The 56,569-nt window shown below is 72.4% G+C and carries 50 protein-coding genes (2 of these 50 only partly in view); 15 read left to right on the top strand and 35 right to left on the bottom strand.

Features of this window, described 5'->3' with window-relative positions:
- The 3 genes from ACYVAQ_RS00455 to ACYVAQ_RS00445 all read right to left on the bottom strand — a co-directional run.
- Positions 1-1,441 carry the 5' portion of an aldehyde dehydrogenase gene (locus ACYVAQ_RS00455; protein ID WP_460786439.1) on the bottom strand. Its footprint begins 14 nt before the window's first position, so the window shows 1,441 of its 1,455 coding nt (coding positions 1-1,441); it begins with the start codon at positions 1,439-1,441; the stop codon falls past the left edge of the window.
- A gap of 137 nt (positions 1,442-1,578) precedes the next feature.
- On the bottom strand, positions 1,579-2,766 hold the full coding sequence (locus ACYVAQ_RS00450) for a hypothetical protein (protein ID WP_460786438.1): 1,188 nt from the start codon (positions 2,764-2,766) through the stop codon (positions 1,579-1,581).
- Entirely contained in the window at positions 2,763-3,881 is a 1,119-nt protein-coding gene (locus tag ACYVAQ_RS00445) for a phosphotransferase family protein (RefSeq protein WP_460786437.1), read from the bottom strand. Before ACYVAQ_RS00445 ends, ACYVAQ_RS00450 begins: the two co-directional genes overlap by 4 nt.
- Positions 3,882-3,964: 83 nt before the next feature.
- On the opposite strand from ACYVAQ_RS00445, the gene ACYVAQ_RS00440 reads away from it, so the two are divergent.
- A complete protein-coding gene (locus tag ACYVAQ_RS00440; RefSeq protein WP_460786436.1) occupies positions 3,965-4,552 on the top strand; it encodes a TetR/AcrR family transcriptional regulator in 588 nt (195 codons plus the stop codon).
- Here ACYVAQ_RS00440 and ACYVAQ_RS00435 read toward each other — a convergent pair.
- Together ACYVAQ_RS00435 and ACYVAQ_RS00430 are read right to left on the bottom strand one after the other, a co-directional pair.
- Entirely contained in the window at positions 4,518-5,852 is a 1,335-nt protein-coding gene (locus tag ACYVAQ_RS00435; RefSeq protein WP_460786435.1) for a cytochrome P450, read from the bottom strand. The two genes, ACYVAQ_RS00440 and ACYVAQ_RS00435, sit on opposite strands and share 35 nt — an antisense overlap.
- Positions 5,839-6,147, bottom strand: coding sequence for a hypothetical protein (locus tag ACYVAQ_RS00430; protein ID WP_460786434.1), 309 nt, complete (start codon positions 6,145-6,147; stop codon positions 5,839-5,841). The genes ACYVAQ_RS00435 and ACYVAQ_RS00430 overlap by 14 nt, the downstream gene beginning before the upstream one ends.
- Positions 6,148-6,327: 180 nt before the next feature.
- Between ACYVAQ_RS00430 and ACYVAQ_RS00425 the strand changes: the two genes are divergently transcribed.
- Entirely contained in the window at positions 6,328-7,587 is a 1,260-nt protein-coding gene (locus ACYVAQ_RS00425) for a sensor histidine kinase (RefSeq protein WP_460786706.1), read from the top strand.
- A 7-nt stretch (positions 7,588-7,594) separates the two neighbouring features.
- Positions 7,595-8,260: a response regulator gene (locus tag ACYVAQ_RS00420; RefSeq protein ID WP_460786433.1), complete on the top strand. Its 666-nt coding sequence runs from the start codon at positions 7,595-7,597 to the stop codon at positions 8,258-8,260.
- A gap of 225 nt (positions 8,261-8,485) precedes the next feature.
- On the opposite strand, the gene ACYVAQ_RS00415 is transcribed toward ACYVAQ_RS00420, so the two are convergent.
- Entirely contained in the window at positions 8,486-9,598 is a 1,113-nt protein-coding gene (locus tag ACYVAQ_RS00415) for a GuaB3 family IMP dehydrogenase-related protein (RefSeq protein WP_460786432.1), read from the bottom strand.
- Between the two features lie 60 nt (positions 9,599-9,658).
- On the opposite strand from ACYVAQ_RS00415, the gene ACYVAQ_RS00410 reads away from it, so the two are divergent.
- Complete coding sequence (locus tag ACYVAQ_RS00410) at positions 9,659-11,116, top strand: hypothetical protein (RefSeq protein WP_460786431.1); 1,458 nt, start codon at positions 9,659-9,661, stop codon at positions 11,114-11,116.
- Position 11,117: 1 nt separating this feature from the next.
- Here ACYVAQ_RS00410 and ACYVAQ_RS00405 read toward each other — a convergent pair whose 3' ends face one another.
- The 4 genes from ACYVAQ_RS00405 to ACYVAQ_RS00390 all read right to left on the bottom strand — a co-directional run bounded on the left by ACYVAQ_RS00405 (position 11,118) and on the right by ACYVAQ_RS00390 (position 14,511).
- Positions 11,118-11,477, bottom strand: a complete 360-nt coding sequence (locus tag ACYVAQ_RS00405; RefSeq protein ID WP_460786428.1) for an RNA-binding S4 domain-containing protein — start codon at positions 11,475-11,477, stop codon at positions 11,118-11,120.
- A 52-nt stretch (positions 11,478-11,529) separates the two neighbouring features.
- Positions 11,530-11,964: a hypothetical protein gene (locus tag ACYVAQ_RS00400; RefSeq protein ID WP_460786427.1), complete on the bottom strand. Its 435-nt coding sequence runs from the start codon at positions 11,962-11,964 to the stop codon at positions 11,530-11,532.
- Between the two features lie 64 nt (positions 11,965-12,028).
- On the bottom strand, positions 12,029-13,534 hold the full coding sequence (gene guaB, locus ACYVAQ_RS00395; RefSeq protein ID WP_460786426.1) for an IMP dehydrogenase: 1,506 nt from the start codon (positions 13,532-13,534) through the stop codon (positions 12,029-12,031).
- 107 nt (positions 13,535-13,641) lie between these two features.
- On the bottom strand, positions 13,642-14,511 hold the full coding sequence (locus ACYVAQ_RS00390) for a GNAT family N-acetyltransferase (RefSeq protein WP_460786425.1): 870 nt from the start codon (positions 14,509-14,511) through the stop codon (positions 13,642-13,644).
- 95 nt (positions 14,512-14,606) lie between these two features.
- Between ACYVAQ_RS00390 and zwf the strand changes: the two genes are divergently transcribed.
- Positions 14,607-16,040 carry a glucose-6-phosphate dehydrogenase gene (gene zwf / locus ACYVAQ_RS00385; protein WP_460786424.1) on the top strand — a complete coding sequence of 478 codons (1,434 nt, stop codon included), beginning with the start codon at positions 14,607-14,609 and terminating at the stop codon, positions 16,038-16,040.
- 78 nt (positions 16,041-16,118) lie between these two features.
- Here the strand turns inward: zwf and groL are convergent, their stop codons facing one another.
- Complete coding sequence (gene groL, locus ACYVAQ_RS00380) at positions 16,119-17,744, bottom strand: chaperonin GroEL (protein WP_460786423.1); 1,626 nt, start codon at positions 17,742-17,744, stop codon at positions 16,119-16,121.
- 136 nt (positions 17,745-17,880) lie between these two features.
- Positions 17,881-18,174 (bottom strand): co-chaperone GroES, encoded by a 294-nt coding sequence (groES, locus tag ACYVAQ_RS00375; protein ID WP_460786422.1) that lies wholly within the window; start codon positions 18,172-18,174, stop codon positions 17,881-17,883.
- Positions 18,175-18,360: 186 nt separating this feature from the next.
- Here groES and ACYVAQ_RS00370 point away from each other — a divergent pair, with 186 nt between their 5' ends.
- From ACYVAQ_RS00370 to ACYVAQ_RS00360, 3 genes are read left to right on the top strand one after another with little or no spacing between them, the layout of a single operon-like run.
- Positions 18,361-19,545 carry a class I SAM-dependent methyltransferase gene (locus tag ACYVAQ_RS00370; protein ID WP_460786421.1) on the top strand — a complete coding sequence of 395 codons (1,185 nt, stop codon included), beginning with the start codon at positions 18,361-18,363 and terminating at the stop codon, positions 19,543-19,545.
- Positions 19,546-19,552: 7 nt separating this feature from the next.
- The gene (locus ACYVAQ_RS00365; RefSeq protein ID WP_460786420.1) at positions 19,553-21,001 is read left to right on the top strand and encodes an MFS transporter; all 1,449 of its coding nucleotides are present in this window, start codon (positions 19,553-19,555) and stop codon (positions 20,999-21,001) included.
- Positions 21,002-21,047: 46 nt separating this feature from the next.
- Positions 21,048-23,186, top strand: a complete 2,139-nt coding sequence (locus ACYVAQ_RS00360) for an MMPL family transporter (RefSeq protein WP_460786419.1) — start codon at positions 21,048-21,050, stop codon at positions 23,184-23,186.
- A 63-nt stretch (positions 23,187-23,249) separates the two neighbouring features.
- Here the strand turns inward: ACYVAQ_RS00360 and ACYVAQ_RS00355 are convergent, their stop codons facing one another.
- Complete coding sequence (locus ACYVAQ_RS00355; protein WP_460786418.1) at positions 23,250-23,990, bottom strand: class I SAM-dependent methyltransferase; 741 nt, start codon at positions 23,988-23,990, stop codon at positions 23,250-23,252.
- 115 nt (positions 23,991-24,105) lie between these two features.
- On the opposite strand from ACYVAQ_RS00355, the gene ACYVAQ_RS00350 reads away from it, so the two are divergent.
- Entirely contained in the window at positions 24,106-24,273 is a 168-nt protein-coding gene (locus ACYVAQ_RS00350) for a hypothetical protein (RefSeq protein WP_460786417.1), read from the top strand.
- A gap of 97 nt (positions 24,274-24,370) precedes the next feature.
- Here the strand turns inward: ACYVAQ_RS00350 and tsaD are convergent, their stop codons facing one another.
- From tsaD to glmS, 9 genes are all read right to left on the bottom strand, one after another.
- Positions 24,371-25,435, bottom strand: coding sequence for a tRNA (adenosine(37)-N6)-threonylcarbamoyltransferase complex transferase subunit TsaD (gene tsaD, locus ACYVAQ_RS00345; RefSeq protein ID WP_460786416.1), 1,065 nt, complete (start codon positions 25,433-25,435; stop codon positions 24,371-24,373).
- Positions 25,432-25,881: a ribosomal protein S18-alanine N-acetyltransferase gene (rimI, locus tag ACYVAQ_RS00340; protein ID WP_460786415.1), complete on the bottom strand. Its 450-nt coding sequence runs from the start codon at positions 25,879-25,881 to the stop codon at positions 25,432-25,434. Before rimI ends, tsaD begins: the two co-directional genes overlap by 4 nt.
- A complete protein-coding gene (tsaB, locus tag ACYVAQ_RS00335) occupies positions 25,878-26,516 on the bottom strand; it encodes a tRNA (adenosine(37)-N6)-threonylcarbamoyltransferase complex dimerization subunit type 1 TsaB (RefSeq protein ID WP_460786414.1) in 639 nt (212 codons plus the stop codon). Before tsaB ends, rimI begins: the two co-directional genes overlap by 4 nt.
- 10 nt (positions 26,517-26,526) lie before the next feature.
- Positions 26,527-27,459, bottom strand: a complete 933-nt coding sequence (tsaE, locus tag ACYVAQ_RS00330) for a tRNA (adenosine(37)-N6)-threonylcarbamoyltransferase complex ATPase subunit type 1 TsaE (RefSeq protein ID WP_460786413.1) — start codon at positions 27,457-27,459, stop codon at positions 26,527-26,529.
- Positions 27,456-28,535, bottom strand: coding sequence for an alpha/beta fold hydrolase (locus tag ACYVAQ_RS00325; protein ID WP_460786412.1), 1,080 nt, complete (start codon positions 28,533-28,535; stop codon positions 27,456-27,458). The genes tsaE and ACYVAQ_RS00325 overlap by 4 nt, the downstream gene beginning before the upstream one ends.
- On the bottom strand, positions 28,532-29,722 hold the full coding sequence (gene alr / locus ACYVAQ_RS00320) for an alanine racemase (RefSeq protein WP_460786411.1): 1,191 nt from the start codon (positions 29,720-29,722) through the stop codon (positions 28,532-28,534). Before alr ends, ACYVAQ_RS00325 begins: the two co-directional genes overlap by 4 nt.
- The gene (locus ACYVAQ_RS00315; RefSeq protein ID WP_460786410.1) at positions 29,719-31,146 is read right to left on the bottom strand and encodes an NAD(P)H-hydrate dehydratase; all 1,428 of its coding nucleotides are present in this window, start codon (positions 31,144-31,146) and stop codon (positions 29,719-29,721) included. The genes alr and ACYVAQ_RS00315 overlap by 4 nt, the downstream gene beginning before the upstream one ends.
- Positions 31,147-31,265: 119 nt before the next feature.
- Entirely contained in the window at positions 31,266-31,619 is a 354-nt protein-coding gene (locus ACYVAQ_RS00310) for a holo-ACP synthase (RefSeq protein ID WP_460786408.1), read from the bottom strand.
- Between the two features lie 41 nt (positions 31,620-31,660).
- The gene (gene glmS, locus ACYVAQ_RS00305; RefSeq protein ID WP_460786407.1) at positions 31,661-33,505 is read right to left on the bottom strand and encodes a glutamine--fructose-6-phosphate transaminase (isomerizing); all 1,845 of its coding nucleotides are present in this window, start codon (positions 33,503-33,505) and stop codon (positions 31,661-31,663) included.
- Positions 33,506-33,581: 76 nt separating this feature from the next.
- Here glmS and coaA point away from each other — a divergent pair, with 76 nt between their 5' ends.
- On the top strand, positions 33,582-34,553 hold the full coding sequence (gene coaA / locus ACYVAQ_RS00300; protein WP_460786406.1) for a type I pantothenate kinase: 972 nt from the start codon (positions 33,582-33,584) through the stop codon (positions 34,551-34,553).
- Positions 34,554-34,658: 105 nt separating this feature from the next.
- On the opposite strand, the gene glmM is transcribed toward coaA, so the two are convergent.
- The 3 genes from glmM to rplM form a co-directional block, all read right to left on the bottom strand.
- Complete coding sequence (gene glmM, locus ACYVAQ_RS00295) at positions 34,659-36,020, bottom strand: phosphoglucosamine mutase (protein ID WP_460786405.1); 1,362 nt, start codon at positions 36,018-36,020, stop codon at positions 34,659-34,661.
- Between the two features lie 96 nt (positions 36,021-36,116).
- Positions 36,117-36,617: a 30S ribosomal protein S9 gene (gene rpsI, locus ACYVAQ_RS00290; protein ID WP_460786404.1), complete on the bottom strand. Its 501-nt coding sequence runs from the start codon at positions 36,615-36,617 to the stop codon at positions 36,117-36,119.
- 21 nt (positions 36,618-36,638) lie between these two features.
- Positions 36,639-37,082: a 50S ribosomal protein L13 gene (gene rplM / locus ACYVAQ_RS00285; RefSeq protein WP_460786403.1), complete on the bottom strand. Its 444-nt coding sequence runs from the start codon at positions 37,080-37,082 to the stop codon at positions 36,639-36,641.
- Between the two features lie 244 nt (positions 37,083-37,326).
- Between rplM and ACYVAQ_RS00280 the strand changes: the two genes are divergently transcribed.
- Together ACYVAQ_RS00280 and ACYVAQ_RS00275 are read left to right on the top strand one after the other, a co-directional pair.
- A complete protein-coding gene (locus ACYVAQ_RS00280) occupies positions 37,327-38,616 on the top strand; it encodes a citrate synthase (RefSeq protein ID WP_460786401.1) in 1,290 nt (429 codons plus the stop codon).
- Complete coding sequence (locus ACYVAQ_RS00275; protein WP_460786400.1) at positions 38,607-39,251, top strand: HAD family hydrolase; 645 nt, start codon at positions 38,607-38,609, stop codon at positions 39,249-39,251. The genes ACYVAQ_RS00280 and ACYVAQ_RS00275 overlap by 10 nt, the downstream gene beginning before the upstream one ends.
- Here ACYVAQ_RS00275 and ACYVAQ_RS00270 read toward each other — a convergent pair whose 3' ends face one another.
- From ACYVAQ_RS00270 to ACYVAQ_RS00260, 3 genes are all read right to left on the bottom strand, one after another.
- Positions 39,252-40,043 (bottom strand): DUF2127 domain-containing protein, encoded by a 792-nt coding sequence (locus tag ACYVAQ_RS00270; protein ID WP_460786399.1) that lies wholly within the window; start codon positions 40,041-40,043, stop codon positions 39,252-39,254. It abuts the gene before it with no gap.
- Between the two features lie 132 nt (positions 40,044-40,175).
- Entirely contained in the window at positions 40,176-41,480 is a 1,305-nt protein-coding gene (locus ACYVAQ_RS00265; RefSeq protein ID WP_460786397.1) for a M1 family metallopeptidase, read from the bottom strand.
- On the bottom strand, positions 41,480-45,349 hold the full coding sequence (locus tag ACYVAQ_RS00260) for a Pls/PosA family non-ribosomal peptide synthetase (RefSeq protein ID WP_460786396.1): 3,870 nt from the start codon (positions 45,347-45,349) through the stop codon (positions 41,480-41,482). The genes ACYVAQ_RS00265 and ACYVAQ_RS00260 overlap by 1 nt, the downstream gene beginning before the upstream one ends.
- A 92-nt stretch (positions 45,350-45,441) precedes the next feature.
- Here ACYVAQ_RS00260 and ACYVAQ_RS00255 point away from each other — a divergent pair, with 92 nt between their 5' ends.
- Together ACYVAQ_RS00255 and ACYVAQ_RS00250 are read left to right on the top strand one after the other, a co-directional pair.
- Complete coding sequence (locus ACYVAQ_RS00255) at positions 45,442-47,058, top strand: long-chain-fatty-acid--CoA ligase (protein ID WP_460786395.1); 1,617 nt, start codon at positions 45,442-45,444, stop codon at positions 47,056-47,058.
- A 131-nt stretch (positions 47,059-47,189) separates the two neighbouring features.
- Complete coding sequence (locus tag ACYVAQ_RS00250; protein ID WP_460786393.1) at positions 47,190-48,404, top strand: S1C family serine protease; 1,215 nt, start codon at positions 47,190-47,192, stop codon at positions 48,402-48,404.
- A gap of 3 nt (positions 48,405-48,407) precedes the next feature.
- Here ACYVAQ_RS00250 and ACYVAQ_RS00245 read toward each other — a convergent pair whose 3' ends face one another.
- The 7 genes from ACYVAQ_RS00245 to ACYVAQ_RS00215 form a co-directional block, all read right to left on the bottom strand.
- Entirely contained in the window at positions 48,408-49,439 is a 1,032-nt protein-coding gene (locus ACYVAQ_RS00245; protein WP_460786392.1) for a GNAT family N-acetyltransferase, read from the bottom strand.
- A gap of 48 nt (positions 49,440-49,487) precedes the next feature.
- Positions 49,488-50,027 (bottom strand): hypothetical protein, encoded by a 540-nt coding sequence (locus ACYVAQ_RS00240; RefSeq protein ID WP_460786391.1) that lies wholly within the window; start codon positions 50,025-50,027, stop codon positions 49,488-49,490.
- Positions 50,024-51,946, bottom strand: coding sequence for an alpha/beta hydrolase (locus ACYVAQ_RS00235; protein ID WP_460786390.1), 1,923 nt, complete (start codon positions 51,944-51,946; stop codon positions 50,024-50,026). The genes ACYVAQ_RS00240 and ACYVAQ_RS00235 overlap by 4 nt, the downstream gene beginning before the upstream one ends.
- Positions 51,943-52,266 (bottom strand): hypothetical protein, encoded by a 324-nt coding sequence (locus tag ACYVAQ_RS00230; RefSeq protein WP_460786389.1) that lies wholly within the window; start codon positions 52,264-52,266, stop codon positions 51,943-51,945. The genes ACYVAQ_RS00235 and ACYVAQ_RS00230 overlap by 4 nt, the downstream gene beginning before the upstream one ends.
- On the bottom strand, positions 52,263-52,772 hold the full coding sequence (locus tag ACYVAQ_RS00225) for a hypothetical protein (RefSeq protein WP_460786388.1): 510 nt from the start codon (positions 52,770-52,772) through the stop codon (positions 52,263-52,265). The genes ACYVAQ_RS00230 and ACYVAQ_RS00225 overlap by 4 nt, the downstream gene beginning before the upstream one ends.
- A 144-nt stretch (positions 52,773-52,916) precedes the next feature.
- Positions 52,917-54,923, bottom strand: a complete 2,007-nt coding sequence (locus ACYVAQ_RS00220) for a vWA domain-containing protein (protein WP_460786387.1) — start codon at positions 54,921-54,923, stop codon at positions 52,917-52,919.
- Between the two features lie 147 nt (positions 54,924-55,070).
- Positions 55,071-56,492, bottom strand: a complete 1,422-nt coding sequence (locus tag ACYVAQ_RS00215) for a MoxR family ATPase (RefSeq protein ID WP_460786386.1) — start codon at positions 56,490-56,492, stop codon at positions 55,071-55,073.
- A 31-nt stretch (positions 56,493-56,523) separates the two neighbouring features.
- Between ACYVAQ_RS00215 and ACYVAQ_RS00210 the strand changes: the two genes are divergently transcribed.
- On the top strand, positions 56,524-56,569 hold the 5' end (the start) of the coding sequence (locus ACYVAQ_RS00210; RefSeq protein ID WP_460786385.1) for a YchJ family protein. Its footprint extends 314 nt past the window's final position; 46 of the gene's 360 nt are visible here — the first part of the coding sequence; its start codon is at positions 56,524-56,526; the stop codon falls past the right edge of the window.

The raw sequence follows: 56,569 nt of genomic DNA, 5'->3' as shown, positions 1-56,569 counted from the left end.
CCGTGAGGTAGACCGACTTGAGCTCGGTGTACTGCGCGAGGCCCTCCGGCCCGAACTCCCGGCCCAGCCCGGAGGCCTTGTAGCCGCCGAAGGGGGCCGCGAAGTCCATCGTGTAGGTGTTGACGCCGTAGGTGCCGGTGCGGACCTGGCGGGCGACGTCGACGCCGGCGTCCTGGTCGGCGGTCCAGACGGTGCCGGCCAGGCCGTAGTCGGAGTCGTTGGCGATGCGGACGGCGTCGGCGACGTCGACGTACGGGATGACCGAGAGGACGGGGCCGAAGATCTCCTCCTGGGCGATCCGCATCCGGTTGTCGACGTTGGCGAAGACGGTGGGACGGACGTACCAACCGGTGGAGAGACCCGCTGGCATGCCGGGGCCGCCGGCGAGCAGCTTGGCGCCCTCCTGCTCCCCGATCGCGATGTACGACGCAACCCGCTCCTGCTGCCGACGCGCGACCATCGGGCCGATCTCGGTCGCGGGGTCGAGCGGGTCGCCGACCACCATGTCGCCGATCGCCGAGGCCAGCGCGGCAGCCACCTCGTCGTGGCGCTCCCGGCTCACCAGCACCCGGGTCTGCGCCACGCAGGCCTGGCCGGAGTTCATGACGCCGAGGAACTTCATGCCCTCGACGACCGTGGCGAGGTCGGCGTCGTCGAGCACGATCGCCGCCGACTTGCCGCCGAGCTCGAGCGAGACGCGCTTGAGCTGCTCGCCGCAGATCGCGCCGATCTTCCGGCCGGCCGCGGTGGAGCCGGTGAACGCCACCTTGTCGACGCCGGGGTGGCGGACCAGGTGCTCGCCGACCTCGCGGCCCCCGGCCACGATCGACACGACGCCCTCGGGCACGCCCGCCTCGACCAGCAGCTCGGCGAGCAGGTAGCCGTCCAGCGGTGCCTCCGGCGCGGGCTTCACGACCACGGTGCAGCCGGCCAGGAGCGCCGGGATCAGCTTGGACAGCACCGTGAACTGCGGGACGTTCCACGGCGGGATCGCCGCGACCACACCCACCGGCTCGTGCCGGACGAGCACGTCACCACCGAGAGCCCCGGGCCGCGTCGCCTCCCACGGGAACTCCCGCGCGATGGTCAGGAACGCCTCGATCTGCATCCACGGAGCCGGCGCCTGGGCGAGGCTCGAGAAGGAGATCGGCGACCCCATCTCGGTCGAGATGACGCGAGCCATGTCGTCGAGGCGTCCGGCGTACAGCACCGACAGGCTCTCGATGACCGAGATCCGCTCCGCAGGGCTCATCCGCGGCCACGGCCCCTCGTCGTACGCCGTCCGCGCGGCCGCGACCGCGGCGTCGATGTCGGCGGCCGAGCCCTCGGGCACCCGCGCCACGACCTCCTCGGTGTGCGGGCTGACCACCTCCAGCAGGGTGTCGGTGGCGGGCTTGGCCCACGTCGTACCGATGAAGAGGGCGTCGCGATCGAATTCCATTTGCCGTTTCCTAGTTGGTCGAGATCGAGTGCCACTGGCCGGCAGCGTGGCGGGAGGCGGATCGGCCGCCTCCGGACCGCAGCCTGCGAGCGGTTCTGTGCTGTGAGGCCGAGGCCGTCGGAGCCACGCTCGGCCCATCAATCGGCGAGGGTGAACCAGTCGGAGAAGCCGGAGGCGTCGTGGCGGCCGAGGGCGCCGTGCTCGAAGAGCCCCCACCCCTGCGACCCGTCCGGTACGCCGGCGCCGGGGCCGTGCACCGTGGCGGACCCGACGTGGTCGATGACGCCGAACATGACCCGCCCGGCGACGGCCGGGTCGTTCATGTCGTAGGTGAGGCGCTCGGTGAAGCCTGCGCCCTTCCACACCCCGTGGGCCCAGTCGGAGTCGCCGCCGTACCCACCGCCGACGTGGATCGGGACGGGCAGGTGCGAGGCGACCTCGAAGCGGACCTCCTCGCCGCGCGGCGTGGTGCAGTGCAGGGTCGCGCCGGTGGGGACCCGGGTGCCCGAGGCGTAGCGCACCTCGACCCGCGGCCAGCCGAGCTGCTCGACCCGGCCGTCCTTCCACACCCGGGTGCAGTCGTTGACGGTGCGGTAGCCGTCCGGGGTCTCCTGGATGATCACGCACAGGCAGAACTCGTCGAACGCGATCGGCACGTAGAGCCACCACATGCCCTCGAAGGCCGGGTCCGCGGGCTTGCCGGCCGGAGCGGCCTCCCCTGACGGGCGGATCCCCCACGACCGGTCGCGCGACCCGATCCAGATGTCCGGCGAGACCGTGATGTCCTCGCCGTCGAGGTGGATCACGCCCTCCCACGAGCCGACCTGTGCGAAGCGCTGCGCGTCGAGGGTAGTCCCGGTCCCCTGCCGCATCACGTGCGGCAGCTCCTGGACCGGCGGGAACAGCCCGCGCCACGTCAGGTCGAGGCCGATCCCGTCGGTCTCCTCGAGCACCACGCGCAGCTGCTTGAGCGGCGCGGCCACCTCGATCCGGTAGCCGCCGACGGAGTGCGACATCCGGTCGGCGCCGCGCGGGTCGGCGGCGTCGGAGAGGTGCACCGCGGTCTGGGTGTCGCCGCGGCGGACCAGCACGAAGGCGTCCTTGGTGCCGAGGTTCGGGTAGAAGCCCATCCCCGAGATCAGGAAGATGTCGCCGGTCCGGTCGTGCGCGTTGAGGTAGGAGCGGTCGTAGAAGTTCCGGTCGCTGCTGCCCGACCAGGTGACCGGTCGCGGCAGCTGGTGGATGGGGTACTCGTCGAGGGGGCCGAGGCCGACGTACTCACCGTGCAGGCCAGCCTCGGTCCCCGCGGCACCGGTCCAGCTCATGCGCCCACCTCCGCCAGCAGCTGCTCGACGAGCGGCTTGCAGTGGAAGAGCGTCTCGACGTCGTCGGGCCGCTCGATCTCGCCGAAGTGGATCTGCCGTGTGCCGGTCCGCATGAAGACCACGCACCAGACGACGCCGTTGTAGAGGTGGTACCAGCCGAGGTCGCCGAGGGAGACCCCCGTGCGCCGCTCGTACGCCGCCCGCACGTCCTCCTCGCGCAGGAAGTCCGGCATGCCGGGTAGCTCGAAGACGGCCGCGATGGTCTGGAACACCCGGTGCGCGAACACCAGCCACGAGACGTCCATCTCGCGCGGGCCGAGGGTCGCCATCTCCCAGTCGAGGACGGCGGCGGGCGCGAAGTCGTCGTAGAGGACGTTGCCGATCCGGGCGTCGCCCCAGCAGAGCACGGCCTCGTCGGTGGCGGGCAGGTGCTCCTCCAGCCACGCCAGCGCGCGTTCCACCATCGGGGAGCGACCGATGTCGGCGGCGGCCCACGCGTACCACCCGCGCAGGTGCGCCAGGTTGCGCGCCAGCATCGTGCTGCCCGGCTCGGCCGGGGCGAGGAAGGCGTAGTCGTCGGCGGGCAGGGCGTGCAACCCGGCCAGCACCGCGACGGTGCTCTCCTGCAGCCTCCGCTGGTCGTCGGCCGAGGCGTCGTACAGCCAGTTGTCGCCGAACGGGTACGGCATCACGTCCGGCGGGACGACGCCGCCGACCCGGTCCATCAGGAAGAACGGTGAGCCGATGACCTCCCCGGTCGGCTCGAGCCAGCGCACACCCGGCACCGGCACGTCCGACTGCTCGCGGACCAGGCGGAGGACGTCGTACTGCGCACGGAGGTCGTACGCCGGGAACACCGGCACGTCCTCCGCCGCGGGCGCGACCCGGGCGACGTACTCCCCCACCCTCGGCGAGCCGTCCTCGACCCAGGCGACGTCCAGCACGACCGTCTCCGACGACATGCCGTTGGCATCGATGCCCGCGTGGATGGTGACCCGCGGCCCGGCACCGGCCGGCAGCTGGGTCGCGAGCCACTCCTCCAGGCGGCCGGTCAGGGCGTCGACGTCCCGGCTGGAGCGCTGCAGGTGGAAGTCGGGCGGCGTCTGCTGGGTCACTGCATCTCCTGACCAACGATCTAGAACAGGTTCTACCTCGGTTGGTTACGGTACTCTCGGTCTCGAAAGAAGGGAAGGGGTCCGTGCCAGCAACCTCCCGGGCGCGTACGACCGGCCGCCCGCGCGACCCGCGCATCGAGCAGGCGGCCCTGGCGGCGGTGCGCGAGCTGCTCACCGACGGCGGCTACGCGGCCGTCACCGGCGCAGCGGTCGCGCAGCGCGCGGGCACCACCAAGAGCGCCCTCTACCGGCGCTGGCCGGCGCTCCCCCACCTGATCCACGAAGCCGCCTTCCCCAGCGAGCTCGCGCTCGACATGAGCCTCGGCCAGGACCTCGAGGCCGACGTCGCCGGCATCGTGCGCGGCACCCGCGACGCGCTGTGCTCCCCGGTCGGCGCGGCCGCGCTCCCGGCCCTGCTCAGCGAGATCACGACGTGGCCCGACCTGCACGCGGCGATGCTGGAGCGGTTCGCCGGCGCGTTCCAGGCCATCGACGAGCGGCTCCAGCGGGCGATCGCCGACGGCGAGGCCCACCCCGACGCGCGCGCGACCGACCTCCTCCAGGTCGTGATCGGCACGATCATCGCCGGCGTGCTGCTGACGCCCGGGCAGCTCGACGACGCGTGGGCGGACCGGCTCACCGCGACGCTGGTGCGCGGGCTCCGTCCCTGACGGCGACCGGGATCCGCTCGTACCCCCGCAGCACCCGGGTCTCCCGCCGCTCGGGCGTGCCGGAGACGCGCAGGTCGGGGTGGCGCTCGTAGAGCAGGCGCAGGGCCGTGGCGGCCTCCAGCCGGGCGAGGCTGGAGCCGATACAGTAGTGCACACCCGCCGAGAAGGCGAGGTGCTCGGCAGCGTTGGGTCGGGTGACGTCGTACCGGTGCGGGTCGGCGAAGACGTCGGGGTCGCGGTTCGCGCCGCCGAGGATGACCAGGGTCGGCATTCCCGCCCGCAGGGGTACGCCGGCCACGACCGTGTCGCGCTGCGCGACCCGCATCGTCATCTGGACCGGCGGGTCGAACCGGAGCGTCTCGTCGACGGCGTTCGCCCAGCCGTCCGGGTCGGCCAGCAGACCCGCGAGCTGGTCCGGGTGGCGGTCCAGGTGCACCACGGCGTTGCCGATCAGGTTGACGGTGGTCTCGAAGCCGGCGCCGAGGACCAGCAGCCCGACCTGGTGCAGCTCGGTGTCGGACAGCGGGTCCGGGGCGTCGGAGGTGATGATCTGGCTGAGCAGGTCCTCGCCCGGGTCGCGCCGGAGCTCCTCGACGTGGGCGGCGAACATCGTGTGCAGCTCGCGCATCGCGGCCTCGGCCGCGCGGTACTGCCGGAAGGTCAGCGCCGGGTCGAGCGTGGTCGCGGCCAGGTTGCCCAGGGCGAGCACCCGCTCGCGGTGCTCCTCGGGCACCCCGAGCAGCTCGGAGATGACGACGACGGGCAGCAGGGCGGCGTACCGCTCGACGAGGTCGAAACCGGTCTCGCCCTCGAGCTCGTCGAGCAGCCGGACGGCGACCTCCTCGACCCGGTCGACCATCCGGCCGACCTTGCGGGCGGTGAACGCGCGGGCGACCTGCTGGCGGTAGCGGCTGTGCTCGGGCGGGTCCACCGCGAGCATCGAGGGCGGGTCGAGCGGACCCATCACGCCGGGATCGGAGATCCGGGCGAGCAGCCGGCGCAGCGGGACCGGCAGCTCGCCGTGCCCGCCGCCGACGCCGAAGTCCTCGCTGCGCAGGATCTCGTTGCAGGCGGCGTGCCCGACCGCCGCGGCCATCGGGCCGTTGACGACGAGCGGGCCCTGCCGGCGCAGCCCCTCGAAGCCGGGCACCGGGTCGCGGTGCAGCTCGGGGTCGATGGCGAGCCGGGCCGAGAGGGCGCCGCGCCGCGCCCCGAGCCGGATCATCGTCCGACCGAAGCCGAACCCCAAGGCCCAGCGGCCCCAGGTCCTCGCCTCCTCGCGCACCTCATGCGGCGACATGGTCGCTCCCGTCCTCGGTGAGGTGCGCGTGGCGCTCCAGGATCCGGCGTACGCCGGCGAAGCGCTCGTCGATCCGCCGGCGCTGCTCGTCGAGGACGGCCTCCGGCAGGCTGGGGTCGACCTGGGCGTCGCACGCCAGCTCCCAGCGGTAGCGCAGCATGGCCAGCATCGTGGCGCGGTCGCCGAACAGCTCGGCGTGCTCCTCGCTCCACGGCAGCGGCGCATCCGGACCGGCCAGCTCCGTCTCGAGCTGCCGCAGCACCTGCCACCGGCGGTGGGTCTCGCTCCATCCCATGACGTCCTCCTCGTCCGCGGCCGGCTCGGTGCCGGTTCGACGCCATCGACGCTAGGCGGCCGGGGACGTCTCCAGCATCGCCCCGTGGACCGCATCCCGCGTCCTACCGCGGGAGGAGATCGGGTGCCGCCCGCGGACGGATGCCGACCGCCCACGGGCGGATCTACGCTGGGCGGCGTGATGGCCCTGGGGACGCGGTGGAAGCGCCGCATCGAGGAGCACTGCCTGGCGCACGGCATCTCCTACCCCTGGTACGTCCCGGTGCTGACCTGCGCCGCGACCTTCGTGTGCGCCGTGGTGGCGCTGAGCCTGCGCGACGCGCTGTGGCCGATCGGCCCGCTGTGGGCCGTGCTGGTGCTCGTGCCGGCCGCCGGCGTCATCCAGCTGGTGGGCGGCGTGTGGCTTCCCTGGTACGTCGACATCCTCGGCGCGATGACCGGCGCAGCGCTGCTGCTGGCCACGCCGACCAGCCCGCACTTCGCCGGCCTCGACGCGGTGCCGGTGCTGCTGATGTGCGTGACCGGCGAGTCGACCGGCCGCGACGGTGTCCGCCCCGGAACGGCGGTCGCGCTGATCTCCGCCACGGTCCTCGGCGTGCACGCCGCCCTCACCGACCTGGCCGTGCTCCCCTTCCAGCTGCTCACGATCCTGCTGGGGTACGTCGTCGGCGCGATGATCCTCTGGCAGGGCCGCGCCCTCGCGGCCGAGCGGATCGCGCGCGAGCAGGCCTGGCAGCAGGCGACCATGGCCGAGCGGCAGCGGATCGCCCGCGAGATCCACGACCTCGTCGCGCACTCGCTGAGCGTGACGATGCTGCACCTGACCGGCGCCCGGCACGCGCTGCGCGACCTGGGCGCGCCCACCTCGCCGGACGAGGTCGCGGCCACCGTCACCGAGGTCGACGCCGCGCTGGCCGACGCGGAGGCGGTCGGGCGCCAGGCGATGACCGACATCCGGGCCACCGTCAGCACGTTGGCCACCGGCCCCAGCCCGCTGGCGCCGCTGCCGGGCGCGGCCGGGATCGCGGGCCTCGTCGAGCAGTTCGGTTCTGCCGGCCTCGAGGTGCGGTACGACGAGCGCGGTGACCTCTCCGGGCTGCCGGAGCCGACCGGGCTCGGGCTGTACCGGATCGCGCAGGAGTCGCTGAGCAACGCGGCCAAGCACGCGCCCGGCGTACCGGTCACGATGCGCCTGGTCGCCGCGGATGCCGAGGTCCGGCTGTCGGTGCGCAACGCCGTGCCGACCGGGCACCGGCTCGGCGCCGGCTCCGGGCTGGCCGGGATGCACGCCCGCGCCGAGCAGCTCGGGGCGACGCTGTCGGCGGGCGGTTCGGACGACGGCTGGGTGGTGGACCTCCGGCTGCCCGTGGGCCGGTCCGGGCCGCACTGCCCCGTGGGGCTGCTGCCCGCGGTGTCCGCCCGGACAGCGGAGGCGCGGTGATCCGGCGGTGATCCCGGCCCAGCCCGTCGGCCTGGTGCTCGTCGACGACCAGGAGCTCGTGCGCTCCGGCCTGCGCCGGATCCTGCGCCGTCGTGACGGATTCGAGATCCTGGCCGAGTGCGCGGACGGTGCCGAGCTGCCCGCGGCCGTCGACTCCCTCGGCGACACGATCGACGTGGTGCTCATCGACCTGCGGATGCGTCAGGTCGACGGCATCTCGGCGATCGAGGCGCTGCAGCAGCGCACCGACCCGCCGCCCGCGCTCGTCCTCACGACCTTCGACGACGACGAGCTGCTGTCCGGCGCGCTGCGGGCCGGCGCAGCCGGGTTCCTGCTCAAGGACTCCCCCGCGGACGACCTGATCCGCGCCGTGCGGACCGTCGCCCTGGGTGGCTCGTGGCTGGACCCGGCCGTGACCGGGCGGGTGCTGGCGGCGTACCGCTCGACGCCGGTGGCCCGCACCGGGCCGGCCGTCGACGCCCTCACCGACCGCGAGGTCGAGGTGCTGCGGGCCATCGCGGCCGGGCGCACCAACGGCGAGATCGCCGGCGAGCTGTTCATCTCCGAGCTCACCGTGAAGAGCCACGTGGGCCGGATCTTCAGCAAGCTGGGGCTGCGGGATCGGCCGGCCGCGATCGTGTTCGCCTACGACAACGGGCTGGTGGGCGGCTGACGCTGCTGTAACACGTGGTCCGGCGGGGTAACACGTCGTCCGGCGAGCTAGCGGCCCGCTGGAGGTGCTGGCAGCCTGTCCGGACGGGCTGCTAGCAGCCAGAACCGGCGACCAGCTCGCGCAACCACGTGTTACAGCGCCCGCGGAGAGCTCGCGCAACCACGTGTTACAGCCCCCGCAGAGAGCCGCACAACAGCGTGTTACAGCAGCCGAGCGGCCCGACACTCAGTGGGCTGACTCCACGACCTCGACCCGCTGGAACTCCTTGAGCTCGGTGTAGCCCGTGGTCGCCATGGACCGCTTGAGCGCTCCGACGAGGTTCATCGTGCCGTCGGCGACGCGGGAGGGACCGAACAGGATCTCCTCGATGGTGCCGACCTGCTCGAACTGGACCCGCTTGCCGCGCGGCAGGTCCGCGTGGTGGGCCTCGGTGCCCCAGTGGAAGCCGTGACCGGGCGCGTCGGTGGCACGGGCGAAGGGCGAGCCGACCATGACGGCGTCGGCGCCGCAGGCGATGGCCTTGGCGAGGTCGCCGGAGGTGCCGATCGAGCCGTCCGCGATGACGTGGACGTAGCGGCCGCCCGACTCGTCGAGGTAGTCGCGGCGCGCGGCGGCGACGTCGGCGACGGCCGAGGCCATCGGCACGGCGATGCCGAGCACGGTGCGGGTGGTGTGGGCCGCGCCCCCACCGAACCCGACGAGCACACCGGCGGCGCCGGTGCGCATCAGGTGCAGCGCCGCCTGGTGCGTGGCGCAGCCGCCGACGATCACGGGCACGTCGAGCTCGTAGATGAACTCCTTGAGGTTCAGCGGCTCGGCCTGCGACGACACGTGCTCGGCGGACACCGTCGTGCCGCGGATGACGAACATGTCGACACCCGCGTCGACCACGGTCTTCGCGAACTCCTTGGTGCGCTGCGGCGACAGCGACCCGGCGACGGTCACCCCGGCGTCGCGCACGAAGCGCAGCCGCTCGGTGATCAGCTCGGCCTTGATCGGCTCGGCGTAGATCTCCTGCAGGCGGCGGGTCGCCTCGACGCCCTCGAGCCCGGCGACCTCCGCGAGGAGGGGCTGCGGGTCGTCGTACCGCGTCCAGAGGCCCTCGAGGTTGAGCACACCCAGGCCGCCGTGCCGCCCGAAGGCGACGGCGGTCTCCGGCGACATCACCGAGTCCATCGGCGCGGCCAGGATCGGCAGCTCGAAGCGGTAGGCGTCGATCTGCCAGGCGGTCGAGACCTCCTCGGGGTCGCGCGTCCGCCGGGACGGGACGATCGCGATGTCGTCGAAGGAGTAGGCGCGGCGGGCCCGCTTGGCACGGCCGATCTCGATCTCGCTCACCGGAGGATCCTAGCGAGTGGAAACCTTGACCTCAGAACGAGAACAGGTTTCAGTTCTGGCGTGCGCAGAACCGCGATGCTCCTCGCCACCACGCTGCTGACCCTCGGCCTCGGTGCCACGACCGCGAACGCCCTCACCGGCGGCACCGGCACGCACGTCACGACCGTGACACCCGTGACGCCACAGCCGATCGTGGCCGACGTACCGCCGCAGAACCCGCACCTCGCGCCCGACGGCACCAACTCGATGCACAACGACGCCTACGGCACCAACGCCTACCAGGTCAGCGGCCCGCTCGGTCGCGACCTGCAGGTGAGCAGCCGGTCGTACGGCGTCTCCGAGTGCGCCACGATCGCGTTCGACTCGCGCGGCCGGATCGTCGGGCTGTGCGGCGGCCTGGAGGGCTTCGCGCTGCGCCTGATCGACCCGGTCACGCTGGAGCAGATCGCCACGCTCACCACCTCGACCCGGCCGCTCACCTCGCTGGTGGGCAACCCCTTCGCCGACATCTGCGGCGGCACCTACTTCTACCTCGACAACCACGACGTGGCCTACGTCGTCACGACCGACAAGACGATCATCCGGGTCAAGGTCGGCGCCACGTCGCTGCGGAAGATCGGGACCTACGACGTCTCCGCGCAGGTCCCCGGCAAGGACTGCCTGGTCGCGACGATGCCCGACTGGTCCGGCAACGTCTTCTTCGCGACGCAGCAGGGACGGGTCGGCGTCATCAAGCCGACGACAGGCGCGGTCCACACGATCCGGTTCGTGGGCGAGGGCATCTTCAACTCGATGTCGGGCGACGAGACCGGAGCCGTGTACGTCGTCACCGACCACAAGCTCTACGCGATCGCCGCCGGCGCGGCCGGTGTCCCGCACGTGCGGTGGGCGGCGGCGTACGAACGCGGCAGCGTGCAGAAGCCGGGCCAGCTCTCCCAGGGATCCGGTACGACGCCGACGCTGCTCGACAACGGGCTGATCGCGATCACCGACAACGCGGACCCGCGGATGCACGTGCAGTTCTACCGACGTACCGGGCCCGCCGCCGGCCGGCGGGTCTGCCAGGCGACGGTGTTCGCCGCCGGCGCGTCCGACACCGAGAACAGCCTGGCCAAGGCCGGGCCGGACTCGGTGATCGTGGAGAACAACTACGGCTACCGCGGCGTCCAGAGCACGATCCTGGGGCAGACCAGCTCCCCCGGCGCCGCGAAGGTGACGGCACGCGGCGGCACCTGCACCGTCGACTGGACCAACCCAATCGTCGCGCCGACCTCGGTGCCGAAGACCTCGCTGGCCAACGGGCTGGTCTACGTCTACGCGAAGCCACCGTCGAACCTGCTCGACGACAGCTGGTACCTCGCGGCCCTCGACATCCGCACCGGCCGGACCCGGTGGCAGCAGAAGACCGGCACCGGCATCACCTGGAACAACCACTACGCGTCGATCTACATCGGCCCCGACGGAGCGGCGTACATCGCGACCTTGGTGGGGCTGGTCCGCTTCAAGGACGGGAGCTGACTCACCGGTCGCGGAGCTGGTCGAGGAGCCGACGGTCGCGCTTGGTCGGGCGACCTGCTCCCCGCTCGCGCTGGAACACCGGCGCGGGCCGCTCCTCCTTCGGGGGAAGCGCCGGGGTGCGGTCCTCGTAGGCCAGCACGGCGACCGGCGCACCGACCCGCTTGACGAGCAGCTGCTTCACCACGACCACGTGCTCGCGGTCGGTGAACACCCGGACCTCGTCGCCGATCTTCACCGGCTGGGCGGGCTTGGCCCGCGCGCCGTTGATCCGGATGTGTCCGGCCTTCGCGCCGGCCGTGGCCTGGGACCGGCTCTTGTAGAGCCGGACCGCCCAGCACCAGGCATCCACCCGCACCGACATATCGCCCTCCTGCTGGAGGGACGATACGCCGGGCCCCCGAGGTCAGTCGCTGTCAGTGGCTGGCGTCGTGGCGCTCGCGGTCGGACGCGTCGGAGACATCGGTCCGGTCGGCGGTGTCGGCGCGGTGCGCTGCTCCGTCGGCGTCCGGATCGATCCGGTCCGCCTCGCGCATCCGGTCGACGTACTCCTTGCGCTCGCCCTCCAGCTTCTGCCGGTGCGAGCGCGCCATCGCCTCGCGACGGTCCGCCTCGGCGCGGGCCTCGCTGGACTCCGCCTCGAGACGGCGCGCCTCGGCCTCACGACGCGCGAGCCTAGGCTCGTCACGCCGGGCCTCGGCGCGGATCGACGCCGCGCGCTCCCGGTCGCGGTCACGCTTCTTGCGCCGGGCCAGCACCGCCAGGCCACCGAGGACCAGCAGGGCGACGACCACGTAGACCACGATCCAGCCGGGGTCGTTCCCGTCTCCGAACCAGTCGTTGAGATTCATCGTCGGCTCCTCTCGCCGACGACGCGGTACCCCGCCCTCCCGCAGCCATGCGGAAGGGACGTGGTCAGCGACCCGAGTAGTTCGGGGCCTCGACGGTCATCTCGACGCCGTGCGGGTGGCTCTCCTTGAGCGAGGCGGAGGTGATCCGGACGAACCGGCCCTTCTCCTTCAGCTCGGGGATGGTCCGCGCACCGATGTAGAACATCGACTGGTTCAGGCCGCCGAGGAGCTGGTGCGCGACCGAGGCCAGCGGGCCCTTGTAGGCCACCCGGCCCTCGATGCCCTCGGGCACGATCTTGTCGTCGCTGGTGACCTCGGCCTGGAAGTAGCGGTCCTTGGAGTAGGACTTCTTGCCGCGGCTGGACATCGCGCCGAGCGAGCCCATGCCCCGGTAGGCCTTGTACTGCTTGCCGTTGTGGAAGACGATCTCGCCCGGCGACTCCTCGGTGCCGGCGAGCATCGAGCCGACCATGACGGAGTCCGCGCCCGCGACGAGCGCCTTGGCGATCTCGCCGGAGTGCTTCATCCCACCGTCCGCGATGACGGGTACGCCGGCCGGGCCGGCCGCCAGGGACGCCTCGTAGACCGCGGTGATCTGCGGGACGCCGACGCCGGTGACGACGCGGGTGGTGCAGATCGAGCCCGGGCCGACGCCGACCTTGATCGCGTCCGAGCCCGCGTCGATGAAGGCCTGCGCGCCCTCACGGGTCGCGACGTTGCCGCCGATGACCTGGACGTGCTTGGTGGCCGGGTCGCTCTTCAGCTTCGCGACCATGTCCAGGAGCATCCGCACGTTGCCGTGGGCCGTGTCGGCGACGAGCACGTCGACACCGGCCTCGATGAGCATCGTGGCGCGCTCCCATGCGTCGCCGAAGTAGCCGATCGCGGCGCCGACCATGAGCCGGCCGTCGGCATCCTGGGAGGCGTTCGGGAACTGCTCGCCCTTGACGAAGTCCTTGACCGTGATGAGACCGGCGAGGCGACCCTCGTCGTCGACCAGCGGGAGGCGCTCGCGCTTGTGCTGGCGCAGCAGCAGCGTCGCGTCCTCGCGGGAGATGCCGGCCGGGCCGGTGATCAGGGGCATCGGCGTCATGACCTCGTCGACCTTGGTCGTGGCCCACTCCGCGACGGGGGTGAACCGCAGGTCGCGGTTGGTGATGATGCCGATCAGGTGGTTGTCGGTGTCGACGACCGGCAGGCCGGAGACCCGGTACTCACCACAGATGCGGTCGAGGTCCTCGAGCGTCGCGTCCGGGCCGATGGTGACCGGGTTCGAGATGATGCCGGTCTGCGTGCGCTTGACCAGGTCGACCTGGTAGGCCTGCTCCTCGGAGGACAGGTTGCGGTGCAGGATGCCGATGCCGCCCTGGCGCGCCATGGCGATCGCCATCCGCGACTCGGTGACGGTGTCCATCGCCGCGCTGACGAGCGGCGCCTTGAGCGAGATCTCGCGGGTCAGCCGCGCGGTGGTGTCGATCTCGTCCGGCGCGAAGTCGGAATGACCCGGCAGGAGCAGCACGTCGTCGTAGGTGAGACCGAGCGGGGCGAACTTCGCGGGAACCTCATCCATGGAGAGATCCTACGGCTCACCCGGGCGCCCGCACGAACCGCGGAGGGCCCTCGGACGCCTCGGGTCGGCCAGATCACACCGGTGCCGCGCGGACCGTGCCACGGCCGTCAGGACACCGGCGACGGGGCCCGCAGCTCGGCCAGCGAGATCCGCACCGTGAGGACGCCGTCGGCGACGCGGATCCGCCCACGCAGGCCGGCGGCGAGGACCATCGGGAGCACGGCCGCCGAGTCGCCGGGCGCCATCAGGACGATCTCGTCGCCGCCCCGGGCGCGCACCAGCCGGGCGATCTCGGAGAGCAGCCGAGTGCCGATGCCGCGCCGCTGCCAGGCCGGGTCGACCCACATGTCGACCGGCCACGGGCCGGCCTCCGGCACCGCGGCGGTCGCGCGCCCGGCGACGAGACCGCCGGCCAGCGCGGAGATGGTGGTGCCGTCGGCGACGTACTCCAGCTCGGAGCCGAAGGTGCGCGACGGGACCGGTACCCGTGCCTCGAGGGCACGGCCGACCAGGTCGGCGAGGGCGGCGGCCCGCTCCCGCTCCACCGAGGTGAAGGGGATCGAGCGGCGGATCTGCAGGGTCGCGCTGTCCCCCACGACCATCTCGAGCACGTCGGCCGCCGGGTCGTCGACGGCGACCTCGGCGTCGAAGAGCTCGGCCGCGATCTCCGGGAAGGCGGTGGGCCGGCTCAGGATCCGCTCGGCCGCGCGCACGTAACGGGTCGGCTGGTCCTCGGTCGCGGCGGCGGAGCACGGTGCGGCCGACACGAGCTCGCCGCCGGCCTCGGCGACCATGGCGGCGATCGCCGGCAGGCCGGCCTCGCCCCGGAGGTCGATCACCAGCTCGTCGGTCACCGAGCCCCGGTCACGGAACACGTGCAGCGCCACGATGTTGCCCTCGGCCCTCCCGCAGGCGGACGTGAGCAGGGCGAGGACTCCCGGGCGGTCCGGCAGCTTCGCGCGCACTCTCCACAGCATGTCCCGATCGTCGCTCGCGTAGATGACGCGGAGGTTGCCACGGCGTCGCGCCCGCGTTGCATCTGCAGGCTTGACGTCAGCGGCAAGGTGGAGTCATGGCGTCCGACCTCCCTCCCCACGTGCTCGTCCTCTTCGGCGCGACCGGCGACCTCGCCGCCCGCAAGCTGTTCCCCGGCCTCTACCGGCTGGCCCTGGCCAAGCGGCTGCCCGAGAACGTGGCCGTGATCGGCAGCGGCCGCCGGTCCCCCGGATCCGACGACGACTTCCGCCGCCGCGTCCGCGAGGAGCTCGAGGAGTTCGTCGGCGAGATCGACGCCGTCGTCGCCGACCGGCTGCTCGAGCGGGTCTCGTTCGTCGCGTCCAGCGACGACGACGGTTCCGCGCTCGCCGACGCCGTGCACCGGGCCGAGGACCGGCTCGCGCTGGATGCGGGGCTGACCCTGGGCGACGTACGACGCCTGCTGTACCTGTCGGTCCCACCGAACGCGGTCCCCGCGATGGTGGGCATGCTCGACCGGGAGGGCCTCGCCGAGCGGGCGCGGCTGGTGTGCGAGAAGCCGTTCGGCACCGACTTCGCGACCGCGCGGGACCTCGACGCCACCCTCGGCGCGGTGTTCGACGAGGAGCAGATCTTCCGGATCGACCACTTCATCGGCAAGGAGGCGGTGCAGAACCTGCTCGCGCTGCGCTTCGCCAACGGCCTGTTCGAGCCGGCGTGGAACCGGCACAGCATCGAGTCGGTGCAGATCGACGTACCGGAGAAGCTGACGATCGAGGGGCGCGGCGCGTTCTACGAGGGCACCGGCTGCCTGCGCGACATGGTCACCACCCACCTGTGCCAGCTGCTCGGCTTCGTCGCCATCGAGGACCCGCACGCGTTCCGCGAGGGCGCGATCCGCGCGGCGAAGGCGGCCGCGTTCGCCGCCGTGCGACCGCTCGATCCGCAGCGCGTCGTCTTCGGTCAGTACGACGGCTACCGCGAGGAGCCCGACGTCGCACCGGACTCCGACGTGGAGACCTTCGTCGCGATCGAGGCGTGGATCGACAACGACCGGTGGCGCGGCGTGCCGTTCTACCTGCGCACCGGCAAGGCGATGGCCGCCGGGCAGCGCACGATCACGCTGCGGTTCAGCGACCCGCGGCACCAGTGGCTCAAGCCGGCCGCGTCGACGCGACCCGAGCCGAACGAGCTCGTCATCGAGCTGAGCGACGAGCCGAAGATCGCCATCGACGTACGCGCCAAGCGGCCGGGGCCGGACATGGCGCTGGTCGAGGCGGTGTTCCACCTCGACCTCAAGTGCGACGCCCCGGACGCCAGCCCGTTGGAGGCCTACGAGCGCCTGCTGCTCGACGTGATGCGGGGCGACCGCACGCTCTTCATCGGGGCGCGCGAGGTCGAGCGGCTCTGGGAGATCTGCCAGCCGGTGCTGGACCACCGGCCGCGGGTGCAGCCGTACCCCAAGGGCTCGTGGGGCCCGGAGGAGGCGCTGGCGCTGCCGCCCGGCGGATGGCGGCTCGGGCGCGACTAGCCGGAACGAGCCGGACAGAGCCGGAGATGACAGGAGCCGCCGGGCGATGCCCGGCGGCTCCTGCTGTGTCGTGCTCGATCAGTGACCGTGGCCGTGGCCGTGGCCGTGACCGGCGGCCTCCTCGGTCTCCTCGACGGGCTTCTCCACGACCAGGGTCTCGGTCGTGAGCAGCATCGCCGCGATGGAGGTCGCGTTGACGAGGGCGGAGCGGGTGACCTTGACCGGGTCGAGGACGCCCTGGGCGACGAGGTCGCCGTACTCGCCGGTGGCGGCGTTGTAGCCGCTGCCGGGACCGGCCTCGCGCACCTTGGAGACGATGACGTAGCCGTTCTCGCCGCCGTTCTCGGCGATCCAGCGCAGCGGCTCGTCGGCGGCCTTGCGCACGATGCGTACGCCGGCGGCCTCGTCGCCCTCGAGCCCGAGGTCACCCTCGAGCACCGAGACGGCGTGGATCAGCGCGGAGCCACCGCCGGGGACGATGCCCTCCTCGATCGCGGCACGCGTCGCGGAGACGGCGTCCTCGATGCGGTGCTTCTTCTCCTTGAGTTCGACCTCGGTGGCAGCGCCGACCTTGATCACGCAAACGCCGCCGGCCAGCTTGGCCAGCCGCTCCTGCAGCTTCTCGGTGTCCCAGTCGGAGTCGGAGGCCTCGATCTCCTTCTTGATCTGGTTCACGCGGCCCTCGACCTGCGCGGGGTCACCGGCGCCGTCGACGATGGTCGTGTTGTCCTTGGTGACGACGACGCGGCGGGCGCGGCCCAGCTCGTCGAGGCCGACCTGGTCGAGCTTGAGGCCGACCTCCTCGCTGATGACCTGGCCACCGGTGAGGATCGCGATGTCCTGCAGGATCGCCTTGCGGCGGTCGCCGAACGCCGGCTGCTTGGCGGCGCAGGCGTTGAAGGTCCCGCGGATCTTGTTGACGACGAGGGTGGACAGGGCCTCGCCCTCGACGTCCTCGGCCAGGATGAACAGCGGCTTGCCGGTCTGCATGACCTTCTCCAGCACCGGCAGGAGCTCCTGGATCGAGGAGATCTTGCCCTGCTTGAGCAGGATGTAGGGGTCGTCGAGGACGGCCTCCATCCGCTCCGGATCGGTCACGAAGTACGCCGAGATGTAGCCCTTGTCGAACTGCATGCCCTCGGTGAACTCGAGCTCGGTGCCCATGGTGTTGGACTCCTCGACGGTGATGACACCGTCCTTGCCGACCTTGTCGAAGGCGTCGGCCAGCAGCTCGCCGATGTGGCTGTCGCGGCTCGAGATGGTGGCGACGTTCGCCATGTCGTCCTTGGAGTCGACCTCGCGGGCGGCCTTCAGCAGCGCGTCGGACACGGCCTGGGCGGCCTTGTCCATGCCGCGCTTGATGCCCATCGGGTTCGCGCCGGCAGCGACGGCGCGCAGGCCCTCGTGGACCATCGCCTGGGCGAGGACGGTCGCGGTCGTCGTGCCGTCACCGGCGACGTCGTTGGTCTTGGTCGCGACCTCCTTGGTGAGCTGGGCACCGAGGTTCTCGAACGGGTCGTCCAGCTCGATGTCGCGGGCGACGGTGACACCGTCGTTGGTGATCGTGGGGGCTCCCCACTTCTTGTCCAGGACGACGTAGCGGCCCTTCGGGCCGAGCGTCACCTTGACGGCGTTCGCGAGCGCGTCGACACCGCGCTCGAGCGAGCGACGAGCCTTCTCGTCGAACTCGAGGATCTTGGCCATGGGTTCTCCTTGAGGAGGTGGTTCTGGGGTGCAGGGATCCCCGGTCGACCGGGGATTCTGTTACCTGTCGGGCGTTGCAATGCCCGACAAGCGCAGGAATCCCCGGTCGACCGGGGATTCCTGCGCTTGATCGAGATCAGGAAACGACCGCGAGGATGTCGCGGGCCGAGAGGATGAGGAACTCCTCGCCGGCGTACTTGACCTCGGTGCCGCCGTACTTGCTGTAGATGACCTTGTCACCCACCGCGACGTCGAGCGGGACGCGGTTGCCGTTGTCGTCGACACGGCCGGGGCCGACGGCCAGGACCTCGCCCTCCTGGGGCTTCTCCTTGGCGGTGTCCGGAATGACGAGGCCCGACGCGGTGGTCTGCTCGGCCTCGACCTGCTTGACGACGATCCGGTCCTCGAGAGGCTTGATGTTGATCGACACGGTGTCGACCTCCCCTTCACATGGTTGATGTGGTGATTCACGTCTGCGCCTGCGCACGCAGAGGGCGTCGTCGCGGGTGCCGCACTCCGGCCGCAGGCATTGGCACACTCCGGTGGAGAGTGCCAGCCCTGACGTTAGCACTCTCCCAAAGTGAGTGCTAGAGCGGTTCGCTGCGAGGATGCAGGGGTGGATCTCGAGACCTTCGCCTGGCTGCTGACCGACGACGGTCAGGACGCGCTGGCGACGGCGACCTCCGCGATCGCGGACGGCGGGGCCGAGCTGCAGGTGCAGTCCCTGCTGCGGCGTACGACGACGGCGGCGCAGGCCGCGGCCGTGCTCACCCAGGTCGAGCTGCGCACCCACGCCCGGGCCAAGCTCGGCGACCTGGCCGCCCGGATGTACTTCACCCGCGACGCGCTCGAGCAGGCCACCCGGCTGCGGGTGTCACAGCACCGCGCCGGTCGGATGCGCGCGTTCGACGCCGAGACCCTGATCGACCTCGGTTGTGGGATCGGGGGCGACATGGTCGCGGCCGTACGCGCCGGCATCGTCTGTGCCGGCGTCGACCTCGACCCGCTCCGCGTCGCCATGGCCGAGGCCAACCTGGCCGCGCTCGGCCTGCCGGGCGCGGTGATGGTCGCCGATGCGACCACCGTCGACCACTCCCCCTTCGACCTCGCGTACGCCGACCCGGCCCGTCGTACCGGAGCGGGACGCAGCTTCCAGGTCGACGACTGGACGCCGCCATGGACCTGGGTCGAGGGCCTGCTGCGGCGCGACGCCTGCGTCAAGGTCGCCCCCGGCATCCCGCACGAGCTGGTCCCGGCCGGCGTCGAGGCGGAGTGGGTCAGCGACGGCGGCGAGGTCAAGGAGGCCGCACTCTGGTCGGGGCGTACGGCGACCACGGGTCGGCGCGCCACCGTCATCACCGACGGCGGGCTTGCCACCCTCGAGGACGACGACGACCCGGGCGCCGACGCCGTCGGGGTCCGCGCGATCGGCGACTTCCTCTACGAGCCGGACGGCGCCGTCATCCGGGCCGGGCTGGTCACCGCGGTGGCCGCCGGGGTGGGTGGCGGCCTGGTCGACCCGAGGATCGCCTACGTGACGTCGGACCAGCCGTTCGTGACGCCGTTCGCCCGCGGCTACCGGGTCGTCGCCGAGCTGCCCTACCGCGAGAAGCAGCTGAAGGCGGCCCTCCGCGAGCGGGGCATCGGCCGGATCACCATCAAGAAGCGCGGCGTCGACGTGTCCCCCGAGCAGCTGCGCAAGCGGCTCGCCCTGGCCGGTGACGACGAGGCGACGATCGTGCTGACCCGGGTGGCGGGCGAGGGGACCTGCCTGCTGGTCGAGCCGATCCGCCCCGCATGACCACGCCATGACCCCGGCGGCGTACGAGCCCTCGCCGCGGCGCTGGATCGCGCTCGTCGTCTGCTGCAGCGCCATGTTCATGACGCTGCTCGACGTCAGCGTCACGAACGTGGCGCTCCCCTCGATCGGTGCGGCCACCGGCGCCGGGCCGTCCGGGCTGCAGTGGGTGATCAGCGGCTACACGCTGGCCTTCGGGATGGTGCCGGTCCTGGCCGGCCGGCTGGGCGACGACCACGGGCGCCGGCTGATGTTCCAGGTCGGCGTGATCGGCTTCGTCGTCACCAGCACGCTCTCCGGGCTGGCGCCGTCGGTCGGCCTGCTCATCGCGGCCCGGGTCCTCCAGGGGCTGTTCGGCGGCCTGATCAACCCGCAGGTCTCCGGCCTGGTCCAGCAGCTGTTCCGCGGGGCCGAGCGCGGTCGCGCCTTCGGCGTCCTCGGGACGACGGTCGGGCTCGGCACCGCCCTCGGCCCGATCGTGGGCGGCACCCTCATCGCGCTGGGCGGCCCGGACCTCGGTTGGCGGCTCGTCTTCTTCGTCAACGTGCCGATCGGCGCGCTCGTGGTCGTGCTGGCCCGACGCCTGCTGCCCGAGGACGCGGCCGCCGGCCAGCACCACCTCGACGTTCTCGGCGCGCTGACCCTGGGCACCGCCACGTTCTGCATCCTCTTCGCCGCCGTCGAGTACGACGCCGCCCACGACCCTCGCCTCGCCTGGCTCGTCCTGCCCGCCGCCGTGCTGCTCGTGGTCTTCTGGCGGCGCGAGCGGCGGCTCACCCGCGAGCGGATGGACCCGCTGGTCGACCTGCGGCTCTTCCGGCAGCGGTCCTACACGCCGGGCATCCTGCTCGCGATCACCTTCTTCCCCGCACAGGCGGGACTGCCGCTGGTGATGGCGATCTACTACCAGGACGGGCTCGGCTACCCCGCGCTCGAGTCGGCCCTCGGCGTCACGGCGTTCGCGGTCGGCAGCGCGATCGCGGCACCCAACGCGGGTCGCTTCGTGACCCGGCTGGGGCGCCCGCTCGTCGTCGGCGCCGCGACCGCCTTCGCGCTGGGCGCCACCGCGCTGGCGGTCGTCGCGTGGCACGCGCCCGCGCACCACGCGGCGCTTGCGCTCGCCCTCCCCCTGTTCGTGATGGGCTGCGGCTCCGGCTGCCTGATCACCCCGAACCAGACGCTCACCCTGGCCGACGTCGACCCGGTCGTCGGGAGCACGGCGGGTGGGGTGCTGCAGACCGCGCAGCGGATCGGGCTGGCGATCGGCCAGGCGGTGATCGGGGCGGTGTTCTTCGCCGCCGTAGGCCACGGCAGCGGCCCGACGGCGTACGGACACGCGGTGACGGCCGCCGTCGTCGCCGCCCTCGGCTTCGTGACCCTCGCGATCGTGATCGGCGCGGCCGACCTGGTCCGCAACGGTGCCCGCACGCCCGTGGCGCGGGTCACTCCGGGGCCATGACAAAAGACATGTGCCGAGGCTGAGTCAACGCCGTAGATTCTGAGCCATGTTTGCCGCCCTCGGACGTTTCGTGTCCCAGAAGCCGTGGTGGGTCGTCGGCGCGTGGATCCTGATCGCCGGCCTGGTGATCGCCTTCGCGCCCGGCCTGAAGTCGACCACCGACCAGTCGTCGTTCCTCCCCTCGAAGTACGAGTCGATCAAGGCCGCGAACACGATGACGGCCGAGTTCCCCGAGTTCAGCACCCAGTCGGGTGCGACCCTCGCGTTCTCGCGCACCGACGGCGCCGCCCTCACCGCGCAGGACCTGACGAAGGCCAGCTCCGTCGTCAAGAGCCTGAACGCCGAGCTGCCCGGCACCTTCCAGAAGCTGGCGCCCGCTGCCGCCGTCGCACAACAGTCGCCCGACAAGCTCGCCGCCAAGGCCGCCTTCGGCATCACCAAGGACCGCACCGCCTTCGACAAGACCGCGATGGACGACGCGCAGACCCTGCGCGACGACGCAGCCAAGCTCACCCAGGGCACCGACCTCACGCTGTACGTCGGCGGCCCGGCCGCTCAGCAGCTCGACGCGCAGAACTCCAGCGCCAAGACGATGGCGATCGTGGGCGCCGCCACCATCGTGCTCATCGTGCTGCTGCTCGCGCTCATCTTCCGCAGCGTGATCATCTGCCTGCTGCCGATCCTCGTCGTGGGCCTGGTCTCCCAGGTGGCCACCGGCCTGATCGGCTGGGCCAACGAGGCGTTCAACCTCCAGGCAGACTCCTCGCTGGAGATCATCCTGATCGTCGTCCTTTACGGCATCGGGACCGACTACATCCTGTTCCTGCTGTTCCGGCACCGGGAGCGGCTCCGCCTCGGCGAGGACGTCAAGACCTCGATCGTGGCCGCCATGGAGCGCGCCGGCGAGGCGATCGCCTCGGCGGGTGGCGCGGTGATCGTCGCCTTCAGCGCGCTGATCCTCTCCTCGCTCGGCATCTTCAAGGCAATCGGTCCGGCTCTCGCGATCGCCGTCGCCGTCACCCTCGTCGCCGCGCTCACGCTGGTCCCCGCCGTCGTGACGCTGCTGGGCAAGGCGCTGTTCTGGCCGTCGAAGAAGTGGCGCGTCGAGTCCCAGGGAGCCCGCTTCGCCAAGATCGGCGACGGCCTGGGCAAGCGGCCGGCGCTGTTCGCGGCCGGCTCCGGCCTGATCCTCGTCGTGCTTGCGGTGTTCTCTCTCGGGTTCCACCCCTCCTTCGACTTCACCTCGAGCCAGCCCAAGGACCTCGAGTCATCCAAGGCCGACGCCACGATCCAGACGCACTTCTCCGCCGGGGCGACCGACCCGGCCCTGGTCGTGCTGAAGTCCGACGGCAAGCTGACCCCGGCCCAGGTCGGAGCGTTCGCCGGCGACCTCGGCCGGACCGAGGGCGTGAGCGCGGCCGCACCGATCGGACCGATCTCCTCCGACGGCACGACCGCGGTGATCGCCACGGTCCTCAAGGACGCTCCGGGATCGGACGCCGCCGCTGCCGCGGTCAAGGGACCGATCCGCAGCCAGGCGCACGCGGCCGCGCGGCAGATCGGCGCGACGGCGTACGTCGGCGGGACCACCTCGGTGTTCGTCGACATCGACGCGGCGATGGTGCGCGACTACAAGGTCGTGTTCCCGGTCGCGGCGGCGATCATCCTGCTGATCCTGGCACTGCTGCTGCGGTCGCTCGTCGCTCCCTGGTACCTCATGGTGTCGGTCGGCCTGGGCTTCCTCGCCTCTCTCGGAGCGACGGTGCTGGTCATCCAGCACCTCAAGGGCGACAACGGCCTGATCTTCATGCTGCCGATCTACATCTACCTGTTCGTGGTCGCCCTCGGCACCGACTACAACATCCTGATGATCGCCCGGCTGCGCGAGGAGGCGCAGGAGGGACGCGAGCCGCGTGCCGCGGCGGCCGAGGCCGTCAAGCACGCCGGTCCGACGATCGCCGCTGCGGGCGTGATCCTGGCCGGCACGTTCGCCTCGCTGATGCTGGGCGGCAACGCGCTGATCGTGTCGATGGGCTTCGCGCTCTCGTTCGGCATCTTCACGGCCGCGTTCATCATGGCGATGTTCTTCACCCCGGCCCTCACCGCCCTCGTCGGCCACGCGGCCTGGTGGCCGGGTCATGGGGACGAGAAGAAGGACGTCGAGCCGGAGAAGCAGCTGGTCTGACCCGCTCTGCTCCGTCGTACCTGATCGAATGGCCCCGAATTCGAGGAATTCGGGGCCATTCGATCAGGTACGACGGAGCGTGCGGCGGTAGAGGCCGTCGTCGCGCAGAGCCACGTCGAGGAGCTCGTCGTGGCGGCCGTAGACCGGGGTGGGGCCGACCGCGGAGGCGGACGGGAAGCCGGTCCGGAGCGGCTCGAAGTCGGCGGCGACGGCACAGTCGGTGAACCGGAAGTTGGCGTGCCGGATCGCGAAGACGCCGCCCGGGCGCACCGCGCGGCACAGGCCGGTGACGGTCCGCTCGAAGTCGGCGAAGCGCAGCGTCGAGGCGCACGTGGGCGGGGCGTCGTTCAGGCCTCCGTGCCGCAGCACGGCGAAGGCCAGGACCGCGTCGTACGCCGCCTCCGGCTCCCCCTCGGCGTCCCCCGCCCGCACCAGGGTGACCAGGTGACCGGCAGCGGCCTCGTCGATCCGTCGCCGCGCCGTCCGCAGCGCCAGCGGGTTGACGTCGATCCCGGTGATCCGCGCCTCCGGGAACTGCTCGTGCAGCGTCAGGAGCTCCTGCCCCGACGCGCAGCCGAAGGAGAGGATCCGCAGCCGGTCCGGAGGTACGTCGCCCAGGGCCTCGCGCATGCACGCGAGCTCCTCCGGATACCTGTCCCGTGCGGTCGTGGTGAACGGCTGGAACAGGTTGTGGGGGCGCAGCACCAGGATCACCGCCGCCTCCCGCTGCTCACCACCCGCCAGCCACATCCGCAGCGGCTGCCAGATCCGGCGGCCGGGCAGCCGGCGCAGGAGTGCCTTCACCTGGCCGAGTCTGGCAGCGGGTGCGACGTACCCGGTGCAGAAGTCCGCGAAAACGCGTGATGTTGCGTGTTCCGCCGCGTCTGGACTGGTGAACGTCTCGGACAAGGAGCACACGATGAGCACCACGACCTCGAAGCATCGCGCCACGCAGCCGCTGCGGGCGGCCGAGCGGCCCCCGGTCGCCCCGAACCACCGCGCGGGCCGCAGCAGCGACCTGCCGATCGCCGCCCTGCTCGGCCTGCTCCTGCTGGTCGTCGCCGCCTACCTGGCGGTGCGGCGATGAGCCTGTGGCTGTCCTCGATCGGCGCCGTGGTCACCAACATGGTGCTCCAGCCGCTCCGGCGGCTGCGCCGGTCGGCGACCGAGGGCTCGGACCGGGCCTAACCAGCCAGCACGTCGGTGACCGGCAGGCTGGAGTCCGCCGGCAGGTCCAGCGGGCTCGGCGTACGTCCGCGGGCCACCATGGTCGAGCCCAGCGCCGCCACCATCGCGCCGTTGTCGGTGCACAGCCCGGGCCGCGGCACCCGGATGCGTACGCCGACCTTCGCCGCCCGCTCCTCGGCCATCGCCCGGAGCCGTGAGTTGGCGGCCACGCCGCCCCCGATCATCAGGTCCTCGATGCCCTCGCTGGCCGCCGCGTCGAGCGCCTTGCGCACCAGGACGTCGCAGACGGCCTCCTGGAACGAGGCGGCGACGTCGGCCACGGGCACCGGCTCGCCGGAGCGCTCCCGGGCCTCGACCCAGCGCGCGACCGCGGTCTTGAGGCCCGAGAACGAGAAGTCGAAGCGGTGCCGCTCCAGGTCCTTGCGGGTCGAGAGGCCGCGGGGGAAGTCGATCGTGATCGCACCCTCGCGCGCGGCGCGGTCGATGTGCGGGCCGCCGGGGAACGGCAGCCCGAGCAGCCGCGCCACCTTGTCGAACGCCTCGCCCGCCGCGTCGTCGATGGTCGCGCCCATCGGGTCGACGCCCGTCCCTCCCGGCCCGCCGCCGGTGATGTCGGTGACCCGCAGCAGGCTGGAGTGACCGCCGGAGACCAGCAGGGCCAGGCTCGGCTCGGGCAACGCGCCGTGCTCGAGCTGGTCGACCGCGACGTGGGCGGCGAGGTGGTTGACGCCGTACAGCGGCTTGTCGAGGCCGATCGCGAGCGCCTTGGCGCTCGCGACGCCGACCAGCAGCGCGCCCGCCAGACCGGGGCCGTGGGTCACCGCGATCGCGTCGATGTCGGTGAGCGTCACCCCGGCGGTGTCGCAGGCGCGGCGGATCGTAGGCACCATCGCCTCGAGGTGCGCCCGGCTCGCCACCTCGGGGACGACGCCGCCGAAGCGGGCGTGCTCCTCGACGCTGCTGGCCACGGCGTCCGCGAGCAGGGTGTGGCCGCGCACGATGCCGACACCGGTCTCGTCGCAGGAGGTCTCGATCCCGAGGACCAGGGGCTCGTCGATCACAGGTCCTCCAGGGCGCGGGCGAGGACGACCGCGGTCGACCCGTCCCGGTAGTAGCGCTCGCGCCGCGCGAGCTCGGTGAACCCGGCGGAGCGATAGAGCGCGAGGGCGGGCTCGTTCGTCTCGCGCACCTCCAGGACGAGCCGCTCGGCGCCGCGGCGGGCGGCGTCGGCGAGGCAGGCGTCGAGCAGCTCCCGGCCCAGCCCCTGCCCGCGGTACGCCGGGTCGACCGCGATGCGCTGCAGCTCGGCGTCCTCGGCCGCGACGCTGACGACCGCGTGGCCGACGACCTCGTCGCCCTGCTCCAGGACCAGGTAGCCGACCGTCGGCAGCAGCCCGGCGACGCCCTCGGCGACGAGGTTCTCGCCCCAGGGGTCCTCGGGGAAGCCGACGGCCTCGGACGCGACGATCGCGGCGAGGTCGGCGGAGGTGGCGGTACGGCTGCTCATGCCGGCATCGTCGCGTGGGGGATCTCGGCGTCCGGGCGGCGCAGGTAGAGCGGCTCGGGCGGCAGCACCTCGGCGAGGCCGTCGGCCACGGCCCGGGCGACCCAGCCGCCCGCGGGACGCAGCGGACCGACCGGGTGCGGGAAGGCGTCGGGGTAGAGCAGCGCGCCCTCGCCCACGACCGGCCCGTCGGTGGCGACGGCGGCCGGCCGCTCGACGACGGGTCCGGAGGTACGCCGGCCCGCCGCGTCGTACGTCGCCAGGTAGACCTCCTTGCGGCGCGCGTCGGTGGCGACCGTGAAGGGGCCGTCGACCGCACCCGACGCGACTGCCTCGGCGGCCAGGACGTCGAGCGAGCAGACGCCCTGGACGGGAACGTCGAGCACGAGGCCGAGCGTGCGGGCGGTGACCAGGCCGACCCGGAGGCCGGTGAAGGGGCCCGGGCCGACGCCGACGGCGATGCCGGTCAGGTCGGCCGGGGTGGTACCGGCCCGCGTCAGCGCGGTCTCGATCAGCGGCGCCAGCTCCTCCCCGTGCTTCATGGCCCGCTCGGAGACGAGGTCGGCGAGCACGGTCGTGCCGTCGTACAGGCCCACGGCGACCGTCGGGGAGGCGGTGTCCAGGGCGAGCAGCAGCACGTGGGTGAGGTTAGGCCAGGAGGGGCGGACGGCCCAACCAGGCCGGGCCGATGGGCGCCAGGACCACGACACGGGGGTCGTCCTCCGGGTCGACGTCGGGCGCGGCGACGGCCCGCTCGATGCGGATCTCGAGCGGCGAGTCGGTGAGCGCCTCGGCGAGCCCGCTCCCCCACTCGACGACGGTGACGGCGGCGTCGAGGTCGGCGTCCAGGTCGAGGTCGTCGAGCTCGGGAGCGCCCCCGAGGCGGTACGCGTCGACGTGCACCAGCGCCGGCCCGTCGGCCAGGTTGGGGTGGACCCGGGCGATGACGAAGGTGGGCGAGGTGACGCCGCCGCGCACGCCCAGCCCGGCGCCCAGGCCCTGGGTGAACGTGGTCTTGCCGGCTCCCAGCTCGCCGCTGAGGACCAGCACGTCCCCGGCCCGGAGGTGCGGGGCGAGACGCTCGCCCAGGTCGCGCATCTCGTCGGCCGTCGCGACGGTCACGCTCCGCGGGGTGCTGCGGGCGAAGTGGACGTACGGCGCGCTCCGGTGCGTCTCGGTGAAGCCGGCATCGCGCCAGAAGCCGATCGTCGCGGGCAGCTCCTGGCGGGCGAGCAGTGCCACCCGGTCGAAGCCGCGCGCTGCCGCCTCCCGCAGCGCCGCGGCGACCATGGCGTGCGCGACCCCGTGCCCCTGGGCGCCGGGCACCACGCCGACGCGCCGCAGGTAGAGCGCGTCGTCCTCGGGGACCCGGTCGAAGACCAGCGCACCGACCGGTGCGCCGTCGACCCGCGCCAGCAGGCCCCCGTCGGAGGTCAGGTGGCCGGCCATCGTGGCCTCGGTCTCGGAGAGCGCGTCGGCCGGCGGGTCGAGCGGAGCGCGCGCGGCGAACGCCGCCTGCACGACGGACAGCACCTCGGGAGCGGCGGTCGGCCCGACCACCTCGACGACGACCTCGGTCACCGGCGCGCGGCTCCCTCGGTGGCGGCGGTGATGAGCTGGTCGAGCTCGGCGTTCACCAGCTCGTGCCGCTCGAGGATCACCATGTGACCCGCGCCCTCGCACTCGAGCAGGTTGGAGCCCGGGATCCGGGAGTGCAGCTTGCGCGAGTGCCCGATGGAGGTGAGCCGGTCGCGGGTGCCGCAGATGATCGAGGTCGGGATCGTGCCGAGCTGCTCCATGAAGTCGAACTTGTCGAGGGAGGCGAAGTTCGGGAAGAACTCGGCGACCGTCTCGAACGGGGTCGCGGAGAGCATGGAGTCGACGAACTCGACGTACCCGTAGGGCACCTCGTCGCCGAACGCGAAGGTGTCGGTGACGACCGTGGCGACGTTGCTGCCGAGCCGGCGCAGCACGTCGACCGCGCGGTGACCGGCCCGCAGCGTGCGCACCGCACCGCTGGCGAAGGGCCGACCGAGCCGGGCGGGCACCATCGGCAACAGGATCCGGCCGACGTCGAGGCCGCCGGCGGTGGTCGAGATCAGGCCGACGCCGATCACCTTGGTGCCGATCATCTCGGGGAACTGCTCGGTCAGCGCCACGATCGACATCCCGCCCATGGAGTGCCCCACGAGGACGACCGGTCCGTCCGGGGCGGCCGTCTCGATCACGGTCTTGAGGTCGCGGCCGAGCTGGTCGATCGTGCAGTTCTCCCGGCTGCTGTCGCCGGAGCGGCCGTGCGAGCGCTGGTCGTAGTAGACAGCCCGGACCAGGTTGCGGTACGCCGCCCGCTGGAAGTGCCAGCAGTCCAGGTTCAGGCAGTAGCCGTGGACGAACACGATCGTCACGCCGCCGAGCGGCTTCCTGCCGAAGAACCGGCCGCCGGAGGGCTGCTCGACCTCGTCGATCTCGACGTGGAGGGGTACGCCGTCGTCGGCCATCACCATGATCGGGTCGGAGTGCAGCGTCCCGAACGCCACGCGTTCGCCGGCCCGGTGGCTGATCTGCCGCTGCTGGCGCGCGATGTTGATGGCGGTGCCGGCGGCGGCGATGCCGAGCGCGCCGGCGACGGAGCCGAGGATGCGGTGGCGGGTGCTCATGACTCCTCCATCGGCGCGGAGTCGACGTAGGTGCGGGCCATCCGCCCTCCGATCCTCGTGACGATCTCGTAGTTGATGGTGCCGCACGCCTCCGCCCAGTCCTGGGCCGTGGGTCCGCCGAGCGACGGGGGCCCGAAGAGGAGCACGTCGGTGCCGAGAGCCGGCCGGTCGCCGCCGAGGTCGACGACGAACTGGTCCATGCAGACCCGGCCACGGATGGGTCGGAGCTTGCCGTCGACGGCCACCGAGGCGCTCGTCGAGGGGTCCGGGGAGGAGGCGTGACGAGGGATGCCGTCGCCGTACCCGACCGGGACCAGGCCGACCGTGGTCGGGTGGTCGGCGACCCAGATCCGGCCGTAGGAGACGGCGTCGCCGGGCGCGAGGTCCTTGACCATGGCGAGACCCGCGCGGGCCGTCATCGCCGGCACCAGGCCGAGGTCGGGGGTGTGGCCGGGCGCGGGGTCCAGGCCGTAGACGGCGATGCCGCAGCGGACCGCGTCGAAGCGGCTGCTCGGGCGCAGGATGGCGGCCGCGGAGTTGGCGAGGTGGCGGACCTCAGGGGTGAGGCCGGCCGCCTCGGCCAGGGCGAGCGCCTCGCGGAAGCGGGCCTCCTGCGCGTCGTTGGCCGGGTCGTCCGGCTCGTCGGAGCTGGAGAAGTGCGACCAGATGCCGGTGATGCGCCACCGCTGCTCGCGCTCGCCCCGGGCCGCGTGGGCGAAGAGCTCGGGCCAGGCGCTCCGGGGCGCACCGCCGCGGGACAGCCCGGTGTCGACCTTGAGCTGGACCCTCGGCGTACGCCGGTCGAGCCCGTCCAGCCACGCGACGGTCGACGCGATCTCGTCGAGCTCCGCCACGCTGTAGGCGGTCAGGTCGATGTCGGCCTCGAGGGCCGGAGCGAGATCGGTGCCGGGGACGGTGAGCCAGCACAGGATCGGGCCTGCGAGTCCGGCGGACCGGAGCGCGACCGCCTCCTCGACGGTCGCCGTCGCGAGCCACTCGGCACCGCCCTGCTTCGCGGCGCGGGCGGACGCGACCATGCCGTGCCCGTAGCCGTCGGCCTTCACGACCGCGATGAGCCGGGTCTGCGTCGTCGCGCGGAGGATCTCGGCGTTGCGCCGGATCGCGGCGAGGTCGACCTCGATCCAGCCCGCGCCCAGGGCAGGTCTGGCGTCGGCGGGCGCGGTCATGCAGTCGATTCTCCCAGGACCCGGCCGATGAGGCGCGGTAGGGCTCGGGCGACGTCGCCCGCGACGATCGGCCCGCTGCCGGCGGCGAGCGTGGCGGCGGCTCCGTGCAGCCACGAGCCGACCGAGGCGGCGTCGTAGGGATCGAGGCCGGTGGCGAGGAGGCTGCCGATCAGGCCGCCCAGCACGTCGCCCGCGCCGGCGGTGGCCAGCCAGGGCGTGCCGCTGGTGGTGACGCGGGCGCGGCCGTCGGGGCGGGCGATGACGGTGCGGCGGCCCTTGAGGAGCACCACGGCGCCGCGCTCCTGGGCGGTACGACGGGCGTAGGTCAGCGGCTCGGACTCGATGTCGGCGCGCGGGATGTCGAGCAGCGCGGCGAGCTCGCCGGCGTGCGGGGTGAGGACGGCGAACCGGCCGCGGACGCGGTCGGCGTGCCGGATCGCATCGGCGTCGACGACCAGGGGGACGTTGTCGTGGATCGCCTCGACCAGGTGTCGCTCCGCGCCTGCCGCGCTGCCCGAGCCGACGACCCACGCCTGCACCCGGCCGTCGCCGACCACCTCGGGGTGCTGCTGATGGACCAGGCTCGTGGGGATCGGATCGCCGACGTACCGGACCATGCCGGCGAGACCGCAGCTCGCGCCGGCGACGCTGAGCAGCGCCGCGCCCGGGAACGTGCCGGAGCCGGCCCGCACGCCGACCACGCCGCGCGTGTACTTGTGGGCGTCCGGCGTCGGGGTCGGGACCAGGCGCGCGACGTCGGCCTGCTGGAACGCCTCGACCGGGGCTGGGGGCAGGTGCTCGTCGAGGCCGATGTCGACGAGCTGGATCGCCCCGCACGCCTGTGCCGCGGGGTCGACGAGGTGGGCGATCTTGTGGGTCCCGAAGGTGACGGTGAGGTCGGCGGTGACGTGGGGCTCGCGCGCGCTGCCGTCGTCCACCCCGACGCCGGACGGCACGTCCACGGCCACGACGGGGATGCCGCTCAGCCCCTCGAGGGCCTGCTGGGCGTCCGGGCGGAGGCCGGGGCGGCCGCCGATGCCCACGATGCCGTCCACCACGACGTCGTACCTGACCAACGCGTTGGGTTCGGGCGCGGGAACCAACGCGTTGGTCAGGTACGACGTGCGCCCGCCGGCGGCGCGCAGCTCGGCCACACCCCCGGGGTGGGCGTTCGGCGACAGCAGCCAGGCATCCACCCGGGCTCCGCGGCGGGCGAGGCGCGCACCGGCGTAGAGGGCGTCGCCGCCGTTGTCACCGCTGCCGACCAGGAGGAGGACCCGCCGCCCGGACACGCCACCGAGGAAGTCGGCGACGGCCGTCGCGAGGCCCGCGGCCGCGCGCTGCATCAGCGTGCCGTCGGGCAGCGTCGCCATCAGGGCCGCCTCCGCGGCCCGGACCTGCTCGACGGTGTGGGCGCGGATCACGCGTCCCACGGTAGCGGGTTGAGTCGGCCCTCCCGGACGGCCGACTCGGCCGTCCGGGAGGGCCGACTCGACGGTCGGGGAGGGCCGACTCGACGGTCGGGGAGGGCCGACTCGACGGGTCAGGACTCGAGGACCACCATGGCCGTCGCCACGCCCGCGTCGTGGGAGAGCGAGAGGTGCGCGGACCGCACGCCCAGGCCGTCCGCGACGGCGCGCACGGTCCCGCGCAGCTCGAGCGTCGGGCGGCCGGACGGCAGCACCACGACCTCGCAGTCGTGCCAGGCCATCCCGGCCGGCGCACCGAGGGCCTTGGCGACGGCCTCCTTGGCGGCGAAGCGGGCCGCGAGCGACTCGACCGGCAGGCCGACCTCGCCCCCGACGAACAGCTTGCGGCCCAGCGACGGGGTGCGCTCCAGCGCCGTCCGGAAGCGCTCGACGTCGCAGACGTCCACGCCGATGCCGATGATTCCCATCCGGTGATCGGCCCCCATCCGGTGATCGAGCCTGTCGAGATTCACTCGACGGTGACCGACTTGGCCAGGTTCCGGGGCTGGTCGACGTCGTGGCCCAGCGCGGTCGCCAGCTCGCACGCGAACAGCTGCAGCGGCACGATCGCCACCAGCGGCTGCAGCAGCACCGGCACCTTCGGCAGCGGGATCAGCTCGTCGGCGTACGGCTGGATGGAGGTGTCGCCCTCCTCGGCCAGGCACAGCGTGCGGGCCCCGCGCGCCCGGACCTCCTGGATGCCGCTGAGCATCTTCTCGTGCAGCTGGTCCCGCCCTCGAGGAGGTACGACGCACAGCACCGGCAGACCCTCGTCGACGAGCGCGATCGGGCCGTGCTTGAGCTCGCCCGCGGCGAACCCCTCCGCGTGCAGGTAGGCCAGCTCCTTGAGCTTGAGCGCACCCTCGAGGGCGACCGGGTAGCCGGCGTGCCGCCCGAGGAAGAGCACCGACCGGTTGCCGACGTGGTCGCGCGCGAGCCGGTAGACGAGCTCGGCGCGGTCGAGCACCTGCTCGATCTTGGCCGGCATGTCCTCGAGCTGCTGCATGATCTCGGCGATCTCGTCGCCGAACCGGGTGCCCTTGGTCTGCGCGACGTAGAGCGCGAGCAGGTAGCAGGCGATCAGCTGGGTGAGGAAGCCCTTGGTCGACGCCACGCCGATCTCCGGGCCCGCGTGGGTGTAGATCACCGCGTCGGACTCCCGCGGGATCGAGGACCCGTTCGTGTTGCAGATCGCGAGCACCTTCGCGCGCTGCGAGCGGGCGTGGCGGATCGCCTGCAGCGTGTCGGCGGTCTCCCCCGACTGCGAGATCGCCACGACCAGGGTGGTGGCGTCGATGATCGGGTCGCGGTAGCGGAACTCCGAGGCGAGCTCGACCTCGACCGGCGTACGCGTCCAGTGCTCGATGGCGTACTTGGCGACCATGCCGGCGTAGAAGGAGGTCCCGCACGCGATGATGATGATCTTGTCGAGGTCGCGGATCTCCTGGTCGGCCAGGCGCATCTCGTCGAGCTGGAGCAGCCCGCCGACGCCGCGTCGGCCGATCAGCGAGTCGGCCACCGCTCGCGGCTGCTCGAAGATCTCCTTGCGCATGAACCAGTCGTGGCCGTCCTTCTCGGCGGCCGAGAGGTCCCAGTCGACGTGGAAGCGGGTCGCCTCGGCCGGCCGGCCGAAGAAGTCGGTGACGTGCACCCCGTCCCGCGTGAGCACGACGATCTGGTCCTGCCCGAGCTCCAGCGCCTCACGCGTGTGGTCGATGAACGCCGCCACGTCCGAGCCGAGGAAGTTCTCGCCCTCCCCCAGCCCAACGACGAGCGGCGAGTTGCGGCGTGCGGCCACCACCCGCTCGGGGTCCTCCGCGTCGACGGCCACCAGCGTGAACGCGCCGTCCAGCTGCTGGCAGACCCGCTGCATCGCCGTCGGCAGGTCCACGCCCGACTCGACCTGCAGCTCGATCAGGTGGGCGGCGATCTCGGTGTCGGTGTCGGAGAGGAAGACGTGGTCGTCGGCCTCGATCCGGCCGCGCAGCTCGTGGAAGTTCTCGATGATGCCGTTGTGGACCACGGCCACCCGGCCTGCGCCACCGGTGTGCGGGTGCGCGTTGGCGTCCGACGGGCGGCCGTGGGTCGCCCAGCGGGTGTGCCCGATGCCGAGCGTCGCCGGCGGGAGCGGGTGCTCGTCGAGCGCCTTCTCCAGGTTGCCGAGCTTCCCGGCCCGCTTCGCGACGGACAGCGCACCGTCCGCGACCACGGCGATGCCGGCCGAGTCGTAGCCCCGGTACTCCAGCCGGCGCAGGCCGCCGATCACGACGTCACGGGCCTGCTGACCTCCGACGTACCCGACGATGCCGCACATGATCGCCAACTGTAGAGGCTCGCCCTCGCAGGGACCCGCCGCCACGTCAGAGCAGCGCCCTGGAACAATCTTCGCCATGTCGACCGGCATCCCGGCCGGCGAGCAGCCCCGCGAGGCCTCGCCGTACCTCGAGCTCGACCGCGCCACCTGGGCCGCGCTCGCGCACGAGACGGAGAGCCCCATCACGGCCGAGGAGCTCACCAAGCTGCGCGGTCTGGGCGAGGCGATCGACCTGCGCGAGATCGTCGAGGTCTACCTGCCGCTCTCCCGCATGCTCAGCCTGTACGTCGAGGCCGCGGGCAGCCTGTACCGCGAGCAGCAGTCCTTCCTGCACGGCCACGCCGGGGTACGCACCCCGTTCGTGATCGGGCTGGCCGGCTCGGTCGCGGCCGGCAAGTCGACGGCCGCGCGCGTCCTGCAGCAGATGCTCGCGCGCTGGCCCGAGCACCCCAAGGTCGCCCTCGTCACGACCGACGGCTTCCTGCTCCCCAACGCGGAGCTCGCCAAGCGCGGTCTGATGGAGCGCAAGGGCTTCCCGGAGTCCTACGACCGCCGCGCGCTGATGAAGTTCGTCGTCGACATCAAGTCGGGCAAGGAGGAGGTCGAGGCGCCGGTCTACAGCCACCTGGTCTACGACGTCGTCCCGGACCAGAGGATCACCATCCAGAGCCCCGACATCGTCATCGTCGAGGGCCTCAACGTGCTGCAGCCGGCGCGCGTGCGCGAGGACGGCCGGACCGGCCTGGCGATCTCGGACTTCTTCGACTTCTCGATCTTCGTCGACGCCGCGGTCCCCGACATCCGCGAGTGGTACGTCGACCGCTTCCTGCGGCTGCGCGAGACGGCCTTCCGCGACCCCAACTCCTACTTCGCCAAGTACGCCGCCCTCTCCCACGACACCTCGGTCGACGAGGCGCGGCGGATCTGGGACACGATCAACGGTCCCAACCTGGAGCAGAACGTGCTGCCGACCCGCTCCCGGGCCCGGCTGGTCCTCCGCAAGGAGTCCGACCACTCCGTCCGCTACGTCCGGGTCCGGAAGATTTGAAGCCAGTCGCTGGTTGAGTAGCCCGAGCGAGGAACGAGCGAGCGGCGTATCGAAACCAGTGACGTCGGCCGTTGGTTTCGATACGCCGCTCGCTAGCGCTCGCGGCTACTCAACCAACGACAGTCGTTCCCGGACGACCAGCGCGAGGTCGTCGGCGACCGACTGCGCCTGCTCGGCCGTGGGGGCCTCCACCATGACCCGCACCAGCGGCTCGGTGCCGGAGGGGCGCAGCAGGACCCGGCCCCGACCGCCCAGCGACGCCTCGGCCTCGCCCACAGCGGCGGCGAGGGCCTCGTCGGAGGCGCAGCGCCCCTTGTCGACCCCGGACACGTTGACCAGCACCTGCGGCAGGCGGGTCATCACCGAGGCCAAGTCGCGCAGGGTGCGTCCGGTCGCCACCATCCGCTGCAGCACGTGCAGGGCGGTCAGCAGGCCGTCGCCGGTCGTGGCGTGGTCGCGGAGGATCACGTGGCCGGACTGCTCCCCGCCCAGGTTGAACCCGCCGGCGCGCATCGCCTCGAGGACGTAGCGGTCGCCGACCGCGGCCTGCTCGACCTTCACGCCGGCCGCGTCGAGCGCCTGGATCATGCCCAGGTTGCTCATCACGGTCGCCACGAGCGTGTCGCCGACCAGGAGCCCCCGCTCCTTGAGCGCGATCGCCAGGATCGCCATGACCTGGTCGCCGTCGACGAGCTCACCGGTGTGGTCGACCGCCAGGCAGCGGTCGGCGTCGCCGTCGACCGCGATGCCCACGTCGGCGCCGTGCTCCAGCACGGCGGCCCGCAGCGGCTCCAGGTGCGTGGACCCGTAGCCGTCGTTGATGTTCAGCCCGTCCGGCGCGGCGCCGATCGCGACGACCTCGGCCCCGGCCGCCTCCAGCACCTTCGGCCCGACGACGCTGGCGGCGCCGTGCGCGCAGTCCAGGACCACCCGCAGGCCCGCGAGCGGCCGGCCGGTCGGGTCGTCGAGGGTGGCGAGCAGGTGCTCGGCGTACCGCTCGGCCGAGGGGCCGTACGGCGCCACGGTGCCGACCGCGCTACCGGTCGGCCGGTCCCACTCCTGGTCGAGGTGCGCCTCGATCTCGTCCTCGAGCGCGTCGTCGAGCTTGACGCCGCCGCGTGCCAGGAACTTGATGCCGTTGTCGGGCATCGGGTTGTGCGAGGCGCTGATGACGACGCCGAGGTCGGCCTGCAGCTCGTCGGTCAGGTAGGCCACCCCGGGCGTGGGCAGCACCCGCAGCCGGAGCACGTCGACACCGGCCGACGCGAGGCCCGCCACGACGGCGTGCTCGAGGAACTGGCCCGAGATGCGGGTGTCGCGGCCGACGACGGCCAGGGGTCGGCGACCCTCGGCGGAGTGCTCGACGAGCACGCGTGCGGCCGCCACCCCCAGCCCGAGTGCGAGCTCGGCGGTCAGCTCGCCGTTGGCGAGGCCGCGGACGCCGTCGGTGCCGAAGATGCGCGTCACAGGTTCCCCTCGTGCGGTCGTGGAAGTGTCAGCCAAGCACAAGGGCCACCACCGCGAACGGAGGTGGCCCTTGTCGTGAAGGTCCCGGAGGGACGATCAGCGCTTCGAGTACTGCGGAGCCTTGCGGGCCTTCTTGAGACCGGCCTTCTTGCGCTCGGTCGCACGGGCGTCGCGGGTCAGCAGACCGGCCTTCTTCAGCGTCGGACGGTAGCCCTCGACGTCGATCTCGTTGAGCGAGCGGGCCACGCCGAGACGCAGCGCGCCGGCCTGGCCGGTGATGCCGCCACCGTGGATGCGGGCGATCACGTCGAAGCGGCCCTCGAGGCCGAGAGCCGCGAACGGCTCGTTGACGACCTGCTGGTGCAGCTTGTTCGGGAAGTAGTCCTCGATGGTCCGGCCGTTGATGGTCCAGACGCCGGTGCCGGGGACGATGCGGACGCGGGCGACGGCCTCCTTGCGGCGGCCGGTCGCAGCACCCGGGGCGATGGTCGCGGGACGCGACGGGGTGTCGACGGACGGGGACGACTCGCTGGTGTAGGCGAGGCCCTGCTCGTCGGTCTCGAAGGTCTCCTCGACCTCGGTGGTGTTCTCAGTCATGTGTCTGATCCTCGAAGTCGATTACTGGGAGATCTGCTTGATCTCGAACGGAACGGCCTGCTGGGCCTGGTGCGGGTGGGCCGGGCCGGAGTAGACCTTCAGCTTCTTGATGATCTGACGACCGAGACGGTTCTTGGGCAGCATGCCCCAGACGGCCTTCTCGATGGCCTTGCGCGCGTCCTTGTCGAGGATCTCGCCGATCGGGGTGGACGTGAGGCCGCCCGGGTAGCCCGAGTGGCGGTAGACCATCTTGTCGGTGCGCTTGTTGCCGGAGAGGGCGACCTTCTCGGCGTTGATGACGATGACGTAGTCACCGGTGTCGGCGTTCGGGGCGTAGATCGCCTTGTGCTTGCCGCGCAGGAGGTTGGCCGCGGTGACGGCGAGACGACCGAGGACGACATCCTCGGCGTCGATCACGAGCCACTGACGCTCGACGTCAGCCGGCTTCGGAGCATACGTACGCATGGAGAGACCCATTTCGTTCGTGTCGGACCCCGGTCAGGGATCCGACCGGAGGCATCTTCTGACGAACACTGCTCCCGGCCGACGGCTGGGAGACTGCCCTCACGTGTGAGAGCGGCAGGAGACGCAGCAAGCAGAGTACGGCGGTGCCGGCGTACCGGCCAAATCACAGGGCTGCCGTCCCCGGACGCCACGCTTCGGGACACCGGGTTATCGACTTGTGACCTGGACGACTACGGTGTCGAGCGTGACTGAAACTCTCACCGTTCGCGACAACCGCACCGGAGCGGAGTACGAGATCCCGATCGTCGACGGCACCATCCGCGCCGCCGACCTGGGCCAGATCAGGACGGCTGAGGACCAGCCGGGCATCGCCACCTACGACCCCGGGTTCGTCAACACCGCCTCGTGCCGCAGCGCCGTCACCTTCATCGACGGCGACAAGGGGATCCTGGAGTACCGGGGCTACCCCATCGAGCAGCTGGCCGAGAAGTCGACCTTCCTCGAGGTCGCGTACCTGCTCATCTACGGCGAGCTGCCGACCAAGGAGCAGTACGAGGCCTGGGTGCACGAGATCACCTACCACACCTACGTGCACGAGAACGTCAAGGGCTTCATGCAGGGCTTCCGGTACGACGCCCACCCGATGGGCATGCTGATGGCCTCCGTCGGCGCCCTCTCCACGTTCTACCCGGAGTCGGGCAACATCGCCGACCCGGACAACCGGCACCTGCAGATCGTCCGGATGATCGCCAAGATGCCGACGCTCGGCGCCTGGGCCTTCCGGCACGCGCAGGGCAAGCCGTACATCTACCCGGACAACGAGCTCTCCTACACCGAGAACTTCCTGTCGATGCTGTTCAAGATGAGCGAGGCCCGCTACCAGGCCGACCCGCGCATCGCGAAGGCCCTCGACACGCTGTTCATCCTGCACGCCGACCACGAGCAGAACTGCTCGACCAACGCGGTGCGCTCGGTGGGCTCCTCGCAGGTCGACCCGTACTCCGCGGTCGCGGCCGGTGTCGGCGCGCTCTACGGCCCGCTGCACGGCGGCGCCAACGAGGCGGTGCTGAAGATGCTGCGCCGGATCGGCACGGTCGAGAACATCCCCGACTTCATCGAGGGCGTCAAGGCCGGCAACGAGCGGCTGATGGGCTTCGGCCACCGCGTCTACAAGAACTTCGACCCGCGCGCGAAGATCATCAAGAAGGCCTGCGACGACGTCTTCGAGGTCACCGGGGTCAACCCGCTCCTGGCCGTCGCCAAGGAGCTGGAGAAGATCGCGCTCGAGGACGAGTACTTCATCAAGCGCAAGCTCTACCCGAACGTCGACTTCTACTCGGGCCTGATCTACGAGGCGCTGCAGTTCCCGCCGGAGATGTTCACCGTGCTCTTCGCCATCGGGCGTACGCCGGGCTGGCTGGCGCAGTGGCTCGAGCTCACCACCGACAAGGAGCAGAAGATCGCGCGCCCCAAGCAGATCTACACCGGCGACCGCGGCCTCACGTTCACCCCGCGCGAGGAGCGGTGGGCCTGACCGCTCGACCGTTCTCGACGACCCCCGGCACCTCGGTGTCGGGGGTCGTCTGGGATTTCGGCAACGTGCTCATCCGCTGGGAGCCGGCCCGTGCCGTGGCCGCCGGGGTCGGGGCGGTCGAGGCCGAGCGGTTCCTCGCCGGCTACGACTTCGCGGCCTGGAACCACGTGTGCGACGCGGGCGGCACGTGGGCGGACGCCCTGGCCGCGCTCGAGCGGGAGCACCCGCAGTGGCTGCCGCACGGACAGGCGTACGTCGACCACTTCCCCGCATCGCTCGCCGGCCCGGTCGACGGGACGCACGAGCTGGTCCGGCAGCTGCACACGGCGGGTGTGCCGCAGATCGGCCTCACGAACTGGTCGCACGAGCTGTACCCGGTCGCGCCGGCGACGTACGACGTGATCGGGCTGCTCGACGACGTCGTGGTGTCCGGCAGCGAGGGGATCGCCAAGCCCGAGCCGGCGATCTACCGGATCGCGGCCCGTCGGGCGGGCTTGCCGCCGGAGCGGCTGGTCTTCGTGGACGACAGCCCGACGAACGTCGCAGCCGCACGGGAGCTGGGCTTCTCCGCGGTCGTCTTCACCGACGCGGCCACCCTCCGGGGGCAGCTCGTGGGCCTCGGTCTGCCGGTCTGATCAGGTCCGGGCGGCGTCCGCGAGCGCGGCGTGCTCGATCTCCAGCACCGACGCGGCGTGCCGCTCGGCCTCGAAGGCGGCGTGGCCACCGCGGACCCCGAACAGCCGCTTGGACCACACCAGGTAGACCACGGCCGCGATGTTGACGAGGAACGCGACGACCTTGAGCCAGGTCGCGCCTTCGACCAGCTCGTAGACCTCCAGCGGGATGAAGATCGAGGTGCCGATGACGGCGACGTACTCACCCCAGCGCTTCATCAGCCACAGGCCGGTGGCCTCGGTGAGCTGGAGGACGCCATAGGCGAGGACACCGAGCATCACCCAGATGAGCGTGGAGTGCTGGGCGTTGAGCGCCTTCTCGATCAGCTTGACCGGACCGGTGGTCTGCAGGTCGATACCGAGCTTCGTGGCGAGCGGCTTGAGCAGCGGCAGGTAGGTGTCGAAGGTCTGTTGCAGCGAGGTCTTCGAGCCGTCGAAGCGGTGGATGCCGTAGGCGAGGATCACCAGCAGCAGGCCTCGGACACCCCGCTCGACGGCGAGGGCGCGCAGGATCGCCGCGTCCTTGAGGGCCTTGCCGCGCAGCACGATCGGCGCCTCGTCGGACGGTCCGGCCGCGGCCGGCGGGCCGACGACGTACGCCTCGCAGCGCAGGCAGCGCCACGCCTCCCCCGCCGCGGTCTCGGTGTGCAGGCGGGCCGCGAGTGCCTCGTCCGTCGGGCGGTAGGTCACGTGGCCGTGGAGCCCGCACGAGCGGGTGTTCCAGTCGAAGGCCTTGAAGGGGGTGGTGCGCATGGCGCCAGCATGCCCTGAGGCGCGGCTGTAACACGTTGTCCGTCGCTGTAGTACGACGAGATTTCGCCGTACTACACCGCAACTCGGACACACAACAGCGGCGAACAGCGTGTTACAGCGACAGACGACGTGTTACAGCTCCGGCAGCGCGGTGTCGTCGAGCCACGGCCGCAGCAGGGCACCCACGTCGACCCCGGTGCGGGTGGTGGCGAAGGAGAGGAAGTCCTCGGTGGTGACCGAGCGGCCGGCGTACTCCTCGACCCAGGCGGGGAGCAGGTCGAAGAACTCCTCGTCGCCGATCTCGCGGCGCAGCGCGTGCAGGGTCAGCGCACCCCGCTTGTAGACGCGGTCGTCGAACATGTCGGCCGGGCCCGGGTCGGCGAGCACGAGGTCCTGCTTGTCGGCGGCGAGCCGCTCGTGGTGGTGGCGGGCCCACTCCTCGGTGGTGCGCGGACCGCCGGAGACCTCCGACCAGAGCCACTCGGCGTAGCAGGCGAAGCCCTCGTGCAGCCAGATGTCCTTCCAGCGCGCGAGGGTGACCGCGTTGCCGAACCACTGGTGGGCGAGCTCGTGGGCGATCAGGCGCACGTGCGACCACTCGGGGGTGCAGAAGTTCGCGCCGAAGGTCGCCAGGCTCTGGCTCTCCAGGGGGATCTCGAGGTCGTCGGCGGTGACGACGGCCGTGTAGGACGTGAACGGGTACGGGCCGAAGAGCCGCTCGAAGCAGGCCATCATGGCCGGCTGCTGGTCGAAGCACCCGGCCAGGTCGGCGTCCGGGGTGGCGATGGTGCGGGTCGGCGCGACGTCGTGGTCGCCCGCGGGGTGGTCGCGGACGACGTACCGTCCGATCTGCACGGTGGCGAGGTACGTCGCCATGGGCCGGTCCATCTCGAACACCCAGGTCTCGTAGCTGCCCCCTCGCTTGCGCGAGGTCAGCTCGCCGTTGGCGACCACGTGGTAGCCGGCCGGCGCGGTCAGCTCGATCCGGTAGGTCGCCTTGTCGTCGGGGCGGTCGTTGCAGGGGAACCAGGTCGGCGAGCCGTGCGGCTGGGCGGCGACGATGACACCGTCCTCGAGCTCCTCCCATCCCGCGTCGCCGTGGTGCTTGTCGATGGTCGGGCGTGGGTGGCCGGTGTAGCGGATCGTCGCGCTGATCTCGGTGCCGGCGGGGACGCCGTCGGCCAGGTCGAGCACCAGCCGGTCGGAGCGCTGGCTGAACTTCTTCAGCCGCGCGCCGGCCAGGCGCACCTTGGCGACCTTGAGGCCTGCCAGGTCGAGCACGAGCCGGCGGGTCACCTCGAGGGTCTCGATCGTCAGCGTCGCCGTGGCGTCGAGGCGGTTGCCGTCGACGGTGTAGCCGGCCCCGATGTCGTAGTGGTGGACGGCGAAGGAGCGGTCGCCGTGCCCGGGCAGGTAGTCGTCAGCGGTGGGCAGCATCAGTCGAGATCGGGGTCCAGCCAGGGCGCGATCGGGTTGCCGATCCAGCGGGTCTTGTCGGGCACGGTCTCGCCTCTCATCACCAACGACACCGGACCGACCGTAGCGTGCTTGCCGACGACGGCGGCAGGCAGGATCACCGAGTTCGGGCCGAGCGTCGCCCCGCGCTGCACGCGCACCGTGTCGGTGGCGAGCAGCCGGTCGTGGAACAGGTGCGTCTGGACCACGCTGCCCTGGTTGACGGTCGCCCCGGCACCCAGGTCCACGAGATCCGGCTCGGGCAGCCAGTAGGTCTCGCACCAGACCCCGCGACCGATGCGCGCCCCCATCGCGCGGAACCACAGGTTGAGCAGCGGTGAGCCGGTCGCCAGGCCCGCGAACCACGGCGTCGCCACCGACTCCACGAACGTGTCGGCCAGCTCGTTGCGCCACACGAACGAGCTCCAGAGCGGGTGCCGGCCCTCGCGGACCCGGCCGACCAGCAGCCACTTGGCGAGCACCGCGGAGCCGGACGCGGCGATCCCCGCCAGCACCAGCGCGAGGCCGAGGGCGACGAGGGCGAGCACGGCCCCCGCGAACCCGTGGCGATAGGCCCCGGCGAGGGCGGCGAGCACCACGGCGGCGTACAGGGCGAGCGAGAGGGCGACCGGGACGATCCGCGCCAGCTCCCAGCAGGCCCGCGCGACCTTGAGCCGCGTGGGCGGGGCGTAGGTGCGCTCGTCCGCGGACTCCTGGGCGGTACGCCGGAGCTCGGCCGGCGGGCTGCCGAGCCAGCTCGCACCCGGGGTGGTCGCCTTGCGGTGCGGGGCGAGCGACAGCACCGCCACCAGCGAGCGCTTGGGCACCTTGCGGCCGGGCGCGGCCATCGCCGAGTTGCCGACGAACGCGCGCTTGCCGACCTTCACCCGCTCGGCACGCAGCCAGCCGCCGCCGAGCTCGTAGCCGCCGATCAGCGTGTCGTCGGCGAGGAACGCCTGCGCACCGACCTGGGTGAGGCTCGGGATCATGAGGACCGTCGATGCCTCGACGTCCTTGCCGATCCGGGCGCCGAGCAGCCGCAGCCAGTGCGGGGTCAGCTGCGAGGAGTAGAGCGGGAACAGCCAGGTCCGGGCCTCGTCGAGCACCCGCATGGTGCCCCACACCCGCAGGGCGCCCAGGCTGCGCACCGGGAACGCGCCGGGCTGCAACCCCATGCCGAGCAGCCGGACCACGAGCACGACCAGCCAGGCCAGCACGACCAGGCCCAGCAGCGCTCCGGGCACCAGCCAGACGGCGGCGGTGCGCGCCAGGTCGCCGATGTCGTCGCCCGGCCCGCTCGCGGCCAGTGCGATCGCGCCGACCGCGACCGCCGCGATGCCGGGCAGCGACCCGAGCAGGGCGGCGAGGGCGGCGTACAGCGCGACCCAGGCGCGGCTCGAGGCCGGTCGTTCCGCCCACGGGCCACGGGCTGCCGAGGAGGCACGCGTCGCGGGGGCGCCGGACCAGAACTCCCCCGCCGGCACCTGGCCGAAGACCGCCGAGCCGGGCGCGACCTCGGCCTCGTCGCCGATCCGGGCGCCCGGGCAGAGCATCGACCGGGTGCCGACGCGGGCGTCGCGACCGATCCGCACCTCGCCGACGACGAGGGTGTCGCCGTCGACCCAGTGGCCGGAGATGTCGACCTCGGGCTCGATCGACGCGCCGCGCCCGACCTTCAGCAGGCCGGTGACCGGCGGCAGGGAGTGCAGGTCGGTGTGCCGGCCGATCTTCGCGCCGAGCAGGCGGGCGTACCAGATGATGTACGGCGCGCCCGTCAGCCCGGTCGCGCCGAGCTCGTCGCCGATCCGCTCGGCCGCCCAGAGCCGCAGGTGCACCTTGCCGCCGCGAGGGTAGGTGCCCGGGCCGACGCCGTTGAGGACGAGCCGGATCAGGCCGGCGGAGAGCAGGATCCGCCCCCAGGGGCTGACGAACAGCAGCAGGGAGACGGCGAGGAGCCACCACGGGGCGGCCGGCAGCCAGGACGCGTCGTGCAGGTCGTGGACGACGCGGGCGGTGACGAAGGTCCAGGTGGCGAGGCGCGGGACGGCGAGCAGCCGGATCGCCGGCACGGCCAGCACCTGGCCGAGCTGGGTCTTGAGCGGGATCGGCGCGACGGAGCGGTCCTGCTCGGCGAGCGCGCTCGGGCCGAGAGTGTCGAGGTAGCCGGCCAGCCCGGCGACGGTCGGGTGCTCGTAGAGGTCCGCGACCACCAGCTCCGGGTGGTCGCTGCGCAGCATCGTGACGACCTGCGCGGCGGTCAGGCTGCCGCCACCGAGGTTGAAGAAGTCGTCGGTCGCGGACGTCGGAGCGGCGCCGATGGCCTGCTCCCACACCTCCGCGATCCGGGCCTGGACGCCGTGGAAGCCCGCGGCTCCGGGGTCCGTGGTCGTCAGCGGCCAGGGCAGGGCGTCGCGGTCGACCTTGCCCGACGTGCGGGTCGGGATGTCGTCCACCACCGCGAGTCGTGGCACCAGCGCGGCCGGCATGGTGGCGCGGAGGTGGGCGGTGGCGGCGGTGGTGTCGAAGTCGGCGGTCGTGGCGACGTACCCGACGAGGAGCTGGTTGCCGGTGGCGCTGCGGCGTACGGCGGCGGCCGCACCCGTCACGCCGGGCAGCGCGAGCAGCGCCGAGTCGATCTCGCCGAGCTCGATCCGTCGGCCGCCGAGCTTGACCTGGTCGTCGGCACGGCCGCCGAACAGCAGGCCGGCCGGGTCCTTCACCACGATGTCGCCGGAGCGGTAGGCGCGCTCCCAGCCGAGGGTCGGCATCGGGGCGTACTTCTCGGCGTCCTTGGCCGGGTCGAGGTAGCGGGCCAGGCCGACGCCGCCGATGATCAGCTCGCCGCGCTCGCCGTCGGCGACGGGACGACCGTCCGCGTCGACGACCTCGAGGTCCCACCCGGCGAGCGGCAGCCCGATCCGGACCGGACCGGTGGCGTCGACGAGGGCTCCGCACGCGACGACGGTCGCCTCGGTGGGGCCGTAGGTGTTCCAGACCTCGCGGCCCGGCCGGACCAGGCGGACTGCGAGCTCGGGCGGCAGCGCCTCGCCGCCGAGGATGAGCAGCCGCACCCGGTCGATGGCCTCGTCCGGCCACAGGCTGATCAGGGTCGGGACCGTCGAGACGACGGTGATCTCGTTGGCGGCCAGCCACGGGCCGACGTCCACGCCGGAGCGCACCAGGGTTCGGGGCGCGGGCACCAGGCAGGCGCCGTACCGCCATGCCAGCCACATCTCCTCGCAGCTCGCGTCGAAGGCGACGGACAGGCCGGCCATCACCCGGTCGCCCGGTCCGACCGGGGCGTCGACGAGGAACATCTGCGACTCGGCGTCCACGAAGGCGCCCGCGTTGCGGTGCCGGACGGCCACGCCCTTCGGCGTACCGGTGGAGCCGGAGGTGAAGATGACCCAGGCGTCGTCGTCGAGGCCCGGCGCGTCCACCTCGGTGCGGGGCTCGCGCCCTTCCGCGGAGCGCACCTCGATGGCGAGGCCCGCGGTGATCAGCGCGGCGACGTCCGCCTCCCCGAAGACGAGCCGGGCGCGTTCCTCGGGGTCGTCGGCGTCGACCGGGACGTACGCCGCCCCGGCGAACAGCACGCCCATGATCGCGACGTACAGGTCCGTCGTCCCCGACGGCAGCCGTACGCCGACGCGGTCGCCGCGGCCGATCCCGAGCTCCGCGAGCTCGCCGGCCACGGCCTCGGCCGCCTCGGTGAACTCGGCGTAGGTCACCGCGTCGGCACCGCTGTCCAGCGCCATCGCGTCGGGGTGCTGCGCGACCGTCGCCCGGAAGATGTCGACCAGGGTGCGGGGCGCGGGCGCCTCGGCGGCGCGCAACAGCGGTGATGACACGTGAGCATCCAACTCGACCGAGGTGAACGGAGGGCGACGGGGAGCCGCAGCGACCCGCGACAACACGATGTGGCGTGGGCCACAATCGGCTCGTGACCACCACCTCGGCCCCGGCTGCCACCGTCCCCTTCGGCAACCCGCCCCCGCCCCGGCTGATGTCGGACCGGGCGCTGCACTGGGCCGAGGCCACGCCCGGCGCGGAGGCCATGACCTACCTGGGTCGCACGTGGACCTGGGCGCAGTGGGGTGAGCGGATCCGGCGTGCGGTGGCCGGGCTCCGTGCGCTGGGGATCGGCCGCGGCGACGTGGTGTCCTTCCTCGACAAGAACCACCCGGCGTGCGTGGAGATCTCGATGGCGGCCGGCTACCTCGGCGCGGCCAACGCGATCATCAACTGGCGCTCGAGCCCCGACGAGGTGGAGTACGCCGTCAACGACTGCGGCGCGAAGGTGCTCTTCGTGGGGACCGAGCTGGTGCCCTCGATCGCGGCGGTGCGCGACCGGCTGCCGGCCGTGCAGCAGGTGCTCGACGTGACGCCGGACGGGGCCGACGGGTGCAGGTACGAGGCGTTTCTCGCCGGCGTCTCGCCGGAGACGGCAGCGTCGGTCGCCGACCCGCACGACACCTGCCTGGTGATGTACTCCTCGGGCACCACGGGCCGCCCGAAGGGCGTCATGCTGACCCACGACAACATGGTCAGCCACACGCGCAACGCCCACCACGGCTGGGCGTTCGACCCGGGCGACAAGTCGATGGTCTCGATGCCGCTGTTCCACGTGGGCGGCTCGTCGTACGTGCTGTTCGGGATCAATGACGGCGTCCCGTCGATCATGACCCGCGAGCCCGACGCGGCCTCGCTGGCCGGGGCGATCATGGCCGGCGCCAACCGCACCTTCCTGGTGCCCGCGGTGCTCGCGCAGGTGCTGGGTGCCGGCGGCGACGCGGTCAGGCTGTTCGGTGCCCTGAAGTCCTACACGTACGGCGCTGCGCCCATGCCGCCGCCGCTGCTGCGCGCCGCCATGCAGGCCTGGCCCGGCACCGACTTCATCCAGGTCTACGGGCTGACCGAGGTGTCCGGCGTGGCCACCGAGCTGCTCGCCGAGGACCACCGGACCGCCGTGGCGGGTGACCGCCCGGAGCGGCTGCTGTCGGCCGGGCAGCCGCTGCCCGAGTGCGAGGTCCGCGTCGTCGACCCGGCCACCCTGCGGGACCTGCCCACCGGCGAGGCCGGCGAGGTCTGGCTGCGCACGCCGCAGCTGATGAAGGGCTACCTGGGCAAGCCCGAGGCCACCGCCGAGGTCATCACCGAGGACCGCTGGTTCCGCACCGGCGACATCGGCCACCTCGACGCCGACGGCTACCTCTACGTCTCCGACCGGCTCAAGGACATGATCATCACCGGCGGCGAGAACGTGTACTCGCCCGAGGTGGAGCGGGTGCTGGCCGAGCACCCGGCGGTGGCGGAGGTCGCCGTCATCGGCGTACCGGACCCGACGTGGGGTGAGTCGGTGAAGGCCGTCGTGGCGCTCAAGCCCGGCACCGAGGCCAGCGAGATGGAGCTCGTGGAGTTCTGCCGGGAGCGGCTGGCCCACTTCAAGTGCCCGAAGACGGTGGACGTCGTGGCGGCGCTCCCCCGCAACCCCACCGGCAAGATCCTGAAGAAGGACCTGCGCAAGCCCTACTGGGAGGCGCAGCAGCGCCAGGTCTGACCCATCGCCGAGTTCAGGCTCGTGGTCGACCGAAGCCCGGGTTTCGGTCGACCAGAAGCCTGAACTCGGCTCTTAGGGAACCCCCTGCGCGGACTCAGCATCGGCACAGGTTCGCGAGCGACCTTGGTGCCATGACTTCCCAGCCTCCGTTCGGTCCTCCGTCGTACCCGCCGCCCAGCGGATCGCCGCTGCTGCCTCCCCAGCGCCCCGGCATGAGCCGGGGCCGCTTCGCCGCCGCCGTGCTCACCGGTGCGCTCGTCGTCGGCGGGACCGCCGGCGTCGGTGGCGCGGCCGCGTGGAACGCGATCGACGGGTCCGGGGGCTCGGGTGGGGCCTCGGCCATCACCGTCGACGGCACCCCCGTCTCGGCGGTGAAGGGCGGCAGCGTCGAGTCGGTCGCGAAGGCGGTGCTGCCCTCCGTCGTGGAGATCGACGTCGCGGGCGGCGGCAGCGGCGGCAGCGGCTCCGGGGTCGTGCTCAACAAGGACGGGATGATCCTCACCAACAACCACGTGGTGACCCTCGACAGCAGCATCCCCGCGCGGTCCGCGCAGATCTCGGTGTCGTTCAACGACGGCACCAAGGTCCCCGCGAAGGTCGTCGGCACCGACCCGCTCACCGACACGGCCGTCATCCAGGTGAGCGGGGTGGACAACCTGACCCCGATCACCGTCGGCAGGTTCAGCAACCTCCAGGTGGGCCAGCAGGTGGTGGCGATCGGGTCGCCGTTCGGTCTGAGTTCGACCGTCACCTCCGGCATCGTGAGCGCCCTCAACCGGCCGGTCGACGTCGGGCAGGACTCGGCGGGCAACACCACGGCGTACCCGGCGATCCAGACCGACGCCGCCATCAACCCGGGCAACAGCGGTGGCGCCCTGGTGGACATGGCGGGTCACCTGGTCGGCATCAACGCCTCCATCCAGACCGCGTCCGACAGCAGCGCGACCGGCGGCCAGGGCGGCTCGATCGGGCTCGGCTTCGCGATCCCGATCGACGAGATCCTGCCCGTGGTCCAGCAGCTCGAGAACGGCCAGACGGCCACCCACGCCAAGCTCGGCATCCAGGTCTCGAACGTCCAGCAGCAGAACGGCCAGTCCCTGGCCGAGGTCGCCGACGGCGCGCAGATCCGCCAGGTCACGTCGGGCTCGGCCGCCGGCAGCGCCGGTCTGCAGAGCGGCGACATCATCACCGGTATCGACGACCAGCACATCACCAGCGCCGACTCGCTGATCGCCACGATCCGCGCCTACCGGCCCGGAGACCAGGTGAAGGTGACCTACCAGCGCAACGGGAAGACCGCGACCACCGAGCTGAAGCTCGGCTCGGACGCCGGCAGCAGCTCCTGAGGGCTACAGCTTCTTGATCAGCTCGCCGCCGTGGCAGGTCACCTGGAAGCCGAGTCGCTCGTTGATGGCGATCATGTGGTCGTTGACGCCGGCGTTCCAGGTGGCCACCCGGCGGCCCGCCGTCCGCGGGTCGCGCTGCAACTGCTGCAGGTTCGCGACCTTGACCGCGAGGCCGAGCCGGTGCCCGCGATGGGCCGGGTCGACGAGCGTCCCCCACTGGAAGACCCAGCTCGGGTCGTGCTCGGCCAGGGCGAGGTCGGAGTAGGCGACGACGGTGCCGGCCGGATCGAGGGCGACGGCGCGGTACATGGCGCGGCCGCACGCCTCGTGGAACCGGTCCTGGTCACGGGCCGCGTCAAGGTCGGTGCTCTCGTTCTCCCACTCCATCTCCCCCTGCGGAGCTTCGGTGTTGAGGCGGGACGAGAGCTCGACGTGGCTCTGCAGCAGGTCCTCCGGGATGGCTCCCACCCAGGTGCGGATCTCGTAGCCCTGGGTGTGCTCGGCAGCCTCGGCGGCGAGCGACGCGAGGACCCCGTCGTCGACCGGCAGCGCGAGCTCCCGCTGGACGTCGCCCAGGCCGATCGCGTAGCCGTGGCGCGCCGCGAACCGCGCTCCCGGGCTCCCGGCCTCGCCGGCCGGGTCGTCGACGCGCCACGAGGTCAGGGACGTGACCGTCGTACGACCGCGGGCGGTGGCGGCCTCCTCGACAGCGGCGAGCAGACGCGTCCCGTAGCCGTTGCGCCGGTGCTCGTGCGGGACCGCGAGCTCGACGTCGACGCTGCTGAGGTTGTCGAGGAGCGGGTACCACGCCAACGCGACCCCGACGATCTCGTCACCGAGTCGCGCAGCGAAGAGCTCGTGGTCGTTGCGGATCCAGTCGCCGCGGACCATGGCCGCGATCTCCGGGAGCTGCCAGTACGTCGAGTGCCGGCCCAGGTCGTGCGACAGGCCCGCGCGGTAGACCTCCCACCAGGCGGCCAGCTCCGCGTCGTCGTACCCGTCGGGCCGGGTGATCTGCAGGTCGGGCACGGTCACCGATTGTTCTCGGAGTGCCCGGGGTGCGCCACCGACTTTCGCCACCGCTCAGCGGTACCGGTCGATCGACACCGTCCGGAGGCGCTCGGACTCCTCCGCGGAGACGTCCATGCAGGTGATGCCCACCTCGATCTCGACGCCGCCGTCCGAGACGACGATGCCGCCCCACGCTCCGCCGCCGGCGAGGTCGAAGGACAGGTGCCGTGCGTTGATCCGGACGCGGGTGACCCGCCACCCCGACGCCTGGGCCGCGTCCAGGATGGCCTGCTTGGGCTGGAGTCCCTCGATGTCGGCGTCGAAGGACCCGAAGCCGCGGAACTCGGCCTGGTGGCCGGTGTAGGTCACGCACTCGCGCCAGCTGCCCGCCCAGCCGGTGGTTCCGTAGGGGCGGCCGGCGGACCGCCCGAGCGCGACCAGGAGGTCCGCCATCCGCTCAACCTCGTGCTGCCGGGCATCGGGGGTGTCGAGGGCGGCGGCGCCGGCGGAGGACCCGGCCGCGCCCGCCTCGCCCGCGCCCCGCACGGGCAGGCCACAGCCGGCGAGGACCGGGGCGCACAGGAGCGCGAGCAGCAGGAGTAGGAGGTTCACGAGAGCATTCCCTTCAGCGTGCCGAGGAGCTCGGCGGTGGGGGCGAGCGGCCCGAGGGGAGCCCGCTGCAACGGGCCGGGCAGGTCGCCGTAGAGGTGGAGCAGCTGCTTGCCGCCGTGGTCGTAGAGCAGGTTGTCAACGGAGCCGGGAGTGGCGTCGAGCAGCGCGTGGGCGGTGAGGTCGCCGAGGTTCTGGTAGTTGTCGCCGTCCCTGCCGGCGACGACGTGCGGGGTGCCGCCCGTGGCCAGCGCCGCGACGTTCGCCAGGCCCTCGGTGCCGGGGCCGAGGTAGTTGCGCGACCCGTGGTTGCCGAAGCCGAGCACACCGCCGACGCTCACCGGACCGGTGTGCTCGCCGATCCGTTCGGCGCCGTACGCCGCGGTCGCGGGGTCGGCTCCGAGCCGGCCCGGACCGCCGTGCGGCCCGCTGCCGATCAGGGACACCGGGTCGTGGTCGTCGGCCCCGGCGTACACCCGGATGCCGCTGTCGCCCACGAGGTCGTGGATGTTGCTGCCGGGCGCACCGGGATCGGCGAGCAGCACCACCCGGTCCAGGTCGGTCGTGCCGTGCGGCGCGGCGTCCTGGGCGGCGTACGACGCCACGACGGAGCCGTAGCTGTGACCGATCACGGTGACGTCGACGTCGTGGTGGTGCCGGGTCACGTCGAGACCGTCCAGGAAACCGGCGAGGCGACGCCCGCCGTCCTCGGCGTCGGCGGAGTTCGTGACCCCGAACGCGTCGGCCACGGCGGGGTCGCGCTTCGAGGCGTCGAGCACGTCGCCCAGGCTGTGGATCTCGTCGGGGCTCGGGGCGTCGTAGCTCTCGTAGAGGATCGTGGCCACCGAGTCGACGTGCCGGCGCATCTCGTGCCGCAGGTCCTCGATCCGCCCGAGGTCGCTGAGCTGTCCCCCGTCGGTGGTGAAGCCCGGTGTGTACGTCGCGACGTGCACGGCGTGATCGGGGTTGCCGAGGCTGACGATCGACGTACCGTCGCCGCCGTAGGCCGTCGGGTCGTACTCGATCACGTTGAGGAGGCCGCGCCCGGTCATCGGGTCGATGTCGTTGCGGTGGTCGTCGATCACCTTCTGCACGGCCTCGAGGTTGCTCAGGACGCGCTGCTGGTCCGCGGTGATCGGGCCGTCGTCAGCACGGCGCTGGAGGCGGCCGAGCCGCGTGGCGATCGCGGCCCGGTTGGCCCGGTCGCGACCGGTGACCGGGATGCCGTCGGTGCGGCCGACGAGGTCGGGGTGCGCCACGATCAGCGCCTGCCGCTGGGCGACGCTGAGGGTGCGCCACCACGCCGCCACCGCCGCGGCGTCACCGCCCAGGGTCTGCAGCCGGTGCCGCAGGCCGTCGGTGCGCGGCAGCGGGGCCCGCTGCTGCTCGCGGCGAGCCTCGGCGACCGTGTCGAGGCGGCGCAGCGCGGCGACGTACGACGTCTCGGCGGCCTCGACATCGGCGAGCCAGGCGTCGATGCCGGCGGTGAGCCGGTGGGCGCGGGTGCGCAGACGGGTCGCGGTCTCGACGGCCGCCGGGCCGGTGAGGGTGCCGTCGCGCAGGTCCTGCTCCGCGCGGATGATCGCCGCGTTGAGCGCCTCGCGCTCGAGCTCGAGCGGTCGTCGCCGCCGCCGAAGCGCGACCAACCGGTCCTCGAAGTCGGTGGTGGCGACCGTGGCCCGTTGCAGGGCGCTCTGCGCGACGTCGGCGCGGCGCGCGAACCGGGTGCGGGCGTGACCGGCGGCCTCCGCGGCCGCACCCGACCAGTCGGCGGGCGCGGCGCCGCGGTCGGCCCAGGACCGCACGTCCTGGAGGGTGGCGGCGACCCCGCGCAGGTCGGACCCGATGGTGCCGACGCCGGCCGCCTTGCACCGAAGCACCTCGAACTCCCCGATCGTGTCCGGCAGCTCGGGCGCGCTCATCGCGCGGCCCGGATCGCGTCGTGGCGCTCGCCCCACGGCAGCAACGACCTGACCCGCTCCGCCTGCAGGCGGTCGGTGATCCGGTAGTCCGCTCCGACCTGCGCGAAGGACGCCCGTGCGCTGCTCGCCAGGGCGGCGATCGCCGTCGTCTCCTCCCACCACCGCAGGACGAACGCGTCGACCTCCGCGGCGACCAGCGGCGACATCCCCGCGCCGGAGACGAGCGCCAGCCTGCTGACGGCACCGTCGAGGTCGCCGGCCGCCACGCCCCACCCACGTTCGGTCTCCCGCAGGACGCCGTAGTCGACCGCGATGGTCACCGCCACGAGGTCACCGCCGGGTCCGCGGTGACCGACAGCACCGTCGCTCCCTCACCGATGGCGAGGTCGACCTCGACCGGCTGCTGGTCGTGGTCCGGGCTGCGCAGCGCGAGGGTGGCGAGCGCGGGGCCTCGCCGCGGACGCAGGGCCCACCCGCGCGTGCCCAGCCCGACGCCGATGGCGGCGGCCAGGTCGGTGCCGGCCTCGCGGCCGATGCAGATCAGCGCGGTGCGGGCGACGAGCCGACGGGCGCCGGGCGACCCCCTCCAGGAGACGGCCGGGGTGGCGGTCGGGTCGGCCGCCTCGACGTACCGCTGGAGGAGGAGGGAGGTCTCCGCGACGGCCGTGGCGGCGGCCTCCGCGCGGTCCGGGGGGAGCTCGGCGGGCGGTGGGTCGGGCGGCAGCAGCACGTAGCTGCCGTAGGGGTGGCGGGCGACCACGGTCGCCCAGAACGGGTCGGCGTCGACCACCGAGGGGTCGACCGTGCGCAGCAGGGACTGGGTCATGCGGGGCGGTTGCCCGGGTGGTCAGCCCCGAAAACTCGACTCCGCGGTTGTCCACAGGCGGCGGTCAGGAGCTCCGTCGTACCTGGCGAATTGGCTGCGTCTCCGGCCGAAGCACGACCAGAACGCCAGGTACGACGGAGCCCCTCAGCCCACCCAGAAGCCGCGGCCGGGGAAGAAGTCGCCGTAGGAGCCGGGGGCGGGGCGGGTGGAGCGGGAGCCGAGGTACGAGCCGACCACGGCGGCGCCGAGGTCGTCGGACTCGGGGGCGATGACGGAGCCCTCGACGCGGCGGGCCATCGAGTCGATGAAGCGCGCGAGGCCGGGGTCGTCGCCGAGGCGGAAGAAGGTGGTCTGGGCGCCGAGACGACGGGCGTTGTCGAGCTCGCGGACCGCGAGGGCGATCGTCAGCGGGTGCGGCGGGTAGCTGAAGAAGACCTCGCCGTTCGGCTCCAGGTGCGAGGTCGGCTCGCCGTCGGTGACGATGAGCAGCACGGGCTGGGCGTTCGGGTGCTTGCGGAAGTGGCGGTTGGCCAGCAGCAGGGCGTGGTGCAGGTTCGTGCCCTTCGCCCACCGCGCATCCAGGGCCGTGAGCTGCTCGATCTGCATCGTCTCGGCGTGCCGGCCGAAGCCGATCAGCTCCAGGGAGTCGCCGCGGAAACGGGTGCCGATCAGCGTGTGCAGCGCGAGCGCGGTCTGCTTCATCGGCACCCAGCGGCCGTCCATCGCCATCGAGAAGCTGGTGTCGACCAGCAGCGCCACGGCGGCCTGGGTGCGGGTCTCGGTCTCCTGGATCTCGATGTCCTCGACGCTGAACCGCGGACCGCCCCCCTCGCCGGCCCGCCGCAGCGTGCCGTTCAGCACCGTCCGGGGCACGTCCCAGGGCTCGGTGTCGCCGAACTCCCACGCGCGGGAGGCGCCGGTGAGGTCGCCGGCTGCGCCGGAACGTCGTACGTCGCGCTGCCCCTGCCGCCCCGACAGCTTCTGCGCCACGTCGCGCAGCAGCGCCTTGCCGAGCTGGCGCATCGCCTTGGGGGTCAGCCGCAGCTCGCCGTCGAAGCCGCGCTCCATCGCACCGGTGTCGCGCAGCGCGCGCTCGAGCTCCTTGAGCCGACGGGCGTCGACCGCCGCGTCGTTGCCGAGCTGGCGGGTGAGCTTGTCGAGATCGATGTCGTCGAGTCCGGCGCCGCGGTAGGACTGGGCGAGCTGGTCGGCGAGCGCGTCGAGGTCGGCGAGGTCCTGGAGCACGCCGGTGCCGTCGCCGAGGCCGAGCCCCTGGTCGCCACCGAACTGCTCGGAGCTGCCCCAGTCCTCCCCCGGCCGCAGTGCCTGGAGGTTGCCGTCGAGCCGGTTGAGCTGGTCCATCAGCTGTGGCGAGCCGAAGGCCGCCGCCGACAGCTCCATCAGCTCGCGCCGCTGCTCGGGCGTCATCGAGTTCAGCATCCGCTGGGCAGCGGCCGCCCGCGCGGCGAGGGAGTCAAGCAGCTCGTCGAGGTTCTGCGGGTTCTCCGGGAACTGCTGGCCGTGCTTGGCCATGAACTCCTCGAAGTCCTCCTGCGTGTCCTCCCCTCGGGCGCGCTTCTCGAGCAGCTCGTTGAGGTCGCCCAGCATCTCGTTGATCGCGGCCCGGTCCTCGCCGGTCGCGTTCTCGAGCGCGTTCTTCATGCCGGCGAAGCGCTGGTCGAGCAGCTCGCGTCCGAGCAGGTCCTTGATCTCCTCGTACGCCGCCCGCGCCTCGCTCGACTGCCAGTCGTAGTCGCCGAGCTCGGTGACCGCGGCCGCCGGCGAGTCCGGCAGGTTCTCCATCCGCATCTCGCGGAACGCCCGGTCGCCGTCGTCCATCGTGACGTCGCGGGCGAGCTGCTTGCGCTCCTCGAGCACGGCCTTCTCGAGCAGCTCCTTGACCTGCTGCAGGGTGCCGTCCAGGTTGTGCCGCTGCAGGAGGTCGCGCCGGCGCTCGGCCACCCGGCGGGCCAGGTCGTCCAGCCCGGCCCGGTCCTGGCCGCCGCGGCGCAGGAACTCCCGCATCGCCCGCTCCGGGCTGTAGCCGGCCATCACGTCCTGGCCGATGGCGTCGAGCGCCTCGGCGATGTCGACCGGAGGAGCGAGCGGGTCGCCGCCGGCGTACTTCTGGTACCTAGCGGCGTGGCTCATGGATGGCTCCTCCGTCCGCGCGCCCACAGCACGCACCTCGCTGCGTTGGCCGAGCTCGGAGGACTACCCGGTACGCCATCGCCCGGCCGCCTTGCGATGCACGCACCGTGGGCACGCCTACGGGCAAGCCATCCATGAGCCACCCCGCTAGCCATAGATCGTCTCGGAGCCGTCGGAGTCCTTGCCGATCTTGCGCGCCAGGAAGAGACCCTCGAGGGCGAGCTCGATGGCGGCGGCGCGCTCGCCGTCGGTGGTGCCGCCGCCGGCGCCGAGGACCCGCTCACAGACGGTGTCGTAGAGGTCGGACTCGCCGAGCACGGGCAACCCGGCCAACAGGTCGCGCGCCGCGATGCGCTCGCCGGTGACGACCGTGGCGCCGCCCTCGATGGCGTCGACGAGCAGCGCGAAGTCCACGCCGCGGAAGCTGGAGCGCACGACCTCGGCCGTGGCGGTGCGGAGCAGGTGGGTGAGGATCTCGTCCTCGCGGCCCTCCTCGCCCGACTCGAACTCGATCTTGCCGCCGAGCACGTCCACCGCGGTCTCCAGGTCGACGACCCGCGCCACCGCACGGTCCTCGCCGAGCAGGGTGGCCCGGCGCAGCGCGGCCGCCGCGATCGTCTCGGCCCCCGCGATCGCGAACCGCGCCGAGACGCCGGAGCGCTGGTCGACCGCGGAGGAGTCGCGCAGGTTGCGGGTGAAGCGGGCCAGGATCTCCACCAGGAAGTCCGGTACGTCGACCTGCTCGGTCAGCAGGTCCGCCTCCTGCCGGATCACCGCGATCTCGGCCTCGAGCTCGGTCGGGTAGTGGGTGCGGATCTCGGCGCCGAAGCGGTCCTTGAGCGGGGTGATGATCCGGCCGCGGTTCGTGTAGTCCTCCGGGTTGGCGCTGGCCACCACCAGGACGTCGAGCGGCAGCCGCAGCACGTAGCCGCGGATCTGGATGTCGCGCTCCTCCATCACATTGAGCATCGCGACCTGGATCCGCTCGGCCAGGTCGGGCAGCTCGTTGATGGCCACGATGCCCCGGTGGGACCGCGGGATCAGGCCGAAGTGGATGGTCTCCGGGTCGCCCAGGGACCGGCCCTCCGCGACCTTCATCGGGTCGACGTCACCGATCAGGTCGGCGACCGAGGTGTCGGGGGTGGCCAGCTTCTCGGCGTACCTCTCGCTGCGGTGGCGCCATGAGATCCGCAGCGCGTCGCCGTGCTCGGCCGCGGCCGCGCGGGACTGGACGGTGATCGGGTCGAAGGGGTGCTCCCCCAGCTCGCTGCCCGAGATCACCGGGGACCACTCGTCCATCAGCCCGGAGAGCGTGCGCAGGATGCGGGTCTTGCCCTGGCCGCGCTCGCCGAGCAGCACCACGTCGTGGCCGGCGATGAGCGCCCGTTCGAGCTGCGGCACGACGGTGTCGTCGAGGCCGTGCAGGCCGGGCCAGGGGTTCTCGCCGGCGGCCAGCTTCGCGAGCAGGTTGTCGCGGATCTCCTGGCGCAGGGACTTCAGCACGTGGCCGGAGGCGCGCAGCTCTCCGACGGTCGCGATCGTGGGGGCCGGGTTCGGGGAGACGGTCACGGCTCCACGCTACGACGGGGCGCAATAGGTTATGAGGGTGTTCGAGGAGTGCCCGTGCGGGTCGGGGACGGCGTACG

It is taken from the genome of Nocardioides maradonensis (assembly GCF_054777115.1).
Note: the sequence above shows the minus strand (reverse complement) of the source record. Positions and strands in the feature narration are given on the sequence as shown.

What these genes read in the sequence shown, in the direction of transcription:
- ACYVAQ_RS00450 (WP_460786438.1), bottom strand. Translation starts at nt 2,766, where the DNA reads ATGAGCTGGACCGGTGCCGCGGGGACCGAGGCTGGCCTGCACGGTGAG.
- ACYVAQ_RS00435 (WP_460786435.1), bottom strand. Translation starts at nt 5,852, where the DNA reads ATGTCGCCGCATGAGGTGCGCGAGGAGGCGAGGACCTGGGGCCGCTGG.
- ACYVAQ_RS00430 (WP_460786434.1), bottom strand. Translation starts at nt 6,147, where the DNA reads ATGGGATGGAGCGAGACCCACCGCCGGTGGCAGGTGCTGCGGCAGCTC.
- ACYVAQ_RS00425 (WP_460786706.1), top strand. Translation starts at nt 6,328, where the DNA reads ATGGCCCTGGGGACGCGGTGGAAGCGCCGCATCGAGGAGCACTGCCTG.
- ACYVAQ_RS00405 (WP_460786428.1), bottom strand. Translation starts at nt 11,477, where the DNA reads ATGTCGGTGCGGGTGGATGCCTGGTGCTGGGCGGTCCGGCTCTACAAG.
- ACYVAQ_RS00400 (WP_460786427.1), bottom strand. Translation starts at nt 11,964, where the DNA reads ATGAATCTCAACGACTGGTTCGGAGACGGGAACGACCCCGGCTGGATC.
- guaB (WP_460786426.1), bottom strand. Translation starts at nt 13,534, where the DNA reads ATGGATGAGGTTCCCGCGAAGTTCGCCCCGCTCGGTCTCACCTACGAC.
- ACYVAQ_RS00390 (WP_460786425.1), bottom strand. Translation starts at nt 14,511, where the DNA reads ATGCTGTGGAGAGTGCGCGCGAAGCTGCCGGACCGCCCGGGAGTCCTC.
- zwf (WP_460786424.1), top strand. Translation starts at nt 14,607, where the DNA reads ATGGCGTCCGACCTCCCTCCCCACGTGCTCGTCCTCTTCGGCGCGACC.
- groL (WP_460786423.1), bottom strand. Translation starts at nt 17,744, where the DNA reads ATGGCCAAGATCCTCGAGTTCGACGAGAAGGCTCGTCGCTCGCTCGAG.
- ACYVAQ_RS00365 (WP_460786420.1), top strand. Translation starts at nt 19,553, where the DNA reads ATGACCCCGGCGGCGTACGAGCCCTCGCCGCGGCGCTGGATCGCGCTC.
- ACYVAQ_RS00360 (WP_460786419.1), top strand. Translation starts at nt 21,048, where the DNA reads ATGTTTGCCGCCCTCGGACGTTTCGTGTCCCAGAAGCCGTGGTGGGTC.
- ACYVAQ_RS00350 (WP_460786417.1), top strand. Translation starts at nt 24,106, where the DNA reads ATGAGCACCACGACCTCGAAGCATCGCGCCACGCAGCCGCTGCGGGCG.
- rimI (WP_460786415.1), bottom strand. Translation starts at nt 25,881, where the DNA reads ATGAGCAGCCGTACCGCCACCTCCGCCGACCTCGCCGCGATCGTCGCG.
- ACYVAQ_RS00325 (WP_460786412.1), bottom strand. Translation starts at nt 28,535, where the DNA reads ATGAGCACCCGCCACCGCATCCTCGGCTCCGTCGCCGGCGCGCTCGGC.
- alr (WP_460786411.1), bottom strand. Translation starts at nt 29,722, where the DNA reads ATGACCGCGCCCGCCGACGCCAGACCTGCCCTGGGCGCGGGCTGGATC.
- ACYVAQ_RS00310 (WP_460786408.1), bottom strand. Translation starts at nt 31,619, where the DNA reads ATGGGAATCATCGGCATCGGCGTGGACGTCTGCGACGTCGAGCGCTTC.
- glmS (WP_460786407.1), bottom strand. Translation starts at nt 33,505, where the DNA reads ATGTGCGGCATCGTCGGGTACGTCGGAGGTCAGCAGGCCCGTGACGTC.
- coaA (WP_460786406.1), top strand. Translation starts at nt 33,582, where the DNA reads ATGTCGACCGGCATCCCGGCCGGCGAGCAGCCCCGCGAGGCCTCGCCG.
- rpsI (WP_460786404.1), bottom strand. Translation starts at nt 36,617, where the DNA reads ATGACTGAGAACACCACCGAGGTCGAGGAGACCTTCGAGACCGACGAG.
- rplM (WP_460786403.1), bottom strand. Translation starts at nt 37,082, where the DNA reads ATGCGTACGTATGCTCCGAAGCCGGCTGACGTCGAGCGTCAGTGGCTC.
- ACYVAQ_RS00270 (WP_460786399.1), bottom strand. Translation starts at nt 40,043, where the DNA reads ATGCGCACCACCCCCTTCAAGGCCTTCGACTGGAACACCCGCTCGTGC.
- ACYVAQ_RS00265 (WP_460786397.1), bottom strand. Translation starts at nt 41,480, where the DNA reads ATGCTGCCCACCGCTGACGACTACCTGCCCGGGCACGGCGACCGCTCC.
- ACYVAQ_RS00250 (WP_460786393.1), top strand. Translation starts at nt 47,190, where the DNA reads ATGACTTCCCAGCCTCCGTTCGGTCCTCCGTCGTACCCGCCGCCCAGC.
- ACYVAQ_RS00235 (WP_460786390.1), bottom strand. Translation starts at nt 51,946, where the DNA reads ATGAGCGCGCCCGAGCTGCCGGACACGATCGGGGAGTTCGAGGTGCTT.
- ACYVAQ_RS00225 (WP_460786388.1), bottom strand. Translation starts at nt 52,772, where the DNA reads ATGACCCAGTCCCTGCTGCGCACGGTCGACCCCTCGGTGGTCGACGCC.
- ACYVAQ_RS00220 (WP_460786387.1), bottom strand. Translation starts at nt 54,923, where the DNA reads ATGAGCCACGCCGCTAGGTACCAGAAGTACGCCGGCGGCGACCCGCTC.